This window comes from Sphingobacterium sp. MYb388, assembly GCF_037479535.1.
Lineage (GTDB): Bacteria > Bacteroidota > Bacteroidia > Sphingobacteriales > Sphingobacteriaceae > Sphingobacterium > Sphingobacterium anhuiense.
In genome coordinates, this window is sequence record NZ_JBBGYV010000008.1 from 115,344 (window position 1) to 173,014 (window position 57,671).

Sequence of the window (57,671 nt, forward strand, 5' to 3'; positions counted from 1 at the left end):
CCAAATGGTAACGAAAATTTCATCTGTTGCTTCACTCGCCAGATCAGCATCTCCACATGTACGAATACCAAAATTCACCAATTCGTTAAATAATGCGGCATATAAATCAAAAAACGCTTGTTCATCACCATTCCGCACACGTTCCCAAAGCAATCTATAGCCTAACTTATTTTTCATTATAATTGGTTAACTTCTTTTTAATTCCCTAAATGTATCATTTTATAGCTATAAAAGAAAAAATTATCAACTATATCTTTAAAAAGAGTTAATATTATTATTTGTACCATAAAAATCCATATTTGATATCAAGCCAATATTCAATTTGATTTTATAAAAAAAGCCTAGCAACGAAATGCTAAGCCTCTAAAACTACCTTATATTTTTTGCTTTTATGCAAAGATCGCTGCAATGCTTTTCTCGGCATAACCAGCACTGGCTGTCATACCTTTTCCGCCGATTCCGGTACGTACATGAATACGCTCACTTACATCCACTTCTAAAATATCATTGTCATGCTGAGCATAAAATCCAGCCCATGAGCTTGCAATCATAGACTGATCCATAGTGATAATACGATTCGCTTCATTCAACATGAGATCATTAATCTTTGAATTAATAGCAAATCCTAATTCATCCAGTTGATTACCTTGTGCATATTCATGTGAATCTCCAACAATGATACTGCCATCTATGGCTTGCTTAAATAAGATATGTATTCCTTGTTCACGCAATTCTTTATAGTGTTCAGGCACTTTTATTTGATGGAAAGATGGACAATATTCTTCGAAACTTTCATAACGTCTTGTCGTAAGCCCTGTTAAAATATTTCCTGGTAAATGCAGATCTTTCATCGGCTTTGTACGCATCATCTGAAGTTTACTGATCTTCAAACCACTATCGTCAAATAATGATCTATAAAGAATCTTGAATTCATATCCATTGCATATGATAACCTTATCAGCATCGAATAGTTGCATATCACTCGTTGTCACTTTAACAAAGTCAGCATAATCCTCGCAAGCCATCACAGTTGTATCATATTTTAATGTATACTGCTCAAACTTAGTCTGCATATAAGCATGTAAGCGATGGATCATTAAATCTGGTTCAACGCTAACCTCTTGTTTAAAAACAATAGCCTCTTTTACATACGTGTCCTTCATCATAGGATAGGTCTGTAAGATCTGTTCTTTTGACCATAGCTCATGCGCATATCCAACCTGCTTATAATGTGCACTTAATTCATGCAGCATCTGTACTTCATCTGCGTCGGATGCAATATAGATACTGCCATTATTGCGAACAGAAATATCCATTTCATTTTGAATGGACTTATAGATTTCTAAACCTCTAACACCATAATCAAACCATTTTCCAGACATCCCTGATGGCACAACCTGTCCAAAATTGCGTACCGTTGAGCTTACCGGATAATTATCTTTCTCCAATTGTAGAACGCGTAATCCTTTTACCAAAGCATGGTAGGCATGGAAAGTTCCTAAGATTCCTCCTCCCACTACGATTAGATCATATTTACTCAAATTCATTTTATGTATTTTTATTAACTTATTTGAACATCACTACTATTCACACACCAGGGTTTCTCTTCCTCCTGTTCCTGTTTATCCATCGCTTCTTTTTTACGCGCAAAATAATATAAAGATAGTAAGGATAATCCCCCACCGATGATAGATGCGAAAAAAACCAATTGTATGAAATAACTTCCCCACGTCACGGAATTAGGTAATAACTCCTTATTCAGTAAAACTATAAAGCTGCCTAAATATCCGATCGAATCTGCCAAGTACATGACAAAACCTATATTGCTTTTCATTTTGTATGTAGCAATCATCCTTTCAAAAAAGATGGCGTTGTACGGGATATATGCTAAATAAAGACCAAGCCCTACCAGCAACATCCAACTTAATCCATCGATAAGTTGATGGCTAAAAAGATAAGTAGAACCACCTGCTATAAGAAAACCTACTATAATCAACATGTGAATCAATTTAAATGCTTTTAAATTATCTTTCACCACAATCAACAATGCCACCAGTACCAATACAATCAAAGCAATTATACCGTCAACTTTTGCAAAAATGCCATTGCCTTTTACATGCAGCATTTCCCAGATTTCAATTTCAAAATTATCTCGAACATCCCTGATAATTGTCAACATGGTATAAATAACAACAGTGAGCAAAATTCCAGGTTTAAACATTTTAAAAAACGCTTTTCGACTAGTACTATCCATCGCTACTCGTTCTGTTCTCAAGGCTTTATCCTGTTCTGTTGGTCCCGGTGCGTGCTCTAACAACCAGACACAACCGATAAAAGGAAGTAAGAATAAAAAACCTGTACAAAAGGGCATCCAATACTCATCAATTGGAAAAGTAGCCATTAACCAACGTCCCACTGTTTTAATCAAACCTGAAGCAAAAATCAAACTGACAGCCATAACTGCTCCCATTATTTCTGTATAACGTCTACCTTCCAGATAACTAAAAACCAAACCCCACACCATACCTAAAGGAAATCCATTCAATAAAAGAAAAATAATATTCCAAGGACGTGGACACCAAGCAAATGCTAACAAACTTAACCACGAAATACAAATCAATATAATCAGATAGCGTCCACGATTCTTTTGCTTACTTTCTGCAATAAATTTTATACCATAAAATTTAGAGAACATGTACCCGACCATCTGAGTAATAACTAAACAGACTTTATAATTGATTCCCCATACTGAAGCATCATCATAAGATGCGGCAGTAAAAGATTTTCTAAATGAATACATACAGGTATAGCAAAGAAATGCTGTAAGTGCCAATATCATGGCAACAGAGCGTTCATCCAGTTGACTAATACGTTGTTTAAATCTTTGCGTTAATTCCATTATTTAGACATTTGGTAAATGTGATTTTTTTCCACAACCAAAAGTAAACTTCAAAGATTAACACATTACTAAACTTCTGTTAAGTATTTGTAAACAAATATAGAAATAAATTGAATTAAGCCTAAAACAAAAAAAGACTTTCTATGGGAGAAAGTCTATAATATGATCTTAAATGAGTTCGCTATTTTTTGTTCTGCTCAAAAAAGTAAACAATTAACATGATTGCTTTATCTTTTCCGATGTTTCGCGGTGTATGCGATAGACGTCCATTAAAGAAAATAGAATCACCTTCATTAAGGACAATAACCTGATCCCTAAATACATATTCAACCTGACCACTCAAAATATACTTATATTCAAAGGCTTCAGTCTCCACCATAGGCCGTTTAGCATCTGGAAGAAGTTCCAATAAGACTATGTCTAAAGTAGAGCTATCAATAGAAGAGGTTAATATTCGCTTATAATGAAATCCAATTGCTTGTTCCTTTTCAAACTCTTCGTAATTTTCTTTCCTTTTGACGATAATGGGTCCCAATGTACTATCGGAATTAAAGTCTTTAAAAAATTCATTTAAATCCACATCAAGTGCATTGATGATATTGATCAAAACAAATAAAGAAGGAACTGTTCGGTTATTTTCAATCTGAGAAATCAACCCTTTACTGACACCAGCTTTATGGGCTATTTCTTGAATGGTAACCCCGTTAATCTTGCGGATTTCCTTAATTTTATTACTGATCTTAAATATTGTATTATCTTCCATAATTAACCTCAAAAGTACACAAATAATTACCCTGATGCATATTAAGTTTTTATTATCACAAAAACAATTAATATTATAGCACAACCATAAATTAGTAAAAAGTATAATCATTTCCAAGTTTTATCAGCTTTCAAACTTGAATGAAAATTTTGCACAAGAAAGTTTCATAGCATATGTTAACAATTTCTTATGTTGCAAAAGTCGTAAAGCATAAATAGTGTTTGTTTCGTATTTACAAATACCTATGATGTGCTATTTTATTATTTGCTAAACTCTAAATGTTGTATGAGAGTTTTTATTTGGCAAATTTTAATAAAGATTTAAAACAAGAAAAGACGAACTGATGGTTCGCCTTTTCAAAAATCAAAAATGTGTTAGTTAATGTTGAAAACTATATACGTTTCCAGCAAAATCTGTCACATAAAGTAAATCATCTTTTACAAGCACCTCTGCTAAAATTGGAGCACCTAAATTAATTTTATATTTTAATTTGCCCTGTGGATCTAGACGGTAAAGAAATCCATCCGACGCACCAAATACAAAGTCAGTTCCAACTTGCTGCGGAGCTGCCTCTACAGTTGCAACTAACTTATTTTGATCGGGTGAACTATACGATGAGGTATAGATTAAAGCCTCTCCAGTTGTGAAATTCCATTTTTCATTCAGCGTATTCTTATCCAAAGCAACAATTCCTTTATCCGAAGTCGATAGTAATAATTGTTCGCCACTTATTACAGGCGTTGCCATTACTTTGAAATCATAATCAAGTGTCTTTTTTCGTAAAACGTTTCCTGATAATCTATCTAGCACAAATACCGTATTTAATCCAGTTGCATATACTTCATTACCTACTACCGCAACTCCACCACTTCTAAAACGTAGACCATCCTCATTTTTCTTCCACATCAATTTACCTGTCTTGCGGTCATGAGCAAATAAACTGTTCCAATTAGCTCCTGTAAACAACTGATCTTTGGTTACTATGATCTCTCCTGGCATTGCCTCTCCCCCATTCCAATCCTGATTTCTCCATAGCTCTTGACCAGTCTTTAAATCTAAAGCGGTCAGATAAGAACCGTAACCAGTATAGTATACTCCTTCATAAATTGCTCCGGCTGTAACATAACTTGGTAATCGTCCCTGGCTTAATTCTTTCTTCCAAATCAGCTTCCCAGTTTTAGCATCCACAGCGTAGGCATTTCCTGCCACATCAGTTGCCGCAACAATGCCATTTTCATAACGGAGTTTCTGTTTGATGGAATTAGCTGTTGAAAAAGTCCATTTAGTCTTTCCTGACTTTTCGTCTAAAGCTACAATTTGGGACTTACCATTTCCACCATCATCAAAAGTTGCTCCCAAAACGAGACCTTCTACAAGTAATGGACTCACTTTCCAAGTGTTTCCACCTAAGTTTCCAGTCCATTTAAGTTGAAGCTGATTTGCTTTATCATTCACTCCAAAAGTTTCTTTTTTGGTTGCCTGGGTACCATCATTGTAATTGACTTCAATAAAAGCAGTACATGTTTTATTACTTACATTCATAAGAGGTTCTGTCTCCCATGACCAATCTGATAATGGTTTAAACGGTGCATAGGCTACTTGATTGCCTTTACTATCAAGTACTCGCACGTGGACAGATGCTACATCTCGATTACTATCGTATACTTGCGCACGGAAAGGAATTTTCCCTTTTTCAGTGCTTTGTAATGCCGGATCTATCAATTGAATATGATCAAACAAATTACTGTATTTTGGAGCAACATCTTCAACACCATCTTTAGTAACTTTAATATGCAGAAACTGGCCAACAGCATGATCGATCCCCCCCTTATTAGGTGCATTTGTACTAATAACACGAACACCGCTGCTTGCATTAACAAAAGAATAGTTATTATGCCAGTGACCGAATAACCACGCTTTTAATTTATATTTCTTTAAATCGATTTCCTCAGTCTTTCCCTTTAGAATAAAGTCAGGTCCGATATCAAAATCGTGATTAATAAAAATAACCGGTTTATTCTTATCCTTCAATTCTAGATCCTTCTTCAACCATGCGATAACTTGATCTCTTGTATAACTTGGTTTATAATCGCCTCCCCACATCGGCGTAACAACAAAGTGTGCAGGACCGGCATCAAAAGAATAATAGGTCGGACCAAACAAATCTTCAAACAATTTTTCACCATATTCTCCTTTTACGAGATCATGATTGCCAACAGCATAATAAACAGGTAAGCCCATCAGTTGGCTATTTACTTGCTGCGCATGAAAACGCATGCCTGGTTCATAACAGATATCACCGGTATGCATAATCAAAGAACTTTTTTGATTTGCAGCATATTTACGGACATTCTCAATCCATGGACCATACAAATATGTTTCGGTATCTGTTATTTGAATAAAATTTAAAACATCCGGATCTTGAGAAGTATCCTCAATAAGTCCCATTGAATACTCTTTACGGTCAGGACTTATTTTTAAAAAATGACTTTTTGCAGGCTTGAAACCAGCCGGAGCAGTTACAAATACAAATCGTGCTGCAGGATTTGCTGGTATTTCGAACTGTCCATTTGCATCTGTTTTCAAAACCTGATAACCATCGGAAACAACAGCATGCTCAACAGTACGTTCGCCACTGTCGAACTTACCATTTCCATTCGAATCGATAAAGATATGACCTTTATACTGTGCATTTGCAACACCCATCCCTAGTGCCAATAAGGATGTCAATAGATAATACTTTTTTTTCATTTTACAGTTTATCGTATATTAACTTTTAAAGTTGTTTTGTTTGTAATGAACCTAATTATTTTAACTTTTTGTCAGCTAAAAATAAAGCTACTCATTGGTACTATTAAATCTGATCTTTGAGATAGGTTATTGATAAACCTTAACCCAGTCAATGATCATTTCAACTGGCAGTTGTTTCTGATCGACTTTTCCAACCCAACTACCGCCTAATTGTTGATCAATTAATAGAAAGAAAGGCTGATCATATGGCCATTGTGATTTATCAACCCCTTCTATGCGAGGATATGTAAACGTATCTTTACCATTTAACTGGAATACAATTCGATCAGGATACCAGCTTATACCATATACATTATAATCACCTGCATTGATCTTAGCTGTTCCGCCGTGTTGAGGATTTGTTTTTTGTCCTAAATCTAAGGTATAATAGGAGTGTGTTGTTTGGTAGATGATGGAATCAGAATTTAAATGTTCCATAATATCGATTTCTCCATTTTTTGGATATTTTCCATATTTATCTAATTCCGCTAACATCCACATAGCTGGCCATGCACCTTGAGCACTCCCAAGTTTCGCACGGATCTCCACTCGCCCATATTGAAAAGCGAATTTTCCTTTACTCCAAATTCCTCCTGTCAGAAATGGACGGGGATCTTTTGTCAGATCAGTATTATTAATTCCCTTCAAAATCAGTTTACCATCTTCCATTGCAAAACAGGCATCGTCTGTACTCATATGGCGATTCCAATCGGCGCTACCTGCAGAAATTCTTGTCCATTTTGTCGTATCAATGGAGGTTTCATTAAATTGATCTTCCCAAACCAATTTCCATTTTTTAGCTTCACGAGCGTCGCTTTGAATGTACACATAGGGATGTGACTTTGGATGATTGCTTACCCTACAGGAAGTGATAAGTACTAGAAAAGAAATAGCTGTTAGAAAATATTTAAACATGGCAATAAATGGTTTTTTTACTATTGTAATTAAACTTAAAAGAGTTCAAATTTGTACTCAAATCTGAACGTGATCTTAATCCTTATTTTTGAAAAACTTTAATGGGCTTACCTCTCCAAGCCTCATCTTGCTCTGCTCCCAATAACCAGGTCAATGTAGGTGCAATATCATAAATTAACATTGGTTGATTTACCTGCTGTCCTTTTGGTACACCTGGACCAGTCATGATAAAAGGTATTTCAACTTCAGCTAACGATTTACCTCCATGTCCTTTGTCAATACCGCCGTGATCAGCTGAGATGACAAAAATAGTTTCTTTCTCTATTCCTGCTTCTTTAACAGCTTGTTGCAATTGCGTAATTCTACGGTCTACATTTTTCAGTTCTGCATAATATTCCGGAGTATTATGTCCAATGTTATGTCCTACACCATCAGGTTGATCAAAATGCACAAAAGTAAGCGTTGGTTTATCTCTTTTTATAACTTCAATTGCCTTTTCTAATGTCTTATCCTCGTTGTCTTCCATATTATACACTTGTTGGACAATATTTTTATCAATGAGGTAACCGATACCTGGCCAACTGTGTATCACTGCAAAAGTAGCCTTAGGGTTTTTAGATGCTACTGCATTAAAAATTGAAGGAAATAGACCAGTCTTCGTTGTTTTTATCGCTGGGATTTCGGGCGTCTTACTTCCCCACTCTGTAAAACCATGCATTGTTGGACCAGCTCCCATCAACATAGATGCCCAATTCACCGCACTTGATGAAGGCAATACTGTTCTGACGTGAAGGCTATAGCTTCCATCTTTCATCATTTGTTCCAAAGTGGGCATTTCAGCTTTTGGGATTGCATAAGCACCTAATCCATCAAAACCAACCAGCACAACGTGTTTGATTTTTCCAGTCTGCGCTTGACTAATGGTTTGTGCAAAAAATAGGGCAATTAAAAAAATAAGGTTCTTTTTCATTATAATACAATTGTTTTAGTAATCATTACTAGTTGCTATCTGTATCATTTAGCTCCTACTTTAGGTTTTAAAAGTAGTAAAGCTTTTAGTAATACAGTATTCATTTTTGATTGCTGTCATTCTTAAATCATACAAATTTCACTTATAAATGAATCAAAAAAGGTAAAAGGCTTGATTTTGGTTTATTAATATTAAAAATTACTCGATAAAGTTAATCAATATTAAACAATACCAATTCATAACGAATGTCTGTATAACAAGATATTTACACAGAGATCCAAGTATTAGGCTGATTTAAAGTAGCGCTTACAATTACCTAACAAGATGTTTACATAGCAAAAAATAGCGAGTCGTTAATTTTGGTTAATTACGAGATGAGCATAATTAGAGTAAGAAATGGGAATTTCTTTATGAACTTGCTAAAAGTAAACTAATCATGATCAAAAGGAAGAGGATCTTTCAAAATAAATCGAAAATCCTTTTTTTCACCATTTCTTTCTATTTTCATTACGATCTCCTTTCCATCTTCCGATTTCATTAAGTTTGTTAAATCCTCCAGTGAGTACGAAGTTGCCTTTTTACCATTTATAACGAGAATTTTATCATCTTTCATAATCCCAACCAATTGAGCAGGTGAATTTGGTCTGACCATATCAATTTTAAAAAGTGTTTTCAAAACAAACTTAAATTGGACCTTATTATCGAAATTAACTTCCTTACTACCATCCTTCTTCAAGGCAACCGGAACTTCTTCCTTTTCCCATTTGACACCATCATGGATAATCTCTAGACCACTCATATTGAGATAATAGAATTTATCAAAATTTTTATTTTTACTTAGATAAAGTTGATTATTGGGGTAATCAAAAATAATTTTAAAACGTCTCAACAGTTCATTACCAACTGAACCTATCCTATCATTGATCATCTTTGCATTTTGTATAGATTCCAATTCCGGATAAGCGACTAAAGGATATGACATAGTAAACGGACCTAAAGACAATTTCTTGATTCGATTGCGGAGTCCATAAATTTCTCCGTTGAAACCCTGACCGATATAGTCTTCTATAAAAGGTGCGCGAACTTGATAATTTTGTATTTTATCTTTTAATAATAAAACAGCATCACTATTTCCCATATCAATAAGTGCTTTACCGTCGATCTCGCCTTCATTCTGCTGTATTTTGATCGCAACATAGGGGCGACTTGAAATTATCTCCAGTGGTAAGGATGTCATTTTGGACCATGATTTTGGATTGCTATCGGTGGGATACACCGTTATTCGCTTTTTTATGAAATCAAATGCAATCTTATGATCAGTAAAAAAACGACTTCCCAATATACCGTTTACCTCTACGCCTATACGTGATGAAATATCAATATGTTCATTATCTAATATAAAAATAGGATGATCGATATCTTCCATTTTTTTACCAACCACCACATGATTATTGATCGCTAAAATACCGTCAACACCGGTATTCCGCCCCAGACCCTGAAACTTATTTTTAAAGATTGTACTATCGACTTCACCTAGAGATTTTCCAAAGACCATTGTTTCTTTTACTCCAGTGTCGAGCAGAAAATTCATCATAAAACCATTTACCTCTACAGGTATTATAACGAGATTATGTACAAATATAAATGGGAAACTTAGCTTCTTGTTTTTATGCAAAACGAATCCTGATTGCCCAAAAGCAACTTGGAAAAGCAAACATGTCAACAATAGGAGGCCTATTTTCATGAAAGTCTATATTGGTATAGACAATATACGAAAAAAGGAATAAGCTACTCGATTTTGAATTAAATAATTCTCAATGACGACTTGATAAACAGTTATATTATAATATTAAATTATATTCATAAAAAAAGCCTCCAAAAAGCTTAAATCTTCTTGGAGGCTTTGAATTGAATCAAGGCTTTAATAGTAATATTTATTCTAAGCCTTTATTATAGTCTGACTCTCTTAATGGAATAGACCATGTCCATTTATTTTTATCTTGAGGATTGATGGTAACGGCTAATGACGTCAAGAAATTTCCTCCATTTGCATGCGCGTTTCGAATGATCGGATCACCCCATCTTTTCATATCAAACCAGTCAAATCCTTCACCCCAAAGCTCAATTGCGCGATATAATTTGATTTCCTTTAATAATTCTGCACCTGTTTTTGTACAATTATACTTTGCATCTCTACCAGAAGAAGAATTTAATTCATTCAAAGTAGCTTGAACCGCAGTTGCCGGCTTATTTTGGAAATATTTAGCTTCAGCTTCAATCAAGTACATCTCAGCAGCTCTAAAGTGATTCAGATTACCTACACCAGGAAGATCTTTTGCTTTAAATTTAAAATTCATATAAGCATAAGGAACCGCTGTCGATTGTAAATCTGGAAATGTACGAAACGCTCTAGCTTTCATTTCAGGACCTGCAATACCAGTCGCTGTTGTATATGCCTCACCTTTAGGATCCAAAAATAGATCTCTTCTGATATCAGAAACAGGGATTTTATCAAAAAGCTCTCTACTGATAATTTTTGGTGTTGTTCTAGCAGCACTAGCAGTTGAATTATAAGCTATATAGGATTGGAATGAGTAAAAGAATAATGTTTCATCTGCCGCACCATAACTACTCCAAATCCATTCTCCATTTGGATCATAAAATCCGCTCTTATATTCATCATTATTCATCAATTTATAATTTTCGCGAGCGAGAATAGCAAATTTTTCAGCATTTACATAATCTTGTTTATTCAAAGCTGCTCTTGCATAAATAGCATAAGCGACATCTTTATTAACCTGAAAGTTCTTCCCTGATTCGCGGTTTAATTTTGACTCATCGTACATGGATATCGCATCGCTTAAATCCTTATAAATTAAATCATAAGTCTGTCCAAGAGTGGACAATGGCATATCACCCGTAGACACATCTGTTCTTAAAACTAAGCCGCCAGTTTGTCCATTGTTTGAATCACTCCATCTATTACCATAAATTTGAGCTAACATCATGAAGCTGTATGCTCTAAAGGTTAAAGCTTGAGCTTTTATAAATTGTTTTTCTGCAACTGGCCCCTCTGCACCATCAATATTTAATACAATTTCATTTGCGTTCGAAATTAATTTATAGTAATAATACCAAGGATAATATAAATAGATACTCGTTAAGTTCTGATTATAATTGGAGTTAATGATATCAGCCCAACCACTTAGATTGACAAAAAAATTGTTACCTGGGTAGTTACCGTAGTACATCTTTATTGTGCCCTCACCATTGAAACCTTGACTACTTAAATATTGTTGTGTCATCATCTTGGCAAGACCATTTACAGCAACTTTAGCACTTTTTGTGGTTGCAAAAACTTCAGATTTCTCTACAGAGTCTGTAGGACGTGTATCTAAATAATCTTTACTACAAGACGAAAGAGAGACAACTCCTAATAATAATAACTTTATATAATTAATTTTTTTCATTGTTTAAATTCTTATAGTCCAACTTTTACACCAAAAGATACAGTACGAGGAGTAACCCAAGCATTTGTACTTATACCGTTCCATTGTTGTTGTGGGTTCATACCTTTACGCTTTGTCATTGTAGCCAAATTTTCTATTCCTGCTACTATTGTTACTGAAGATAAATCAATTCTGTTGATCAACTGCTTTGGCAAACGGTATCCAAATGCAATATTTTTCACAACAAGATATGATCCGTCTATAAGAAAGCGGTCACTCGTAAAATTATTCATATTACTTTGTGAAAAGTTGATAGCTGGAATTCCATTAGGATCTAATCTATTTTCAGATGTCGTAGTCATTCCTTCTGGCATACCAGACCATGAGTTCATAATATCTGTGTGCAAAGCTCCAGGAGTTCCTGACATACTCATTAAATCTCTGTAGGATGAGTCAAAAACTTTACCTCCAATTGCGTAGGTAAATAAAGCTGATAAACTGAAATTTTTATATTCAAAGTTTGTATTGAAACTACCGCTCATTTTTGGGATAACCGAACCGGACCAGTCTCTTACACCATAAGTTGAAGCATTGGTAACATAATATTTGCCATTGATTTCAACAAGTTCGGCTGCAGGTATTGCCGCCTTATCAGGCGCAGAACCATTCACATTAAATCTTTCTGTATCTGCTAAATAGAGTGATTTACCTGTCATCTGGTCTACCCCAGCATATTTGAACATCCAAAAATCATAACGTCCACCACCTTCAACCCATTTAAAGTTTCCAGTTATAACGCCATTTTCTCTGTTTTCCTCTGGCAAACTTAAAATTTTGTTGGTCAACCACGTCGCGTTAGCACCAACGTTCCATCTCCAACCTTCACCTCTTAATACATCTACGTCGAAAGTTAATTCAATACCTCTATTAGACATTGATCCAATGTTTTTAGTTACAGTTGAAACAGCAGTACTTGTTGAGTTAGGCCCCGCTGATAACGGTAAATTAAGATCAAAAATCAAATTTTTTGATTGTTTATTGAAATACTCGATACTTAAGTTGGCACGTTTGAACAATTTCGCTTCGATTGCTGCAGAAAATGAGCTAGAAGTTTCCCAGATTAAGTCTGGCGAAGGAATCTGACTTTTATAAACTGCTCCTGCATTTGCATTTTGATCCATTGCATATAATGATAAATGCGCATATTTTTTTGCACTTTCATCATTTCCTACTTCTCCATAAGACGCTCTTACCTTAAGGTCATTTACTGTATTTAAAGCATTCTTGAAGAAATCTTCTTTCGATACGATCCAACTACCGCCTAATGACCAAAAGTTACCCCAGCGATTATCTGCACTAAAGCGAGAAGATCCATCTCTTCTAATAGATGCTTCCGCAAAATATTTCCCTTCATAATTGTATCGAGCACGAGACAAGTAACTTTCTACACGATAATCTTCTTGATAATCATACAAAGAAGTAATCTTTGTAAAGTTGATCATATCAGTTTTACCAGCGAAGATTTCATCTGTCTTATACCCATAAAGGTAACTCATGTTATCATAATAATTTTCATGACCCGCCAATACATCAATGTGATGCGCGCCAAAATCTTTATTCCAAGTTAACAATTGTTGGGTTGTATAATTCTTGTATCTATAGGTACGTCTTGCAGCACGGCCCTGCCCTACTCCATCACCGATAATCGCGTTATTATAGGTACGACGCTCAGAGTTACGTACATTTAAATCACCATTAACCGTAAAAGTAAAATCCTTTAAAAACTTAAATTCTAGAAAAGCTCTACCGTTCATTGTATTTTTAATGGTTTGATCGCTATTCAATTCATTTTCCCAAATTGTGTGGCGTCCCACATATTGCAATCGTGTAGATTCTCCATTATCGTACTGTTTTTCTCCCAAAAGACCTGGTGCATAACCTCCATCTGCATTATGTAGATGAATTGGATAAATAGGTGCAATTGAACGTGCATAGTTAAAAGGATTTGTAAATGAACCAGCATCATCTGTGGAACCGCTAATTCTATCCGAAATCTGGTGAGAACCAGCTAAATTGAAACCATATTTAAACCAATCTTTAGCTTGAAGTTCAGCATTCAATCTTCCCGTAAACCTTTTTAATCCAGAATTTTTAATATATCCCTTTTCATTTAAATATCCAGTAGAATAGAATACTTTAGCTTTATCAGTTGCAGTAGTTCCATCAATATTATAATTTTGGCGATGCCCAACACGATCCACCTCACTAAACCAATCTAAATCGTCACGATATCCATTTTTTATTTGTGCATCTGAAACCAATTTTCCATTTTCATCAAATAATTTATTATCCTCTTTATCGTAAATATTTAATTTCAGGTAGTTACTAATTAAAGACTTGGAAGCCTCAGCGTTAGCTAGCTCTGTTGTTGGATAAGCTTTGGAGTTCGTGCTCAACAGGTTATTTCGGTATCCTGTCCACATAGCTTCCATAAATTGTCTATCATTTACACGGCTATATTCAGCAATTCCTCTTGAGTAAAATCCTTGATCTGTCGATACATTAACCTGAGAACGACCAATCTTTCCTTTTTTTGTTGTAATAATGATTACACCGTTACTTGCTCTACTACCGTATAGAGCAGATGAAGATGCATCTTTCAATACAGAAATACTTTCAACATCATTGGGATTGATATCAGAAATATCACCACCAAAAGGCACACCATCAACTACATATAAAGGGTCATTAGAGCCATTTAAGGATGAAAAACCGCGGATTCTAATACTTGGCTCATCACCAGGCATGCCCGAAGTATTATTTATTTGAATACCTGCTGCTGATCCTTCCAAAGCTGCAAAAGCATTTGTTACTGGTCTTTTTTCTAAATCTTTTGCTCCTATTGATGATACAGAACCCGTTAGTGATTCTTTTTTAGCAGTACCGTAAGCGACAACAACAACTTCATTAAGCTCTTCTCGTGAATCTTCCAAAGTAACATTAAATGTTGAAGCACCTTCTTTAACGATTAATGTCTTTTCGCCATATCCTAAGGATTTAAAAACGATTATCTTTCCCGTAGGTACAGAAAAAGAATAGTTTCCATTTGAATCGGTTTGAGTAGCTTGATTTGACCCCTTTACAACTATTGTCACTCCAACTAATGGCTTGCCATCAGCGCCTACAACGCGACCAGCAACCTTTTTCTCTTGAGCAAAAGCGACCGATGTCAGAATCATACTACCCACCACAAAACTGAGTAATGTTTGTTTCATATGTTTATTTTTATGTAAGTGTGTAAAGTCTTAATTAAAGACTTTGGTTAAGTAACTTCGTTTACCAAACAACTATAAATCAATATTTTAATATTTTTCAAACAGTTCGTCACTAATCGCTTTTACGCAATCGATTGCATTTTGTCTCATGCATGTGACTATTTGTCAAGTTTAATATTTAAAAGAAATACGATTGTATAGCGCTTGGGTGCTTTTCAATATGGCAGATTTCAAATATTTTAAAAATATTTGTTTAACTTCATGTGTTAAATAATGTTAAAACCAAAGTTATAATATTATTTTTATTAAGCAAACTTTTGCAACTATTTTTTTTATATTGGTAATAAAACGCAAGATAAATAAGTTTAAACACATGAATTTTTGATTATAATTTTTAAAATCAAAAATTCATGTAGCATTACGCTAACTAAGAAATTATATTGGAAAGCTCGATAGGTAACCATTAAAAATCGTAAATTAATATTTCGAAATAAAAAAGATGACTATTATTAGATCAATTTGAGAAGTATTAACTTTTTACAAGTAAGATAAGGAGAATGTTTAGAAATAATATAATTTGCAACTAACTGCAACATCTACAAAATTAAGACAGCGATTATTCAACCCTATCGCTCACTTTTTCAAGATATTACAAAACAATAAGTGATTGGTAAATACAGTATCTGTAATTGTTAGTAAATTTTATTTTTTTTCAAAATATTATAAGTAGAGACTTTCCATATTCATTTTTCTTTGTCTGCGGGATATAAAAAAGGAAGCTAGCGTACTATTATCATTCAATACAAATCTTTAATAATTACAAAAACATTGAAACACAAAATAAGCTTGCTTTATGAAACCATTTTCCACGAACTTATACACGAATAGACAATATAGGCAAAAGAGGATAAAAATTACATCAGAATTAAAGTAAATCATCTTAGAAATGATATGCACCTAAACTTTAAGACATACTTTTTGAGACAATAATATGCTGATTAATAAAAATAGATCATAGAGAGAAAGTCAATTGGGCTACTTGCATTTCGAAAAATTATAGCATTGATAAGGACAAAAATGATATAAGATCTTTTCGTTGGAAATTTATAAAAGCAGATAAATTATGTATTTTAAAAATTTTATTAAATAAAATCCCTCCTTAAAAATTAAAGAAAAAAATCCCCGACTTCATGACGGGGATTTAATTGAAACTTTTTTAGAAAACTTCTGTATCTAGTTATATCCAGGATTATTAGGTAATAATAATGAATTCGTATTGATAGCCGATTGTGGTATAGGATATAGCTCATCATTTACGGAACGCTTTTTAGCTTCCAAAAATACAGTGGCCATAGATTTTGAAGGATTAGAAATAGAAGGTGTTCTTCTCATGTCCATCCATCGAAGATTTTCAAATGCGAATTCTACACGACGCTCTTTAATAATATCACTTAAAGTAACTGTACTTAGATTATTTAACCCTCTATTTTTTCTCACAAGATTAATATTAGCAAGTGCATTCGATGGTGAAGCCGTTAAATCACATTCCGCAACAATCAAATACATTTCTGATAATCTAAGAATATAATATGGATGTGCTCCATTTCCTGAAGGATCTTGATATTTTTTTGAATACCATCCTGGATTAGCAGTAGGAGCCTTTATCTCTTGAATTGAAGCGGCTTTACGCTGATCACCTTCCTCATAAGCAGAAACCAAACTCTCATCAACCGGAAGCTCTGCACGACCACCACCAGGCATTGTTGGATGCTGCAGGAAAAAGTCTAATGAATTGTCTCCCTCTGTTGGAGTATTCGCAAACTTAAAGATATGCTCTCGTGATTCAAATGGTGTTGTAAACATATTAGCGTAACTACTTTCGATTGCAAATTTACCCGAATTTATTACTTCCATCGCCATTTGTTTGGCCAAAGCTTTATCACCTTTTATTAAATATACCCTTGCTAAGAGAGCCTTTGCAGCTTCAACAGATACTTTATTACTGTTATCAAATGGGGCTGGGTTTTCGATGCTTAACTTAAGATCATTGATGATTTGGGTATAAACCTCATCCACTGAATTCCTTGGAAGTTCAACAATATCTCGATTTAAAGCTATTGGTACTGCTCCAAAAATAGTAACTAAACGATAATAACCATATGCTCTAAAAAAGTAAGCACTTCCAAGTAGTTTTTTCTTAGTTGCTTCTTCAATAGTACTGGATCCATTGACAATCTCAATTAAATCATTTGCTCTTTGAATAGCAACATACGGAAAATTAAAATATCTTGATACTAGCACATTATCAACTAAGATTGCATTATTATCAACTTCTCCATGTTGAAAAAACGTAGCTCTATATTTTAGGTTGTCTGCAGATAAATCTTCTGTAACATAACTTAGATAAGCATAATTAGATCCAATATTTCCAATTTGAAAGGCATCGTATATTCCGTTCAAAAGTTTATCACCTTCAGCTCCGCCCACCAATTCTGGAGCAACTGAGTCACGGGGTAATAAATCTAACTTGCTATCGCATGATGCTAAGTGCCCAGCAATTAGTAATACCCCTATTGATTTTATTATATTATTTTTCATTTTAAAAGTCTCTTTTATAGTCCCAAATTAATACCTAACATAAATGTCTTAAATTGAGGAATAGCTCCTTGATCGACACCCAAACTGGAAACAGTCAACTCTGAACTCACCTCTGGATCAAATCCAGTATATTTAGTAAATGTTAGTAAATTATATGCACTAGCATAAATACGCATATTGCTGAACTTTGCTTTTTGTGCCAATGATTTTGGAAGATTATATCCTAAAGTAATTGTTTTCAAACGTAAATATGATCCATCTTCTAAATATCTAGAAGAACGTTGTGTATTATAAGTTCCTCTGGTTCCACCAACAGCACGTGGATATTTAGCATTTGTATTTTCTGGAGTCCAACGCTCATCATAGTATTCTTTAAACATATTTGTCGCTGGAGCGGTTGCAGTTACAACTCCTCCCATACTACCGTATCCACCCGTTCCTTCTGCACCTAAATTATAAACATCATTACCATAACTGTATTGAAAGAATACATTCAAGTCGAAATTTTTATATGCTAAATTATTGGTTATACCTCCATAGAATTTAGGAAGAGGATTTCCTAAAAACTGTCTATCTGCAGAAGTTACAGTGCCAGAGCCATCGATATCTTCATATTTCATATCTCCTGTTTCTGGATCCACTCCCAATGATTTAATTAAGAAAAATGATCCCAACGGTTGACCTACTGCATGTCGCACAACAAATCCTTGATCAATTGGCTGATCATTAAATAATTTAGTTACTTCATTTTTATAAGTAGAAAGATTTAAAGATGTTGACCATGTAAAGTCACTTCCTGTGAAATTTCTAGATGTAATTTGGAAATCAAAACCAGATCCTTTTATATTTCCAATATTTTCTAAAATAGTTGTAAAACCTGTAGTTGACGGAATTGGTCTATTAAGTAATAAATCTTTTGTTTTCTTATTATAATAATCTGCAGAAATTTCTAATCTATTATTAAATAAACCTAAATCAATACCTATATCAATTTGATCTGTAGATTCCCATTTCAGATTAGGACTACCAATAGCTGATAAAGCAAAACCAGGAGCATCTAAATAGTTAAAACCACCACCTATTGCTCTACGGTATGTAAAGTTTCCAATTCCTTCTTGATTACCTGTCGATCCATACGATGCTCTTACTTTTAACAAACTAATTGCTTCAACACTTTTCAAGAAATTCTCTTGAGATACAACCCATCCAGCCGATACTGATGGAAAATAACCAATTCTACCAGATTTAGGAAACTTAGATGACCCATCTCTTCTTATGGAAGCAGAAAAAAGATATTTACTTTCCCAGCCTAAATTTACACGTGCTAAAGAAGAAGCCATCGCATACTCTGTAAAACTTGCTGTTCCACCTGTGATTGATGCAGCTGATGTTATATATGGTGTTAAATCTGATGGAAAATTAGACCCGTCAACACGATTATTTTCACGCTGATTTTTCTGATATTCATAAACAGCAATAGCATTTAAATCTAAGCGGTCACCATAAAATGATTTATCATAGGATAATGTTTGGGTTGCAAGAATATTACGTGTTTGAACATATCCTGAAGCACCGGAACCATTACTTCCCGCTCCTGATAAAGATGTTAATGGATTATACAACCGTTGATCTAAATATGAAAAATCAATACCGACTGCTGTTTTAAATTTCAATCCTGATAAGATATCAAATTCTAAATATGATGAATTAAATACATTAGAAAGATTCACATAGTTTTTAGATTGAAACATGTGAACAGGGTTATTATAACTATTTGTCGCAAATGTTCCGTCTGGATTATAGATTGGCTGGTCAGGTCTAGCAACTAAAGCACGTGGAAATGGTGAAAAAATACTATTATCAACAGGCGTTTCATCTCTTTCAGTACGTGAAAGTGCAATATTTGAGCCAAACCTAATAAAATCATTAATATGATGTGTAAGATTAGTTCTAAGGGCATATCTTTTAAAACCGCCATTTAGAAGAGCTCCATCTTGATCAAAATAATTAAATGATGTATAAAATTGTGTCTTCTCATTTCCTCCTGAAGTTACGGATACTTGAGCTGAATTTACCCTTGAATTATCCGAAAGAATTTCATCCAACCAATTTACATTATTCTCAGGATTCGCAACCTGATCATTAGTAAATACTTGAGCAAGACCTGCATTGACTGCTGCCTCATTGTATAGAGATCTATATTCCGATGCATTTAGTAAATCTTTCTTTTTAGTCAATGATTGCCATCCGGTATATGCCGAAGCCCCAATAATTGACTTACCAGACTTACTACCACTTTTAGTTGTAATAATTACCACTCCATTCGATCCTCTCGATCCATAAATTGAAGCCGCAGCAGCATCCTTTAAAATTTCAACAGAAGTAATATCTTCAGGATTCAAGTTTGCTAATGGAGAAATTCCCGCTCCTGCATCATTAGGTGTAAATGTATTATTTGAAGGCATTATGACCCCATCAATAACATACAGTGGATTGTTCCCTGCATTAATAGAAGAACGTCCACGAATTTGCACAGACATTGGAGCCCCAGGTCGTCCTCCTCCAGATGAAACTTGAACCCCAGCAGCCTTTCCTTGTAAAGCTTGCTGAATATTTGGCACAGGAATTTCTTTTAAATCATTTGCACCTACCGTCGAAATTGAAGTTGTTAAATTTCTTCTAAGTTGGGTTCCATACCCAACTACAACAACTTCATTTAGAGTATTATCCGAGTCATCCAATGTTACATTAAATGAAGATTGTCCCTCTTTAACAATTAGGGTTTTATCTGCAAAGCCGAGTGAACGGAAAACGATAATTTTTCCGGTTGGAACTGAGAATGAATAATTTCCATTCGCATCTGTTTGGGTAGCTAGATTAGATCCTTGAACAGCTATCGTCACACCAACCAATGGTTTCCCATCAGCTCCTGTTACACGACCACTAACTTTTTTCTCTTGCGCAAATGCAACAGAAGTCAGAATCATACTACCCACAAAAAAACTGAGTAATGTTTGTTTCATATGTTTATGTTTATTTAAGTATGTAAAGCCTTAAAAAGACTTTGGTTAAGTAAATTTCTTTTCATAAAATTTTGAAAACCGAATCTTCTCGTACTATTTTCGATCATTAAAATTCAAATTCAATCAAGATTTTCAATCCATTTTATCTTATCTACAGAAGAAAAACCGCAATCGATTGTCTATTTTTTGTTTAACATATTCTTATAAAAACTATATTAAACTTATGTAAATATTTCGTTGGCCAACGTAGGTACTATCTCTTAGCAATGCTAAATTTCGCCAAATACATTTTTTAATTTTCAAACAACAAGCTTGTTAAAAAATGTTAAAAGCAAAGTTAAAATAATAATTTAATTAATCAACAATCCAAATAGAAAGATATGATTCGAGTTTATTACCTTATAAAATCAACAAATTTTTTTGATGCAATTAAAACTCTTTTAATAGGTTATTGCTACTATAACATAGGATAAAGTACTTTGTCCTGTAGATTTACTAATACTTAAATTGTCATATAGTATTTAGTTTTCTTTTTTTTAGATCAGTTAGTATACTTTGTTAAAAAAATGTTAAAACAAATATATATCATTTTTTAAATTTGAAACACTAAAATGATATGCTAGCATATAAAATCCATCTTAAATAGCATAACTGACTGATATTTAGATAATTATTTTTCAATTCATATGTAACAAAAATCTTTATGTATCAGTTAATTCTGTATAAGGAAGGTTTATTAATAATTGTTTAGACAATTATTAACTATTTAATGAAAGAATAGACACGCAAAAACTGATTTACTATCTGCGTGCCGGAATATTTTTCTGAACAAGGTGCTAATAATGATATTCTACATTTGAATCAAAAAGAGCTTGCATAAGCAGATGATGAACTATTTTCTTCCCTATTAGATCTGGAACTACTATCCAATCTTCTTTACCTCCATAATGAAAGACCAGGGATAACAACCAAATCTTTTCGTTTGTTTTACAGCCAGTTCAGCAGACGCAAACTATATAATCAGCTATTCGAATAAAAAGCAAGCAAGTTGATGAAGTTATCATTAGACACCATCAGCTCTTAAACAGTTTCGAGGACGTGTACCGTAAATACATTGATCTTCAAGAACAGCCCGTTTATAATGCTGGTTATTTCCCTTTTTCATAACCATAAGTGATTTCATTGTGAGATGATGAGCCTCAACAGCAGTGCCAAATGTGGCATCGATTTGGAGTTGTAGTGATTAACATAATTATGAGTTTTAAAATTGTTAATTTTTGATATTTATAAATGTTCACTTAAAGTTCATAAAAAGGAAATCCAAATAATTGTGTTTGTGAGCCCAATTATTTGTGTTTTACTATTCATTTTTTCTAAAACAAGGCGTTACTGTGCTTTATTTCCTGTTTTCAGGAAGCGAACTGTTTAAGCGTCAGCTTCTGCTTATACATACGCTTTAAAACAAAGGTAAATCGGATAATGGTGTTGCTTAGGGGGGGGTAAACAGGGTGTTCCACACCTGATATAGACCTTAAATGATGTTTCAAGTGGGGTGGAGGAGTAGCCTGTAGGAAATGAGATTTTTTAAGAGGATTTTTATAATCAACTCTACAGAGATCTAGGTCTTGTTTTTAAGGAGAAGTTGATCGGATGATGTAGGGGTAACGGGGGTATACCCTTACTTTTTATAATTATCTGTTTGAATCAGGGTGTCTTTCAACTAATTTATTTATGATCTTCATTTTTTTTGGGAGATACAGGATATTCATGGGAGTTGAAATTATTTAATGAAATAATCTTGTGAGCGTACAAACGTTAGTAGTAAAAATATACTCAATTTTAAAACAATAACGTTAACAGGAGAGATTGACTTTTATATCATCGAAGTGTTCGTCGACAACATATCGTATTTCCTGCAGTAGGGTTTCGGAGATTCCCATTTCTTTGAGAGCGTAAATGGTGAGTGGAAGTGTTTGGTTTATTTTGCTGTGTAGAAGATTGATTTGATATCTTTAGGCTTGGAGAACTGATTATTATTTATTGGACAGTACCGTCGCTGGGTTTACCTTCTTTCAGCAATTTTGTTACTCATCTTCAGCATCTATATCAGCCTTGCGGTGATGGGATTGTACTCAAAACTACTATGTGGATGTGCTTCTGTCTTTAATGAATTTCCGTGGCATTGGCATCTTATTGTGAATATTATTCTTTTCAGCCTATCTATATTGGGATGGTTCTTGACTGGACCAACCAACCCCATAGATAATAACCCTGATAAGTGCACAGTTCAACCAATCTCCTATAAGAAGTTTTTCGTTCTACTTATCATCTTCTTTCGTACTGAATTTTGTAGGTTAAGAAAAATATTTCCAAAAAAATTCGCATTATTCCCGGGTAGGCCTGTACAAATTTAAATTATGATACGTGATGGTACACCCTGTAAAAAGAAATCCCGAGGAACAGACAGATCGGTACACCTCGCTAAAGCATGTTACTGATCAATGACAATAAAATAAAGTTTTTTGGAGGACGTTTTTTGCTATTGTAAAAACGGGAACACAAGATGAATATCATTAATTTCATCAAAAAAAATGCAATAGCTATGGTAGCTGCAGTTGCAATAATCGGTTTTAGTTCTTTTAATTTGGTGGAAAACTACAATTCAGCTGGTCTGATGTGGTATCCAGTGTGTGCTACTGGAAATATCTCCAGTACAGGTAATTCGTCCCCTTCGAGTGGATGTAGCGACCAACAACTTCCGATTGTTTGTGAAATACAGTTAGAATCAAAACCAAACGGAACTCCACCTGCAAATCATATCGATGATACGCAGTTAGAGGGAGGATCAGTTCCTTTCTCCTCAGCCAAATTTCGTGAAGAAAACTAAAATCTAACGAATATAATTAAATACCTCCCGCTAATACATACTTTGCGGGAGGTATCTTTTTATATATCATCATTGTACATAGCTACCTAGATCAACTACCACTTGCGGGAACGGCATAGCGTATCGTAAACTATTTGGTTCTAAAGAATATGTCTCTCCTTCTACAATCTTAGTAACTGTTCGTTCTGTATTTTTATGAAGATTCAATCTTTTCAAATCAGTCCACGCAACTCCACGTAATAACAGTTCTTTACGTCGCTCCAATAAAATACGGCTCAATAATTCATCACTTGAAAGATTTGCTATAGGCTGAAAATCTTTATATCTATTAGAAAGCAAAAAATTCAGATCTGCTCTACTCTTATCAAGATCGCCACTCCGCAAATAACATTCCGATCTAATTAAGTATAGTTCATCTGTTGCAAGACCTCCAAAATAATCATTCGGTACAATATATGAACCTTTAAAATTAATAAGACCATTTTTCAAGACAAAAAAACCTTTTTTGCGAAGATCATTATCACTGTACTCTTTGAGTAATTCCGGACTAATATCAATACGTATTGCCGACATGACCTGCGCATAACTTATAGAAGCAGAAATGGATAGGCTTTAGTAAGATCCAAATTATTATAATTTAAAAGCTTACCATTTAACTTTATAGCTTCATCACTATTATGCAAAGCACTTTTATAATCCGCCATTATTAAATTAACACGAGATAATAACATGAGTGCTGCTCTCCTATTAGGTTGGTACATATTAATAGATGTTTCATCAAGCAGCTGAATAGACTCCGACACATCATTTTTCATTTGTAAATAAGTCTGTCCAATAGTAGATCGAATTAATTTAACATCTAAATCAGTATCATCTCTTAGCGGCAATCCCGGTTTACCTATATTTTGTTCGCTATAAGGAAGGCAATAAATCTGTGCCAACTGGTAATAAGTCCATAATCTATAAAACAAAGCTCGACCTTTTACATTGTTATATTTTTTTTGATCGTCAATTTTATCAATTTTATTTAAAATTTCTAAAATCAAATTTGCATAGTAAATTTGATTTTAGAAATTCCCCCAGTTTTCCAAACCAATATTGTCAACAAACAATTCTTCTTTCCACAAATAAGCATTTGCCTGCCATGGAACTAGACTTCGCCAATATGATGAATGTACTATAAAATCTCCTGCATAAATATCGCCAAGTGGGTTTGTTCTCCCTTCATTCATGATTGTTGTCCTATTCAAAATAGCTTCGGCATCTGACAAGGTACTTGGAATTACCAATCCTTTTGAAGAACGAATCTCCAACCATTCTTTTTACATCCCTGAAGAATAACTGTAAAAAGAAAAGTTAAGAGAATGAATATTATCTTTTCAATTTTCATTATAGCAGTTTTAAAATTTAATAATTCATTTTTGATCCAATCGAAAGCATACGAGGAGATAAATAATATGATGCTGATGGAAAATCAGCATCCAAACCCTTTCTATTTTTCCTCCAAAGAATACCCATATTGTTTAAATAGCAATAAACAGATAAATTTGAGATTTTAGATCTCCTTCTCAAAAACTGAGACATTGCATAATCTAGTCGGATATCGCGAAGTCGAATATGGTCTCCTTTCTCTACCAATATTTCAGAACGAGTGTACACCATATCTCTAATTGCTACATTTGCAAAGGGATTAGATGGCACATTCGTTTTCAATTCATCTCCTGGTTGCTTCCACCGATCCAAATAATCAGCATGCATCCCTTTTCCATTAGTTAGCAAAAGACTATATTCCACTGAATTTCTTCTAAAATAATACCCAAATTTGAATGCGATATTAATACTAATAGACAGATATTTCCATTGAAGATTATTTCTAAACGCTCCACTATAAATCGGAATACTGCTTCCGTGATCAACGCGTTTATCTAATGCGAGTCTATTAATATACTTGGTATACTCCGTGTTTAATACTCCATCATTTTCTACCAAAGGATTACCAGTCTGTGGGTCCAGACCATACCAAGGCAAACTATACATTTCATCAATGGACTTATTTTTTATAGGACGATTATCCATACCTCTAATATATCCTGAGACTGAAACTGTATTATTACCATAGTAGTCTGTTACCAAATTACTCGTGCGTGATATCCAGAATTCATTGGACCATTTCACCTTATTCCCTATTCCATTCAATCCTAGGGTTAAATCGAATCCCTTTGTTTCCATCTTCGCATAATTACGCTTAAGCTTTGCTTGCGTACCTCCGTAGTAAACCGTCGGATCAATCAAATCTATTCCAATAAGGTCGTCTGACTTCTTCCGATAATAATCAAAGGAGCCGTTAAGCTTCCCTTTTAACAATCTAAAATCAGCACCTAAATTAAAAGTAGTGACCTTCTCCCAACGCAAATTTTGATTTCCTGGAGACGTAATTAAAGCCTGCTGTAAATTAGTCGTCGAATTTACACTGTAAGAAACGGTTGGAAAAGCAGTCATACCTCGGTCAATATTACCATTCTTTCCATAGGTAACTCTCCATTTCAACATTTGCACAAGATCATTTTTAAAAAATGATTCTTCCATCATATTCCATGCAACACCTGTTGACCATAGCGGAACACCTTTTTGATTCGTATTCACACCAAACAAATTAGAGGCATCCCATCGGATACTACCAGAAATCATGTATCTGAATCTCCAATCATAACCAAAATTGGCATAATAAGACAAGTAACGGTCAATGTTCTCTCTCAATGCACTAGACGGAAAAGGAATACGACCCGATGATTGCGGACGCAGTGGATAAACTTTTGTGTAATCCAAAATCATTTGAGAAGTAAGTAATTCGTCATCATAACCATAAAGAGTATAGTCGTCCAGTTTACTTTTAACTTCCCGTTGTTCCGTTCCAATAAGTAAAACAACACGATTTGATCCAAATTGCTGATCGACATCCAGTTGCAGTCTTCCAGATCTGGAAAGCAGATTTTGTTTACCTTGATTTAATATATCACCATATGGAAAGGCTCGAAAACCATCAGGCTGGGTATAACGATTGACCAAGTTCCTGACATAGTAACCATCTTTTGAATTAAGATTCCGATTATTAGTTATAGCTTTCAAAGATTGTAGATTAAATGAGAACCGTACTCCTTTCAATAGATTATAGTTGACCCCAAAAGTCCAACGATTTTCATCTCTATCCGAGTGCTTATCCTGCAAAATAAGTTCATCCAATGGTCGATAAGACCAATCCAATAAACCTTCCGAAGATGCATTTTTTACGTAGTCAAGATTATAGTCTTTTACAATAGATGCATGGCTTCCATCATCTTCTTGAAGTGACATGTCAGGGATATAGATAAGAAAAGCTTCTAAAATCAACTGCATTGGACAGACTATTCTCGGCTATAAAACCATATGAAAAATCGACATTTAAGTTTTTAATCGGACTATAGCTGAGCGAAGAAGAAAATGTACTCCTTTGTTGATGATTACCCATATCAGCCATTCGCTTTCCATCCCATCCGCCAGAAAAGAAATAGCTCAATTGCTGAGAACCACCTTGCATATTCAAATTATACTGTTGTGAAAAAAGCAGGTCGATATAAATAACGTGAAGCTTGGTCACTAACATCAATTTGAGATAACTGCAGCAACATATTATTTAATTCTGAGTTGCTCAACTCCTTGTTCCTGTGTTTAAATAACATCATAACAACGGGTGATAGTGAAGATTTTGCGACATCATTATACTTCGCATCATAGATACACCGATTAAAATATTCCTTCTCAAGGTCGAGGTAATCTTTTGTTGGAATAAAGTCATCTCCATACTTTAAGTTTGGTTTGGAAGAGAATGAATTTAATGCATTTAAGAATACTGAGAGTGGATGATCTTTCTTTCCTTTCTTGGAAGTCAAGACAATTACCCCATTTGAAGCACGCGCGCCCCATATGGAAGTTGCAGCTGCATCTTTAAGTACGGTAATTGACTCAATATCGTTAGGATTTAGACCCGTTATATCACCATCATAAGGAAAATTATCCAAGATAACCAAAGGTGAATCGTCAGCATAAATAGTATTAGCCCCTCTTAATCGCATAGCTACGCGTTCATTATCACCAGTAATTTGTCCCACCCTTCTTTTGTCAAATTGCAGCGAGGGTGTAATATCCTCAAGCCTATCCAAAATAGAAGAAGAGGTACTCCGCTGTATTAATGTATTGTCAATAAAATCAAAGCTTCCAGTAGCCCGTTCTTTTGGCAATGAATAATACCCCGTACTGATCTCTACTTCATCCATCAAAACAGAATGAGGTATCAAAGTTACTTGGAGATTAGTTTTATTGATCGCCACTTTTTTAGCCCTGTATCCAACAGACGATATCCAGATTGAATCCTGTATGTCTGAAATGATCTGAAATTTTCCGTCAGCGTCAGATATTGCCAACACTTCAGATCTTAAGTTTTTGATCGTAGCACCTTTTAATCCGACTTTTGTAATGTCATCAACTACAGTTCCAGTATACCTAGATTGCGCAAAAATTGTATTAAAAAGGTATACTAATCCAATAATAATAAAATATTTAAATTTACTCATCGCTACCACTCCTTTCTACGATCAACATAGGTAAGGTTGACATACCCCTTTTTATACCCAACCCAAATTGATAAAGCGCCTTATCAACAGCATTCAAATCCTTAGGATCTGCTTCCAGCTTGCGACTTACATTACCAGTATAATCTGTCATGTCAGCAATTGGAAGACTATTTCTAAAATTGTTGGTGCGTAAATAGGCAATTAGATTTCTTAATGGTCTATTGACCAAAGTATATGAATTTACATAGGAAGATGTTTTGGGAGCACCATTCTTCATTTGGAATTTTTCAAAAACGGTTTTATCTTTTACATAAAGACAGAATGATTCTACACTTTTATAAACGACATAAGCCTTAACATTAAATCTTAAGGAAAGAAAACGAGAGAGATCCTGTTTGTATAAATCCATCTTTTGTTTTTCCCCCAATTCATTTACATGAGTAAGATAATAGCAATATAAATTAGATTTTTTCCATTGCCTAAGATTGCTTTCTGTCTTATAATACTTCGTATTAATGAGCTCCAAGGGCAATTCCATCCTTTGCCTAAGCGAATCTGAAATACGCCATATAATCCGATTTTTCATACCACTAAACGGTATATTATCACGGTTTGCTTAAAGTAGCAATCCGATAATAGAATGATTGAACAATGTCAATGATTGTTTTTTTTTCAGATACTGCAAATATGTTATAAGGCAAGGCTTTTGTAAATGAGCTGCTAAAAATAGTATTATCTGCAATCATTTGACTCGTATTAGATATTGTTAATTTATTAAGGTCTGAATGGTCTATCTCTGATTCTTTTTGCAACAATTGAACGGGTTTGTTCATTACAAAATCATTGATGTTAGCAACTGTGGTAAGATTTCCATCCGTTATATAAGTCACTATCCCATCTTTAATCCATATCTGATGAGGGACACTCACATGAGGAAAATATCGGATTAGCATGCTATCGGCATAAATAGTGAACAAATCCACATCATTTTGCTTCAATATATGTTGAGCCGAACTTGCATTATTTTTGGTTACAGGAACCACAATAGCATCCTCATCCAACAAATTTAATTGAGCAGACAACTCTTTTAATTTATTTATGCACGGAACACACCATACAGTCCAAAAATCCAACAGGATCAACTTTTTATCACGGAAATTATTTAGATATATCCTCTGACTTCCCTGAGCGTAATTCAGTACGCCCAAAGGTGAATGCCACAACGCTTCGGGAATAGTATCTCCCACCATAAGTGGCTTAATCTTATTAAGCCCATCAGCCCCGCTGTCCTTGCGGGGCGTCTGAGCTGATAAACTAAACATATAAAACATAAGGACTAATAGAGAATAAGTCCGTATGCTCTTCAATGCGTTGAAAGAAATATCCATAAATTTTCGAAACTCATAAACAACCCACTCACTGACAGCATCGTGAATACTACTTAACATGTTATTTAACGGGAGTTTTAAGCGATTTACAGGGCTATTAAAGCAAAAACACATCTTAACCCAGCTTAAGATTTTCAGATACTTAAAAACGCTTATTTGAAATAAAGTACCTTTAAAGTATAGATCAAGTATGGATGAAGCAGGTATAAAGCGTTGATAGTGCGTTAGTAGTGTGTAAACGAATACCGTTTTACGCACTATCCATGCTTTATCTATGCATATGCAACGCTTTACGGACGCTTTATCTACGCTTCGCCCATTGGAGTACGGTGATTCACCAGCTGTCGCCTTCAAGGCCGCAATCAGACTACTGCCGTTAGTACCTATTTGGTAGCTCTCCAGTAGCTTCTCAGTACCTTCCCGGTACCACTTCAGTAAGGCGTTAGTGAATAACCCGTACACTGACAGTACATCAAGAAGGATTTTAGCAAGTACATTTTTAAAGAAAATCATAAAAAAAGCAAAGCCATCGGTTCGGATCTTGTTCGGACTTTCTTTTAACCTTGTAGTAAGTTTCCCTGTAACTGCGCAGTACTTGCAAAACACCTGCACCGTCCTTTTCCTGATGCAGGGACGGGAGAGGTTCGGTGCACATACGGTGCAACACGACCGGAGGAAAAACAAAGTTCGAAGCGGGTTAAAAGCACGTATATAGCGGGTACCCCCTAGAAAAAGCTTCGATTTGCTGTTTGCCATATATAGAAAGCTCCTACTTACTTTCTTTTTCTCTACCCTTTTTTCTACATCCACTCGGGTTTTGCTCGACTATCCTTCGACTTTTCATGCACTGTAGCCGATGAAATCCCGATGCTGAACCGAAGCCCAGTCGCAGAAACTTAGAAGTTGGTGTTAATTTGGTCAGGAAAAAATCAGAATTTAATCTTTTTGATATTTTTTCTTCGACATCTGGTCGACAACGAGAGTCATCCCGTAGGTTTGTCGAACCTTCCCCGAAAGGATATTGACTGATAAAATCAACATTACATGTATGCGCAATATTATTTTTAAGTGCTTTTTTAGTAACGGAATATTTAGGTAATATCCCGTGCATATTGCACTTGATTCTTATCCTAAAAATGGACTGGATAATACCCTTAAAAAAGGCATGTACTCTCCCACCCTTATAAAAATTGTTCATTTTTTTCATAAGTTAAATCATACTTAATGGCACGAAAGAGATCGCTTCGCTAAGTATTTAAGGTTTATAATTTTGGCATTTACCTGGAGCGCAATAGATATCCAGAACAGCTTCCAAATGAAACTAATCAGGAGCTTGTAAGATTGCGCCTAGGCAATAAATAAATGATGGAATCGAAAAGCGTTAAATGGTTATCATAAAGGTAATATACTGGTCTACGATACGCTTTCATCGATTTGAAGACATCATAATGTCTTATAACCGCATAAAGATTAAGGGGGATTTTTTTTGGTTGCTCCAAATAGTTTTATTAACTCCATATTTTAATTAATTCAAAAAGAAGTAAATACCAAAGAAGCAGAAAATCACAATAATTTTCCACAACTTAATAGGTAGATTAGATTGCTTATCTAAAATTTAATAAAGAATTCCAGTTTGAAAGAGTAATAATATAGCTATACGGGAGGTGGTTCAATAGATCTAAGTTTTTTCAATTTGAAAATCTCAGAAATATCTAAAAATAAGAAAAGGTACCTCCCTTGCTCAATGGTTGAGCGTGAGAAACTACGCGACCCTAAATTAAGGGAGGACCTCTCTATATGTGTAATGAATTTATTTAAGTTTATATGTTTCATTCTGTATGGTTTTTGGTTTCTCACGCCAACCCAAGTGAATGATAATTCAAAGATAAATAACAAACCAAACAAATATGTTTGGTTTAATTTTTCATATTATTCCGTGCTTAGTAATAATGGAGGATAAAGAATTATGTTTTAGAAAGTTGTTAGGTGCACGTATTCAAGAAATAAGGCAAAATAAATCTATGACTCAACCAGAATTAGCAGCTTTAATTGGTTTCAAAGACTACCAAACCATAGGAAGGATTGAGAATGGTCACGTAACATCTTCAGTATATGTGATTTACCAAATTGCAGAAGCTCTTGACGTTGAAATTAAAGAATTATTCAAGTTTAAATAGTACTAAAAAGAGTTTATTCTTTGATTGCACAATTCTTTGATGACCAATTCCAATATTTCAACTTTGTCTATTAATTATTCTAAATCTTCAAGTACTATAAAATAATCATCTTGATAACGAGCATCTAAATATGCCCTGTTAAGTATATCAAATAGTTTATATTCTTCAGGATCGTCTAATGGATATTTAAACACCTTATTAAGGTTCTCGTCAATATACTTCGAGTATTTCCGGTAAACTTTTAGTTTGTGCGTCTTAAGTTTGTAACCAGTATATATCAATAGGATCCCACCATACAATTTTTCAGCGGCCTGATTCAATGTAAATATTATTTCATTTAAAGGATCACCGTCTTGTAAAGCTACAATTAATGAGTTTTTAGACATCTTCAAAAAACGAGAACCGCTTTTAATCCATTTATTAAAGTTACCAACAGCAATTTCTTTTTCCTGCTCTTTGCTCAAAGACATAGATTCAGAAAAAAAAAATTCCCCTGTATCAAACAAAACAATCCCTTCCTTGATGATATCACGAAAGAAGTACTGTCCCATTTCGAGCCCCTTATTTACATAGTTGAAACTATGAACTATAGGGCTCACAACATTTTTATACTTTAAAGTTTTATTCTCAATTTTACTAGCGATTTCATTTTCCTTTTCTCTATCACCTTCAGGAAGTACAACCAAGATATCATAATCACTTATATAAGAATAGGTGGCTCCCCGTTCCTCATATTCATCCTCAACCCACTTGTCCGAAGTATGGCTACCAAACAAAATAACCATAGCTGGATCAGCAATATTGCAAATAATATCTACAATTTCCGCTAATTCATCCTGCTTGTTTTGTGGTAAATGGGATAATTTATTCATAATATAAAGATACAAATAAGTAAGATGAAAGCGCTATCAACAAGTTATTTTGAATATATAATTACAGCAACAGAGTAGAAAATACACATCTAAATTTTGAGTTTTTATCTCATCATCAAAAATCTTTTTAACCAGAATATCAATAATTTTAAAATAGTATTATTCAAATTTATAACGGTCAAGATATACTTTTTATATTTCAGATAATAAAAAAATCAGGCTAAAAAAGTATAATATTGGGGTAAAAAACTTTTATTTTTTTTTTAATAAGTATTTCAATCTTTGTGTTTTTTTTTATATTTGTAAAGCCTATTCTTAACAATAGAAAAGAATTTCATAAAGATTTTATTTTTTAGTCATAATTCTCTTTTAGGATATTCTTCTTTTTGTTAAGTACTAATCAAACATTATTACGCATATTAATTCTATTAATTTGAGAATTAATAATCTTGTTAATTTATGTCAACGATAATTTAACAATTCAAACTAACTAACATAAAAACAATAAACTAACCAAAGAAAAAATTACCAGAATAATGCCAACTAACTAAACAATTTATTTTACCTATTTTTTTATGCATGTATTTTTAAAAAAAACCACTGGAATTGCGTTATGCACGCTATTTAGTGCAACCTCCTTGTTTGCCCAGCAAACCATCAAGGGCACAATTTCTAATGAAAAGGGACCTATAGCGGGGGTAACAGTTACAGTTATCGGCTCAAATCGGGCTGCACAAACTTCGCATGATGGAACATTTTCCATCTCTGCTAATCAGGGAGAAAAGCTTCGTATTTCGATGATCGGATATCAAAGTGAAGAAATTACTATCAGTAGTAATAAGAATCTGACCGTCAGCTTAAAAGAAACCTCTGCATCTTTGGACGAAGTTGTGGTAACAGGTTTTGGTGAGTCGCGTGAAAAGCGTCAATTGGGTTATGCCATGACACAAATTAGTGGTGACGAAATTCGTAGAACAAATGCGATTAATCCTATTGCCGCACTTCAAGGAATGGTTCCTGGTTTACAAGTCAATGTCGGAACAGGTGGGCCACAATCGACTCCTAGATTTCAGATCAGGGGAGCGGGATCATTAAACCAATATGGCAATACTCCTCTGGTAGTTGTAGACGGGATCATTATGGATGAAGAAGTTGTACTTCCTAATCGAGGTGGAGATCAGGATTTTGGGAATGTTCTTAAGAATATCAGTCCCGACGACATAGCAACAATCTCAGTTTTAAATGGTGGTTCAGTTACAGCATTGTACGGAAGCCGTGCGGCCGGCGGGGTTATTCTGATTACAACCAAAAAGGGATATTCACAAAAAGGTTTTGGTATTGGCTTTACACATACTCAGGGCTTTGATAAACCATATGCTACTGCGGATATGCAGGACAAATATGGTCCCGGCTCTAATCCAAATGCAGTATATGTGGCTGGAACAGATGGCTATGAACAGATTCCAACAACAAATTATGGGTATAGTTTCGGTCCAAAATTTGATGGTAGAACAGTCAAAGATATTGATGGTAGACTTGTTCCTTTTCAAACGAACAACAATCCATTAGATCTATTTCGTACAGGAAGATACAATAATTCCAACCTATCACTTCAAGGCGGAAATGAACAAACAACGTTCAGGATGTCATATTCCAATACTAATTCTACAGGAGTAGCGCCCAATAATAAACTTACGAGAAACAATTTCAACTTAAGAGCTACACATCGTATGGGTAAATCGATTATTCTCGATGCAGGTGCTACTTATGTCAATAGTCAAAGTTTCAATCCACAATATGGTGGTGAACGTTGGAATATGAATAACAACGTAATGTACGGTTTATCGTATGGTATGCCACGTTCTTATGACCTTAATTATTGGAAAGATAATTATAAAGATGCTATAAATGGAGGTGTCAACCAAGATGACCCTACTGGTAAAGCAAGTCTTCTGTTTACGCTTTATGAACAAAAACAACAACAAATCGAAGATAATTTTAGAGGAACATTTAATGCTCGTATTAATTTTACAGATTGGTTGATGTGGGAGAATAATTTCACGGCGAATCTTTTTAATACTAACCGTCAAATGAAAAATCGAGGTCAGGAAGAAGGTTTCAACGGAGGTTCATATAATAACAGGAGTTCACGGGTTCTACAGACTAGGTATCGATCAAATTTAAATTTCACAAAAAAAACAGAAGATTTTGAATTTACAGTACAAGCAGGTGGAGAGGTTAATCATTCCATGCGCAATGGTCTGTATGGACGAACTGATGGGATGCTTATCGCCGATGTATTTCGTTTATCAAACTCTTCAAGCAGAGCTTTTGTCGATGAAGATAAACCGAATCAATCCCGTATTGTGTCAGGTTTTTTTCAAACAGCAGTAACTTATAAGAATTGGTTGTCGATTAACATATATGGTAGAAATGACTGGGATTCAAGTCTAGTATATCCGGATGGATCAGGTAATTTTTCCTATTTTTATCCAGGGGCCGATTTGTCTTGGGTATTATCAGATGCGCTGAAACTTCCTGAAAATATATTTAGTTTTGCAAAATTAAGAATGTCATACAATAAGGTCGGTAGAGGAACGTCGACTTATAGAGCAATGACAGGATATTATTCCGCAAATAGTCCTTATGTTGATATTCCTAACTATGGTTTTGACTCAAAAACATTAGGAAATCGGAATCTAAAACCTGAGAGTAGTGATACCTATGAGATCGGAACAGAACTTAAAATGTTGAAAAATAGACTAGGTTTTGATTTTACGTATTATACTAAAAATACGATCGATCAGATCACTTCAGTGCCAATTTCTCAAGAAAGCGGCGTCACAGCAGCTTTGGTGAATGGAGGGCATATTAGAAGTAGAGGAATTGAAGCTCGGCTTTACGGAACTCCTGTTAAAACACAAAATTTTTCTTGGGATGTAAATTTTAATTATTCTAGAGATCGCAATAAAATCATCAGTCTTCCATTTGGCGCTGGGGTTCAAGAACTTGATGCAGATGATGGTATCCGCTCTATAGCAAAAGTCGGTGGTGATTATGGGACACTTGTTGCCAGTTATGGCCACGCCCGTTTTCAAGCAAGAGATGGTGCAGGAAATCCCATTGATCATGTGAATAATGGAAAGCCAGTTATGGCAACGACTGGAAATATTGGTTACTATTTGCGTTCTCAAAACTACGCACAGGGCTTAGAAAAAGAAGTAACAATAGGTTCGTCACTACCAGACTTTATGGGAAGTTTATTAAATAGATTTAATTACAAATCTTTCTCTTTTAGCTTTATGCTGGATGCAAAATTTGGTGGTATGGTCTATTCTCCGACTTACAATTATGGAATGCAGACTGGACAGATTGCAAGTTCACTTTATGGTAGACAAGGAGAAGCTGGAAGTGTCGCCTATAAAGATGCTAATGGTAATGAAGCTTGGGGTATTATACCTGATGCGGTATTCCGTCAGGGAACTGTTGTCAATGGTAATGATCTATCTGGGATGTCTTATCAAGAGGCTGTAGACAAAGGATGGAGACTGCCGATCAGTGCTGTCAATTATTATAACAATTCTTACGGTTGGGGCAATGGAATTCGTGAATTATCAACATTTAAGTCATCTTGGTTGATTTTAAGAGACGTATCATTCAGCTATGATTTACCAACTGTAACTGCTTCACGTCTAAAATTGAATAATTTGAGACTTACTCTTACTGCCCGTAATTTAGGCTATCTGTATAATACTTTACCAGATAATATCAATCCAGAGGATAATAGATCATCTGGTTCTATCAATGCATTCTTGGGTGGCGGCTCTCCAATGATTCGGAATTTTTCTTTCACAATTAATACAAACTTCTAATGATTATAAATATGAAAACCTCATTGTATAAATATGCTTTAATACTTTTTAGCTTGTATTTTGCAGGCTGCAGTAAGGAGAAGTTTGCTGAATATAATACCGATCCTGATGCCGTTATTAAATTACCAGTTGATTACTTACTATCAAGAGCGATTATCGCTACTAATGATAATGATTTTGATGCCTACTACGATAACTATAGTTATGTAAGCCGTTGGTCCCGTGTTTTCTTACAAAGAACGGGAAATACGTTTACTGTAACAGATAATGCAGCAAATGCTAATAATCGTTATGGACGCTTTTTTCAAGATGTAGGTCCCCTTTTAGAGGATATAAAACAAACTATTGATAAAATGCCTGAAGATGAGCGTGCTAGAAATCTGTATAAAAGAACCATCGCAACAGTCTTGCGAGTACAACAAGCTTGGTATGTGACTGATGTAAATGGCAGTATTCCTTATGATGAAGCTTTCCAGGCACGATATGGAGGTACATTACAACCAAAATACAATACACAAGATGAACTCTATAAAATCTTCGAAGCAGAATTGAAAGAAGCTGCAACTATTTTAAATACCCCTCAAGCTGTGGAACAGTTTAACTATGCTAAAGCTGATCTTTATTTTAATGGTGATGCAAAGAAATGGGCTAAAACTGCCAATTCGTTACGTTTAGTTATTGCTCTTCGACTTTCGAAAAGAGACCCCGAGCGTGTGAAAGCTATTGTTCGGGATGTGCTGAGCCATCCTGCAGGTTTAATGGAAAATGCGTCGGACAGTTGGATGTTACAAGCACGGAAAGATTTTACAGCTGGAGGTAATTGGAACATAACAGGTAACGGACGTCTTTTCGTTGGTGAGCATGGGGTAGTTAATTATATGTGGAATAACACTGATCCACGTCTAAGGTTCTTCTTTCGCCCGAATCAATGGAGCGAGGCTAACTTTCAAAAAGCGATAGAGCAGGGAGTCATTAGCCAAACGGCAAAATTTGACACAAGAAGATACTATGGTCAGTTTTCTAATCCAGAAATATCTACTAATCCGATCAAAACTCGTTTTTTAAATCCATATCAAATTAAGGATGGTGAAAATACGATAACTTTAGATACGGTGTCTCGAATTCAAGATCGTCTTTTTCAGCCAGAGAATAATGCGGGTACTGGTACAGGAATTATTCCGATCTTAACTTATGCTGAACTTTGTTTTGCTCGGGCAGAACTTGCTCAACGTGGTTGGTCTAATGAAAATGCTGAAGAGCTATATTATAAAGGAGTGGATGCTTCCCTTAGATTTTATGATAATCTAGCAAAAACTTCACAAGTTTATGACTATGTTCCGTTAACGGATAGTGAAATTACAAACTTTAAATTACGTTCTGATATTGTATTCAAATCTACTACAGGTCTTGAACAGATTATACTGCAGGCTTATTTGAATTACTTTAGAAATTTTAATGAGGCGTGGGCTTTAGTTAAAAGAACAGGAATGCCTAATAAAAATACAAAACTTATTTTTGAAGATTGGATCAATGAAGGTCAAACTTTAGAAATTCCAAGAAGGTTTGTAATTAATTATGCGTTGGAAGGTGATTTAAACTTTGATAATAGAAACTCTGCTATTGACGATATGCGAAAGGATCCAGATTTTGGTGATCCATCAAGTATTCAAGGCCGAGTTTGGTGGGATAAAAAGTAATAAATATTAAATAATCAAAAGAGGAGTGAAATTTTCAAATTTTCACTCCTCTTCTTTTTATAAAATCTTACTTTAGAATTCTTGGTATCAGATTCTCAACCTTTACTTACAATTTTTATACTACAAACAATTATACTTACATCATTTTTGCATTTTAAAGTTAATCTAGTTTACTTTCAGAAAAACATTACAGTAGGGCAACCTCACCTTTAGTCGCCCTTTTGTCATTACACTTATTAAGCATTTATCTTAAAAATAAGACGCTTCAAAAAGTTTAAAACTCCAACTCGACAAATAAAGCTTTATGATCAGTGGGCCATACTCCTACAGGTAGCATAAATTCATCCTGACTATCCTCATCTTGTTTTTTACCATACTTTACTGTTCCAGAAGGGCCAACAATTTTAACTTCAGAAACTTTTAAAGGCTTATTTGTTCTATAATAAACATAATCAATACGATCCCTGTCATCTGCCTGTGCCGCCCAAGCTAATTTATCAATGGAGACATCCTTGTTATAGGCTGGATAAGTAAAACCGGGATGACTAACTGGGTTGGGATATTTTTCTCTAAAACTATCCACAAAGCCAGATTTGGTCAATAGCACAGAGCAGTCCCATGGAACTATAGCACCTCTATGATCAAACAAATCTTTTGTTTCACTAGTCCAATCTAAATGAGACGGTTCATTGAAGTCACCGGCAACTACAATCGTCTCACTCTTACTTTCTTTATCTGCATCTAGAATGATATCACGTATCGCTTCATCCCGCTTTCCTTTTCTATTCGCTTCTATAATGCTCGCTACATCTACAATCGGCTGATCAAGTTTTTTCCAGGTAACACCATCATACCCTCTAGGCAGATAACAAGCATAGTTAGTATAATCCAAATGAACAGCATAAAATGTAAAATTTCTACCTGCTACTTGAATTTTACTTTTTAACACATTACCCACCTTATTGGCTTCAGTATATAAGGGTCTTTGATCCTTAATAGGGAATTTAGAAATGAAAGCAACATCTAAAGATGGTTCACTGGATATACCATAATACACGGCATCTTTATTTTTTAATTCTGCCAGGATTCGTTGTACAAAATCTGTGTTATTGTAATTCCTTACCTCACTAAACAACACTACGTCTGCTTTCTTAGCAATAATTTCATCTACAATAGCTGGAAAGCCATCTGGAACCATTGTTCCTTCCTGCCAGATATTAATTTGAAATATTTTCAATTGAGATTTTTGTTGAGCAAGGGCCACTTGTCCAGCAAAAAAGATGGTCACTATGTATAGAAACTTCTTCATATTTCTTATTATTTTTATATTTTTTAAAACTTTTTATTTTTGTAAATATCCTAATCTTTGAAAAAAGATGCAGTTATTTTCTATTAAACCACTTTATATGTTCATTTCAAAATAATAAACTACTGGGTCAATCAATTTTCCAAGATGAATATATAAAATTATTGTTTTATATAGATTGCTAAAAATAAAAAAGCGATCCCTTTCGAGATCGCTTTTTAAAAATTATAACCTTAAAATTGTTATTTAACATCCCACCATACGGGTGTATAGATAACTACATTGCCAGGATAATTTGCGTTAGTGGTTGCTTCACTATTTGCATATGGCATTCTTAAAGGCATTCTACCTTCTCCTAAGGTAGAAGCAGCAGACGTAGTAAAGAATGTCGGATAACCTGTTCTTCTCCATTCAGTCCAGGACTCAAATCCTTGAAAACCACACAATGCAAAATATTTTTGTGTGATAATTGCCTTTACTTTTGAATCTACATTTCCAGAAAATACAGCATCTGGAGCCTTAGCAATATAATTTGCCGCTTCAGCAGCATAACCTGTTGCCTTAAAACTCGAAGTAATACCAGATTCATATAACGCCTTAGCATCACCAGCCCCCCAGCCCTTTACAACAGCTTCTGCTTGCAAAAACAAACTTTCAGCATTTGAAATCAATTTAACAGGTGCTACTGCTGATGTTGGCTCAACTGCACGTCCGCCTACTAAAGGTGACGGAGATGACACCAATTTCTTTGTATTAGCACTATATGTTCCTTGATTAATAAATGCGATGGTGTCCTGAACGACTCCATCATTATTAACTACTTTTTCGTAGAATGCAAAAACTCTTGGATCATTGTTTTTCACAAAGGCTTTTACAGCTGTTCCACTAGCTACCACATTTTGAGTTTTACCTAAACCTACCATTTCATTATAAAATGGATTCTCGTTACCTCCAGTGGTAGTATAATTAATCGTTGCATCTTCATCTAGGAAAACTGGGCTTGAAGCATAAAGCGCTTTAATTCCTGCTGATGCTTTAGCAGCATCAACATTCGAAATTCTTAAATATGCTCTTAATTTTAAAGTATTTCCAAAAGCTTTCCACTTATTTAGATCGCCGTTAAATAGCATATCTTGACTCGTTACAGGAATAGCTTGCTTCGTTTGCAATAAAGCAAGACCTTTATCAATATAGTTGAAAATTGAATCATATACAACTTCCTGAGCTTCGTATTTAGGATTTAAATTACCCGCTGCCTGCAAACTTTCAGATAATGGAATATCTCCAAAAGCATCTGTTGCAATTTGAAAAGTATATGCTTTCAAAATATAAGCCATACCTTTATAATTTTCATTTGCTGATGCCTTTGTTTCGATAATCAAATTTGCATTATTCAAAGCATTTCTATAAAGAATCAACCAAGGGCGATCCATTGCTGAATTAACGATCCTATATTGATCTAAAGTACGGTATTGTGATGAGGTAGGATTTTGTGTCCAATATTGTCCCCAAATATTACCATAAACCTGAAAATTGTTCCCCACTACTTGACTTATTGCAGCTTCTACTGTAGGCAATAATAAACCTGGAGTAGCCTGTTCAGGGTTATTTGGATTATCATTAATATCCAAAAACTTATTACATCCTGTCAAACCAACTGTGCCAATTAAAGCTAATATTAAAAGCTTTTTAGCGTTTTTTAAATATATAGTTTTCATACTTTACTTGCTATTAAAATGAGACCTTAAGGTTGATACCATAGTTTCTTAACGAAGGTTGAGCTGTAAAGTCAAAACCTTGCGCATTGCCAGCTCCCGCAGAATTTACTTCTGGATCAGCATATTTATTTTCGCTAGGCGTCCAGATAAATAAATTGTTCCCAAATAATCCTATAGAAGCCGCTCCAAATGGAGTATTCTTTAATTGATCTTTAGTAAGCTTGTAAGATATTGTAAGATTACGCAACTTAATATAAGTTGCATCTACAATATTAACTCCTGCCTCCATATTCGGATAGTAATCCACTTTATCGTATGTTGCAGTTGTATTTACTACCGAATTTCCAGCAGCGTCTAAATATACCGAATTGGGAAAAATTTGACCAAAACGCTCTCCGCCAGTTTCAGCAGATGTACCCACAAAACCTAAGATATCTTTTGTTCTAGAATAGAAAACACCTCCTTGTTTAGTATCAAATAAAGCACTCATTGACCAATTTTTATATGTCAAGTTAGTACCCAAAGATGCTTGAAAATCGGGATTATATGTGCCTAAATATTGAGGTGAAGAAGAAACTACTGGTAAACCTGTTTTTTGGTCAACAATTGTACGACCTAATTCATCTTTAGCATTGGTAACTCCATAAAACTCCCCATAAGGACGGCCTACTGCAGCAACTATGTTCATTCCAGAGAAACCTCCAACAGAAACTTGCTCAACACCATTCATCAACTCAACAACCTCACTGTTGTTTTTAGTGAAGGTTCCGAACATCTCCCAAGTAAAATTTTCAGTCTTGACAGGTGTACCTCTCAATGTTAACTCGACACCAGTATTCTTAACTTTACCAGCATTTACTAAACTAAAACCATATCCTGTAGAAGCAGGAATTGGAATACTTAAGATTTGATTTTTTGAATTGTTGTTATAGTATGTAAAATCGGCGTATAAACGATTGTTGAAGAAACCTAATTCAGCACCAATCTCAAAAGAAGTAGTGATCTCTGGCTTCAACTCTGTATTACCGATCGTACTACTTGACATCAATGCCGAAACATTACCAAATGGAAAGGTTGTTGTTCCAAAACCACCATTGATTTCACCACGAGAAAAGGTCGTTAATAATTGGTATGGATCTGTATCAGAACCAACCTGTGCCCAGTTAGCACGAAGTTTTGCATAATTAAATTTATTTTTCAGTTCTGAGGTAAATAATTCAGAAAGAACAAATGATCCACTTACACTTGGGTAAAAGAATGAATTATTTTGTTTTGGCAATGTTGAAGACCAGTCATTACGAGCAGTAGCTTGTAAATATGCAATGTTTTTGTATGAAACATTTAAATCTCCATATACTCCAATTAATCTTCTATTACTCCAAGAGTCTTCTATTAAATCTAATGGACCATTACTATTAGCCAAATTATACCATCCTGGTACTACTAAACCGCCACTTGCATTTGTTGCGGTGCTAATATTAGAGGTTTTACGTTGACGAATATTATTACCCAACATGAAAGATGCTTGCCAATCATCATTGAAAGAATGCGTAGCTGTCGCCATAAAATCGTGTACGATTTCATTCACATTATATTGATCAATTCTATACTGTCCTGGATCTGTCTGAATATTCGCATCTGAATAATTTCCAGATGTATTATCTGCTGGTATGAAACTATATTTTGGAGATTCTGATCGGCGACGATCAGTATAATTATCCAAGCCTATACGCTCTTGGAAAGTTAACCACTCTAATGGCTTATAATTAACATTAAAGTTACCTGTTATACGATTTACATCATTGTAATTATTGTAGTTCTCCAATACCCAATATGGGTTATTTGAATATGCTCCATAGTAACCATAAACATCATTACGTTCTACACCATTTGCATCTGTAAAACCGTAACTGTTGTAAGGATTGGATAAATCTTTGAAACTTGTAATATCCATATCACGTGGCGTTTGCAACAAATTGTTGTACACGGAACCTCCACCTTGACCACCACCAACATTATTACTATTGATACGGCTATAATTAAAGGAAACACCAGCAGAAAATTTGTTAGAAAATTCTGTTGATCCGTTAAAACGAACACCGTATTTATTATAGGTATCTTTTTTACCAGGATAAACACCATTTGAATTTAAAGCATTTAAACCAAGATAAAAGGTAGATTTATCTGATCCGCCTGAAAAACTTAAGTTATTATCTGATGCTAAACCTAGATCAAAAAAATCTTTTACATTATCCTTTACTGCAGAATAAGCTTTTTTCTGACGAACACCATTTATAGCTTGTCCCCATTCTTGAATCTCACCTGTAAAAGGAGCTCCCCATGACCAGTTTTCCTTTGGATCATTTACGAAAAAAAGTTCTCCTTCTTTGGTGTAATCAGAATAACCTTGTCCATATTGGTTTTGAAATTCTGGTAATTTCAAAATAGAAGACATCGTATTGGTCGAGCTAAAAGTAATTTCATTCTTAGCGCCCTTTTGACCACTTTTCGTTGTAATAATCAGCGCCCCATTTGATGCTCTAGAACCATACAAAGCTGCTGCAGCAGGACCTTTCAAAACTGTTACAGTTGCAATATCATCAGGATTGATATCATTACCGCGGTTACCAAAATCAACACTGGATAGTGATGATGCACCTCCAATAACGCTTGAATTGTCAATTGGAGTACCATCAACAACAATAAGGGCTTGATTATTACCTGAAATGGATGATCCACCGCGTAAGACAACACGAGAAGAACTTCCTGGAGAGTTAGATGTCGAAGTAATATTAACACCAGCAACTTTACCTGCTAAAGCACCGATGGCACTTGAATTTCTTCCTTCCGTTAATTCATCACTTTTAAGAACAGGTGCAGAATAACCTAATGATCTTTTCTCTCTTTTGATTGCATTTGCCGTTACAATAACTTCTTCTATCGCATTAGTATTATCTTCCAATGATATATTAAAAACTGAAGTATTGTTATTAACTAGGATTGTTTTTTCGCCAAAACCTATCGAGCGAAATAAAACTACCTTGCCTGCTGGTACACTCAATGAATAGTTACCGTTTGCATCGGTTTGGGTAGCTTGATTAGTTCCTTTCACAACAACAGTAACTCCTGGTACCGCTTGCCCAGTTGTTGATGTAACACGTCCACTAATCTTCTTCTCTTGAGCGAATGCTACTGATGATAGAATCATCCCCCCAACGAGAAAACTAAGTAATGTTTGTTTCATGTTATTTAGTTTGTTAATTAATTTATATAAATATGTTTATGTCCATAAAATTAGATGTGTATTTAAAACGTTTAAGCTTTAATTGTCTAAACAATTCAAAAAACACAAATCAAAACCTCCTTCACCTTGACGGATAGCTTTTCGTGTGCAAACAGATTTAACAAATTGTAGATTCAACAAATAGTGACAGCAATCAGCATTCACTATGGTGATCTTATAAGAATCTGTAAATTTTCTTTTTAAAATTTACGATGAATAATGTGGTAGTAAGCCTTCACAGACATTACATCTTGAAAGCGGGAAGCAAATATATATAGACAAAGTTGTTATTACAAGTATTTTAACAAAAAAGTTTTTTTTTCATAACTAATGTAAATATGAAGCTTCTATATTACGAATAATGCAAGCAGTACTGATATAAATTAAATTTTCATAATTACCCATTACACAGAATTAAATACGGTAATCATTAGATTTAACAAAATTTTAACATAAAAAAAGGGTTGTAAAAAATTACAACCCTTTTAATTTATATTAAATTAATATCAATCAATATATTCAAATCCTGTATAGGGAACCAATACCTTAGGTATTTTTATGCCCTTATCTGTTTGATTATTCTCCAATAAAGAAGCTACTATACGTGGTAAAGCTAATGCAGATCCATTTAATGTATGAGCCAATTGCATTTTACCATCTTGGTTTTTAAACCTCACCTTCAGACGGTTAGATTGATACGTTTCGAAATTTGAAACTGATGACACTTCTAACCAACGTTTTTGAGCGGCGCTGTATACTTCCAGATCATAAGTCAACGCGGCTGTAAAGCTCATGTCACCACCGCAGAGACGCAATACACGATAAGGTAATTCAAGTTTTTGTAACAGTCCCTGCACATATGTATTCATTTCTTCCAATGCATCATAAGAACGATCAGGATGAACGATTTGTACTGTTTCCACTTTATCAAATTGATGTAAACGATTTAAACCACGAACATGCGCACCATACGATCCCGCTTCGCGACGGAAACATGGTGTATACGCACAATGTCTAATAGGGAATTGTTCTTCTTTTACGATAACATCGCGATAGATATTAGTAACGGGAACTTCCGCTGTTGGTATCAGGTATAGATCATCGTGTGTTACATGATACATCTGGCCTTCCTTATCAGGTAACTGACCAGTAGCAAATGCAGATGCCTCATTAACCATAATTGGCACCTGTACTTCTTCATACCCCACTTTTGCAGCTTCATCTAAAAAGAAGTTGATCAATGCACGTTGCAAGCGAGCTCCTTTTCCTTTATAGACAGGGAAACCTGCTCCTGTTACCTTTACACCTAACTCCAAATCTACGATACCGTATTTAGTTAACAGATCCCAGTGACTAACCGCATCATCGGCCAATGTAGGGATAGTTCCGTTTTCTAACACAACTTCATTATCATCTGCTGATACACCTGCAGGAACGGTAGTATGTGGAAGATTGGGAAGTTGGACAATCTTTGCATTTAAATCCTGTTCAACACGATCTAAATGATCTGTCAAACTTTTGATCTGTTCTTTATATCCGGAGGATTGGGATTTTACGGCTTCAGCTTCTTCTTTTTTACCTTGACGCATTAATTCTCCGATTTGTTTTGCGGATGAATTTGCTTCTGCTGAAAGGGCATCTGACTCGGATTGAATTTTACGACGTTGTTCATCCAAAGTGATGATTTCATCTACTAATCCAATTTCCTTGAAATTTTTGACACCTAATCTTTCGATTACCTTATCCCTGTTTTCACGGATATAATTCAATTGCAACATAATTGTATGTATTTTTAAAGAAACAAACTTAGATAAATTTGTTTTATTTACAATTTTTATTCTGTCATTTATTAAACAAAATTGTTCGTTCCCGTCCTTTCTATTTGGCACTCATGATTGTTATACACGAATCGATATCCAACTCTTCCATCACGAATTATTATAGAGAAGAAATATAATAGGTGAAGTTCAATTAATAAGTCCGAATGAAAATTAAAATCAATTTTACATCAAGATCTTTATATGTGTAAGATTACTTGTAAATTGCCTTTAAATAAACTCATAAAGCATAATAACAGATGCACTATACACCTGCGAATAATCGATATCAAGAAATGGAATACCGCCGTTCGGGTAATTCCGGAATTAAATTGTCAGCAATTTCATTGGGCTTATGGCAAAATTTTGGTCATGTCAATGATTTTGAGAACAGTCGTAAGTTAATACAGACAGCATTCGATTCGGGTATCACTCATTTTGACCTTGCGAACAACTATGGGCCGCCTCCTGGTTCGGCAGAAGAAAATTTCGGAAAAATATTACAAACAGACTTTAAAGGACTTCGCGATGAAATGATTATCTCTTCCAAAGCTGGTTATACGATGTGGGATGGCCCTTATGGCGATTGGGGTTCGAAAAAATACCTAGTCTCTAGCTTAGACAAAAGTTTAAAAAGAATGCACCTGGATTATGTAGATATTTTTTATCACCATAGACCGGACCCAGAAACACCACTGGAAGAAACAATGGCTACTTTAAACTTATTGGTCCAACAAGGAAAGGCTTTATATGTCGGGATATCGAACTATAAAACACCTGAAGCAAAACGTGCGATAGATCTTTTAAAACAAATGGGCACGCCTTGTCTCATCCACCAACCTAAGTTTTCTATGTTTGAGCGTTGGGTCGAAGAAAGCCTATTGGATTTACTTACAGAGGAGCAAGTTGGTTGTATTCCTTTCTCACCCTTAGCCCAAGGTTTACTTACTGATAAATATTTACATGGTATTCCGCAAGATTCACGAGCAGCTTCTGGAAGTATTTCACTTCATGAAAGTGATATCACTTCAGATAAAATCGAAAAAATAAAAGCTTTAAATGAAATAGCACTGCAACGAAATCAAAAATTGGCACAAATGGCGGTATCGTGGTTATTACAGAAACCTCAAGTGACATCAGTTTTAATTGGAGCAAGTAAAGTATCACAGATTCAAGACGCCGTCAATGCGGTAAAGAACCAGCAATTTTCAAGAGAAGAATTACAGCAAATTGAAAATATTTTAGCAAAATAAATTTAAAAAGCTCATTTCATATTAGGATTCTATACAATGAAGTGAGCTTAATACTGCTATAAATAAAATAGCACATGCTATTAAAAAAATGCAAGTCAAAGCCTTAATTACAATTATTAAAAAAAACTTACCTTTGTAAATGCTTTATTTAGTTCCTACGCCAATTGGCAATTTAGAAGACATGACTTTTCGCGCTATACGTGTGTTAAAAGAAGCAGATGTTATTCTTGCCGAAGATACACGCACAAGTGCCCCCCTTTTGAAACATTTTGGAATCGAAAAAAAAGTATTTGCGCATCATCAGCACAATGAACATAAAGCGATTTCAGAAATCATTAGATTTCTGAAAGAAGGTCAGACCATTGCCTTAATTTCAGATGCCGGTACTCCTGCTATCTCTGACCCCGGTTTTTTATTAGTACGAGAGGCAATTAAAGAGGGGCTTGAAGTACAATGTTTACCTGGTGCAACCGCTTTTGTTCCTGCCTTGGTTAATTCAGGACTTCCAAATGACCGTTTTTGTTTCGAAGGATTTCTACCTGTGAAAAAAGGACGTCAAACCCGTATGAAATTTTTGGCTGAAGAAAAACGAACGATGATATTTTACGAATCACCACATCGTATCCTTAAAACAATTGATGAGTTTATTCAAGTTTTTGGAGCAGAAAGACAAGCTTCGATATCACGAGAATTAAGTAAACTGTATGAAGAAAATGTAAGAGGTACTTTAACTGATTTAAAATTACATTTTGAAAACAATCCTATTAAAGGAGAATTTGTATTTTGTGTGGGAGGTTTAGAATAAGTTTAGCCTTCATTTATTTAAAATAGATTTAACATGAACTTTGAACTTTTTGCCATTGATGGCCAAGACATAAAAATTGTAGAAAAGTTAGTTGTCAAATTGCAAGATATGATGACAGAGGGAGAGCGAATTGATTATATCGCCGTACAGAAAAAACCGGCCGTTACCATTCTTCCCGACAGTATAACGATTAGTAACAAACGTATTTTCATGTGTGAATTTACAAAGCTGGGCTTAGCAACAGATTTTGAAATTTTCAGTTGGAAAGATATTAAAGATATAGCTTTCAAAGAAGAGATTTTTGGTTCTAAAGTAACCGTAATCCCTAGTACAGGGGAAAATTTAAGTATTGATTACATCCCTAAAGTACAGGCACGTAAATTATACCAGCTAATCAAAGGAGCTTTAGAAACATCTAAATTAAAAGAAATCGAGCAGGAGAGAGAAAAATTTATTGTAACCGCTCCTAAACAGACAGCTCCCTCATTTGAAATTCATCAACCTATAATAGAGGAAGAGCCTACCTCTAAAAACATACCGTCCTTGCCTATAGTGGAAGAGGTCAATGAAACTATTGTACCCGAAACTACAGTCCCTCCGATTATTGAGGTAACTGCACCTGCTGTAGTTGAAGAAGATGATGAGATAACACTCAAATTAAGAAAATTAAAAAACCTCTTTGACAAACAGTTGATTACACAGGCAGAGTACGAAAACAAGAAAAACGAAATCTTATCTCAAATTTAATCGTGAGAAATCAATATTTACTGGCACTTTTAAGTGCCTTTTTATTATGGTTAGGATGGCCACCTGTACCTTACAGTAGTCCGATCTTATTAATTGCCTTTCTCCCGCTCTTAATCGCAGTTGAAAATATCATCCGTAATCAAACCTATATTAAAAAAGGTAAAAAGATTTTTTTTACAGCAGGATTAACGGCAGTGCTATGGAATACGGCCTCTATTTATTGGGTATACAATTCTATATCTGCAGTAATGCCCTGGTATATTGCCATTTTTATTTCACTCATTCCTTTTTTATTAGGATCATTATTAATGGCACTTGCATTTCGACTATACTATCAAATGCGGAAAAAAACATCCATTATTCTTTCCCTGTTTGGATTAATGGCCTTCTGGATATCTTATGAATATTTACATCAATCCTGGGATCTAGCATTTCCCTGGATGACTTTAGGTAATGGGTTCTCAAATTTTCATCAATTAATTCAATGGTATGAGTTTACTGGAGTATATGGTGGTACAATGTGGATATGGTTAAGCAATATTTTAATTTTCTTACTTTATTTAAACAAGAAAGAAATGAATATTGTAGCAAAACCTCGTAGGATTACTATTGTGTTAGTCCTTACGTTGCTTATCCCCTCTTCATATTCAGTCATTCGCTATATGACGTACGAGGAGCATATTAACCCTTCTCAGATTGTAACTGTCCAACCTAATATTGACCCATTTGGAAAATTTGGTCATATCAGCCCTGAAGAACAATTGCAAACTTTGATGCAACTATCAAAATCTGTTGCCAAGCCGAATACGGAGTTTTTTATATGGCCAGAAACAGCATTGTCACAAAGAGGTGATTTCGATGAAGAAGATTTTAGAATTACAAGTACATTTGATTCGCTTATTAATTTTCTAAATGACTATAAAAATGGCAACGTACTATCTGGGATAGAGAGTTATAGATTATATAACGATAAAAGAACAAGTACTGCTAGAGAAGTAGGACCAAACTTATATAAAGACAATTTCAATGCGGCAACTTTAGTTGACGTGTCTTCCAAACTACAATTTTATCATAAATCGAAACTAGTTCCCGGTGTTGAGCAAATGCCATTTGGCACTGCTATTAATTTCTTAAAGCCTTTATTTAGTGCATTTGGCGGAACGACCGGAGGATATGGAAAACAGGATAAACCATCGGTATTTTATTCACAAAGTGGTATCGGTGCAGCTCCCGTCATCTGTTATGAGTCTATCTGGGGGAATTATGTTGCACAATATATCCAACAAGGGGCCCAATTTATTGCCATCATTACAAATGATGGTTGGTGGGGAAATACTTCTGGTAAAGATCAGCATTTAGATTACGCAAAGTTAAGAGCCATTGAAAATCGAAGATGGGTAGCCCGCTCTGCGAATACGGGAATATCGGGCTTTATCAACCAGCGCGGAGACATCATTCAAAAAACAGATTGGTGGGTACCTGCAGCCCTAACACAAGAAATCAACCTCAGTGAGGAATTGACTATTTACACAAAAAATGGTGATATCCTCGCTTATCTAGGTCTTTTGGGGGCTTTGCTTGCCACACTGACCTTTTTTAAAAAATCAAAAACAAGCAATTTTATTAAATAATCTCAATACCATTAAATAAGTAAACTTACTTTTACTTAATTTTGTCCATTATGCAAGTATATTTTGATAATGCTGCAACTACAGCGCTAGATCCAGAAGTCATTCGTGTCATGATAGACACCATGGAAAATAATTTTGGAAACCCTTCTTCTATTCATTCACATGGACGACAAGTAAAAACAATTGTTGAAAAGGCGCGTAAATCCATTGCGCAAATCTTACATACTTCTCCATCTGAAATTTTCTTTACCTCTGGTGGTACAGAAGCTGATAACATGGCAATTGTACGTTCTATTGTAGATTTTGGAATTACACATGCGATCACTACACCAATAGAACACCATGCTGTGCTTCATACATTAGAAGAATTGGAAAAATCAGGAAAAGTTCATCTCGACTTACTGCATGTAGATTCCACTGGTAATATTGATTTAAATCAATTAGAAGACTTACTCTCAAAAAACCCTAGAACTTTCGTTTCCATTATGCATGGTAACAATGAACTTGGAAATTTAAATGATATTGAAAAAATATCAGAAATATGTCAAAAGTATAAAGCAATCTTTCATTCTGATACTGTCCAAACTATGGGTCACTATCCACATGATCTAAGTAAGCTAAAAATTGATTTTATAACGGGAGCTGGACATAAATTCCATGGACCGAAAGGAGTTGGTTTTCTATACATTAATGCAAATACGAAAATCAAACCCATGATTTATGGTGGTGCACAAGAACGTAATATGCGTGGTGGAACTGAAAATGTATATGGTATCGCAGGACTAGCAAAAGCCTTAGAACTGAGCTACGAACATATGGAAGAACATAGTGCTTACATACAGGGGTTAAAATCTTATATGATTGAACAATTGCAGATAGCAATTCCAGATATTAAATTTAATGGTGTCACTGAACCAAATAAAGCACTTTACACTGTTTTAAACGTATCATTTCCATGTACGGATATGGCAGATATGTTATTATTCAATCTAGATATTGCTGGTATTTCCTGTTCGGGTGGAAGTGCCTGTAGTTCTGGAACCGATATCGGATCACATGTACTAGGAGCTATAAGGGCGGACGGCACAAGACCTTCAGTACGTTTTTCTTTCTGTAGAAACAATACAAAAGAAGAAGTAGACTTCGTTGTTAATCACCTCAAAGAGATCTGCAAATAGAAAAAAACTAAAAAGACCTTCAAAATTTGAAGGTCTTTTTTTGTTAATGTGATTTTATTAAAATGACTATTGTGTTAGTTTTTCTAACTTATAATTCTCTGCCAATTCTCCGACGATTTCATTACCTGATAAATCCAATTGCCAAAGTTTTGCCTTTTCACCCAGTTTGAATTTATAATCCACTCCTTCAAGTGTGATCACATTATTTTCAAATTTCCACTTTCCATCTTTGACAAATACTTCATCACTTTTATTAAGATATTTTGAGGTATAACTATAGGAAAAATTTTGGTTTAACTTTAAAACAGTTTCGATCCCGTCACAATCTGCACAAGGCATTACTCCGCTGTATGCTCCGCTCAATTCATATAGAGTAGCGCTTTGGTGATCTTGTTTGTCTTTAACTGCTTCAGCACCTTTACGTTGGTTATCACATGCAACAAAAACAAATAAGATACAGCATAATATAATAAATAGCCTTTTCATCTTCTTTAAAACTCTTTCTCAAATCTCCACAGAGATATAGACAAATTAAGTACCAAAAAGCAAGATTAAAATGTTAAAAAAATGTTAATATTCATCTTCATCATCTCCGTCCAGTAAACTTAATGCTCCGCGCAATTCACTTAACGCATGCATATTGCGTTTTTGTTGTGTTATGACCATACCTTTTTTATAAATATCTCGTGCATCTTCTACACGATTCATTTTCTCATAAAGTTTCCCCAAGTGGTAATAAGTTCCAACATAATCGGCATGATCACTTATCAGATCAGTATACCCCTTAAGCGCCTCATCTTGATTTCCTAATTTTAAATATTCGGTAGCCAAAGCATATTTCAAAAAAGGATCTTGTGGAGAATCTTTCAAAAACTCCTTCAATTGTTCTAAACGGTCTGACATTATGTATAGCTTTTAATTTTATACCGGTAAAGCTACAAATAATCAAAGAAGCTAAAAAGCTCATTTCGACAACAAATTACTATGCTAGCATACAAAAATGACAAACCATTGACGAATCATAAACTGTATAAAATTTAATCAACCTATAATAAAAAATACACATTTAATAAATAAAAATCTATTTAAAGACCATAAATTATCAATAAAATAATTTACATACCTTTATTTTAACAAAAACATAACTCAACATTCCATTGCAGACAGTATGGTACTCTCCCAAATTATCTTTACATTTAAAGTAAATTATATTAGGTTTGTATAAAACGGTAATAAATTATGAAAATATTAGTGTGTATAAGTAATGTCCCTGACACTACTTCCAAGATTACATTCACCAATGACAACACCGCTTTTAATAATGCTGGTGTGCAATACATAGTGAATCCTTACGATGAAATTGCTTTATCAAAAGCAATAGATTTGGCTGAAGGCGGTAAAGGCACCGTAACTGTTATTACAGTTGGGGATGCAAGTACTGAGGCTACTATCCGAAAAGCGCTAGCGACTGGTGCAGATAATGCAATACGAGTAAATGCCTTACCAAGAGATGCTTGGTTTGTTGCCAATCAGATTGCTCATTATGCAAAAGACAACAGCTTTGATCTTATATTAACCGGTAGAGAATCCATTGATTATAATGGAACTCAAGTAGGAGCTCTCGTAGCTACGATCCTAAATATTCCTTCCGTTTCTATCAGTAAAAAACTAGATATTGACGGCAATAGCGCAACTGTAGAACGAGAAATCGAAGGTGGCAAAGAAGTTCTAACTTTAAATCTACCAGCTGTCATTGGTACAGCTGAAGGGGTAGCAGAAACAAAAATACCGAATATGAGAGGTATTATGACCGCTAGAACAAAGTCATTAGATGTAATCGAACCTATTGAAGTAGCTCAGTTGTCGCATATTGTCAAATTTGAAACTCCAGCTCCGCGCGGTGCTGTCACTTTGGTTGATGCTGGAGATGTCGAAAAATTAGTTTCTCTTCTGCATGAAAAAGCAAAAGTTATTTAATCAACTCTAATCGTAAAGAATATGTCAATATTAGTATATGTAGAAAATACAGACGGTAAGTTCAAGAAATCGGCATTTGAGGTTGTTTCTTATGCTAAAGCTATTGCAGAACAATCGGGAACTGAAGTTATTGCATTATCAATCGGTAATGTTGAAGAATCGCAATTAAGTATTTTGGGTAAATATGGCGCAAGTAAGGTATTAAATGTCAATACAGAACAATTAAAGTCATTTGTAAACCAGGCTTACGCCGCTATCATCGTTGATGCAGCAAAATCATCAAGCGCATCAATAGTTGTATTGTCAAATTCTTTTTCTGGAAAGGGGTTAGCCCCGCGGGTTGCTGCGAAATTAGAAGCTGGTTTAGCAGACGGAGCTATTGAATTACCTACTGTAAATGGAGAAACTCTACAAGTCAAAACTGGAGCTTTTTCAGGCAAGGCCTTTGCTTATGTCGCTTTAACTTCGGCTGTTAAAGTAATTGCTGTCAATCCCAATTCATTTGAAGTAAAAGAGGCCGAAGGAACAGTAACTATTGAACCCTACTCTCCGAGTATAGATACTTCAGATTTTAGTACGATCGTTAAGGATATCATTAGAGCAACAGATAAAATTTCATTACCTGAGGCAGAAATTGTTGTTTCCGCGGGTAGAGGATTAAAAGGTCCAGAGAACTGGGGTATGATTGAAGAACTAGCTCATGTACTTGGTGCGGCTACAGCGTGTTCAAAACCGGTTTCTGACGCGGGATGGAGACCGCATTCAGAGCACGTTGGACAAACGGGAATAGCGGTAAGTCCCAATTTATATATTGCAATTGGTATTTCAGGAGCGATACAACATTTAGCAGGGGTTAGTGCTTCAAAAACAATTGTTGTGATCAACAAAGATCCTGAAGCTCCGTTTTTCAAAGTAGCAGATTATGGAATTGTCGGAGACGCATTTGACGTCATTCCTAAATTAATCACAGCTTTAAAAGCTTATAAAGGAATATAAAGGCCCTGAATAAAAAACTCCATTAGCAATTTATTTGTTAATGGAGTTTTTTTTATTCCAAATTATTTTTTCATTTTCTACTTTGAAACATCCTATTACAGAGCATATAGTGATTACCAGAGCATAATCTTGTAAGCCATTTAAAATAGGTATTCATGAATAAAATTACCTTTATATCTCCCTGATTATATTGCTTATCTAAGCAAATTTATCTAAATTTGTAAACCGTAAAGGTATCATAATGAAGAAAATCAAGTTAGACATTATTGGACTATCCTACAGTCAGACACAATCAGGTGCATATGCATTGGTACTTGGTGAGTCTGGAGGTAATCGCCGTCTTCCCATTATAATAGGGAGTCACGAAGCTCAAGCTATTGCGATTAGAATAGAAAAGATGGTTCCAAGTCGTCCTCTAACACATGATTTATTTCAGAATTTTGCAAAAGCTTTTCAAATTAATATACAGGAAGTCCTTATCTATAATTTAATAGAAGGCATTTTTTATTCTAAAATCATCTGTTCAGATGGAGAGAAAACTGTAGAAATCGATGCCCGAACTTCAGATGCTGTTGCACTGGCTGTACGTTTTGGAACACCCATTTATGCTTACGACTTCATCTTATCATCTGCCGGCATCGTTATCGAAGGCAACGAGTTTGCCTTTCTTGAAAACCTCGAAAATGCAGTAAATGCTGAAATCGTTGAAGATGATGTCAAAGAAGAAACGTCAAAAATTCAAAATCCTTTCTCAAGTCTTACTGATGAACAATTAAAAACGGTTCTCGAACAATCCCTTCATGATGAAAACTATGAGCAGGCTGCATTAATCCGTGATGAGATATCACGTAGAAAATAAGGTCACAATCATCGACAGAAAAACAAACTCAACTCTATATTACTTATGTCTATTAAATTAAGGTTGACCATTATGAACTTCCTCCAATTTTTTGTGTGGGGAGCGTGGTTAATTACAATAGCAAATTACTGGTTTGGTACTAAGCAATGGGACGGTACCCAGTTTGGAGCTATATTTGCAACAATGGGTTTTGCCTCTTTGTTTATGCCTACTTTAATGGGAATTATCGCAGACAGATGGGTTAACGCTGAAAAACTGTATTTGGTATTACATCTTTTATATGCGGCGGTACTCTTTTATCTACCACAAATAAATGATCCTGTTACTTTTTTCTATGCGATGCTCCTTGCCATGTGTTTCTACATGCCAACCCTTGCCCTATCAAATTCCATCGCATATACTGTGCTCACTCAAGGGAAATATGACTTGGTAAAGGCTTTCCCCCCAATCCGTGTGTGGGGAACTATTGGTTTTATTGCAGCCATGTGGATTGTTAACTTGACAGGCAGTAAAGCAACAGGTATGCAATTTTATATTGCCGGAGCCTCTGCAGTAGGTTTAGGATTGTTTTCTTTTTCTATTCCTAAATGTCCACCTAGAAATATCAAAAGCGAGCAATCATCTCTGGTACGTACACTAGGTCTGGAAGCTTTCAAATTATTTGGAAATTATAAGATGGCTTTGTTTTTTATCTTTTCTATGTTTTTAGGGGCTGCACTTCAGTTGACAAATGCATATGGAGATGTATTTTTAGATGAGTTTAAATTCTTTCCTAAATATACAAATTCGTTTGTAATCAAATACTCAACGATCATCATGTCAATTTCACAGATATCTGAGACACTATTTATTCTTGCCATACCATTTTTCTTAAAACGATTTGGAATTAAAAAAGTTATGCTGATATCCATGTTTGCTTGGGTATTGCGTTTTGGTCTATTTGCTTATGGCGATCCATCTTCTGGTTTATGGATGATTATATTATCATGTATCGTATATGGTATGGCTTTTGATTTCTTTAATATTTCAGGCTCCTTATTTGTAGAAACATCCACTAGTTCACAAATAAGAAGTTCAGCTCAGGGCCTATTTATGATGATGACCAATGGTTTTGGTGCAGTATTTGGCAGTTTAGTTTCAGGATGGATCATCGATAAATATTTCTCCATTTCATTTACTAATGTAAAACAGCTCGCGTCATTTTTAGATACAGATGTAAATAATAGTAAATTAGTCAATTTTGTTAAAGAAAGAGGACTCTCCATTAGTGAAAATGGTTTATTCGATACAAATTTGATACTTAAAGACTGGCATCATATCTGGTTAACATTTTCGCTTTATACTTTGGTTTTAGCAGTTCTTTTTGCTATTCTTTTCAAACATAAACACGATAAAAACATGCCTTTAGGCGCTAAATAATAAAAAAAGCCATTCTGTCGAATGGCTTTTTTTATATTTGTAGATGCAGTTATCTACTACAGACTATTTAGAAGAAATAAATAAACAATCTCAATCAAAATTTTACGATTGGTCCTATCACAAACTTTTACAGGCAGGTTTCAATAGTGAATGGGCACATACCATCAATTCCATCGTTCTTCTATTTTTAGTTATTCTAATTTTATTAATTATAGACTTTATAGCCCGAAAGGTAATCCTTTCTGTTGTAACCCGTTTTATAATAAAATCGAAAAACTCAATAGATGATTATCTGATAAAAAATAAAACGCTGAAATACATCAGCCACTTCATTCCACTTTTCATTGCCCAGCAGATCAGTCCAATCATATTTCTAGGATTTCCAAATTGGTTAAAAGCGATTAATAAAGGGATAGAGATCTTGCTAGTTTTAAACATTATGCTCATTGTGCATTCTGCATTAAAAACACTACGTGATATCCTAAAAACTCGAAAAAGCT

General features: G+C 34.7%; 43 protein-coding genes (2 of these 43 cut by a window edge). 15 read left to right on the top strand and 28 right to left on the bottom strand.

All coding sequences use genetic code 11. The features are described from left to right. The 12 genes from WH188_RS21000 to WH188_RS21055 form a co-directional block, all read right to left on the bottom strand. A protein-coding gene (locus WH188_RS21000) for an RNA polymerase sigma factor (RefSeq protein WP_132772195.1) crosses the window boundary here: on the bottom strand, window positions 1-177 show its 5' portion. Its footprint begins 381 nt before the window's first position; only the first 177 of its 558 coding nucleotides appear in the window; the start codon lies at window positions 175-177; its stop codon lies beyond the left edge, outside the window. Window positions 178-389: 212 nt separating this feature from the next. Beyond that, window positions 390-1,547, bottom strand: a complete 1,158-nt coding sequence (locus tag WH188_RS21005) for a TIGR03364 family FAD-dependent oxidoreductase (protein ID WP_168128403.1) — start codon at window positions 1,545-1,547, stop codon at window positions 390-392. A 14-nt stretch (window positions 1,548-1,561) separates the two neighbouring features. Beyond that, entirely contained in the window at window positions 1,562-2,899 is a 1,338-nt protein-coding gene (locus WH188_RS21010) for a DUF5690 family protein (protein WP_206368703.1), read from the bottom strand. Window positions 2,900-3,080: 181 nt separating this feature from the next. After that, window positions 3,081-3,662 (bottom strand): helix-turn-helix domain-containing protein, encoded by a 582-nt coding sequence (locus WH188_RS21015; protein ID WP_021188183.1) that lies wholly within the window; start codon window positions 3,660-3,662, stop codon window positions 3,081-3,083. A 378-nt stretch (window positions 3,663-4,040) separates the two neighbouring features. After that, window positions 4,041-6,413 (bottom strand): outer membrane protein assembly factor BamB family protein, encoded by a 2,373-nt coding sequence (locus tag WH188_RS21020; RefSeq protein ID WP_237682885.1) that lies wholly within the window; start codon window positions 6,411-6,413, stop codon window positions 4,041-4,043. A gap of 126 nt (window positions 6,414-6,539) precedes the next feature. After that, window positions 6,540-7,367, bottom strand: coding sequence for a glycoside hydrolase family 16 protein (locus WH188_RS21025; protein WP_021188184.1), 828 nt, complete (start codon window positions 7,365-7,367; stop codon window positions 6,540-6,542). Window positions 7,368-7,449: 82 nt separating this feature from the next. Beyond that, a complete protein-coding gene (locus WH188_RS21030) occupies window positions 7,450-8,337 on the bottom strand; it encodes an alkaline phosphatase (RefSeq protein ID WP_168128402.1) in 888 nt (295 codons plus the stop codon). Between the two features lie 430 nt (window positions 8,338-8,767). Continuing rightward, window positions 8,768-9,931 carry a PDZ domain-containing protein gene (locus tag WH188_RS21035; RefSeq protein ID WP_168128401.1) on the bottom strand — a complete coding sequence of 388 codons (1,164 nt, stop codon included), beginning with the start codon at window positions 9,929-9,931 and terminating at the stop codon, window positions 8,768-8,770. A 340-nt stretch (window positions 9,932-10,271) separates the two neighbouring features. Beyond that, on the bottom strand, window positions 10,272-11,807 hold the full coding sequence (locus WH188_RS21040) for a RagB/SusD family nutrient uptake outer membrane protein (protein ID WP_132772192.1): 1,536 nt from the start codon (window positions 11,805-11,807) through the stop codon (window positions 10,272-10,274). Window positions 11,808-11,818: 11 nt separating this feature from the next. After that, complete coding sequence (locus WH188_RS21045) at window positions 11,819-15,061, bottom strand: SusC/RagA family TonB-linked outer membrane protein (protein ID WP_168128400.1); 3,243 nt, start codon at window positions 15,059-15,061, stop codon at window positions 11,819-11,821. A 1,233-nt stretch (window positions 15,062-16,294) separates the two neighbouring features. Next, window positions 16,295-17,659, bottom strand: a complete 1,365-nt coding sequence (locus WH188_RS21050; RefSeq protein WP_339424614.1) for a RagB/SusD family nutrient uptake outer membrane protein — start codon at window positions 17,657-17,659, stop codon at window positions 16,295-16,297. A 14-nt stretch (window positions 17,660-17,673) separates the two neighbouring features. Further along, complete coding sequence (locus WH188_RS21055; protein WP_339424615.1) at window positions 17,674-20,682, bottom strand: SusC/RagA family TonB-linked outer membrane protein; 3,009 nt, start codon at window positions 20,680-20,682, stop codon at window positions 17,674-17,676. A gap of 2,039 nt (window positions 20,683-22,721) precedes the next feature. Between WH188_RS21055 and WH188_RS26360 the strand changes: the two genes are divergently transcribed. Both WH188_RS26360 and WH188_RS21060 read left to right on the top strand, forming a co-directional pair. Next, complete coding sequence (locus tag WH188_RS26360) at window positions 22,722-23,096, top strand: MauE/DoxX family redox-associated membrane protein (protein ID WP_445265591.1); 375 nt, start codon at window positions 22,722-22,724, stop codon at window positions 23,094-23,096. A 149-nt stretch (window positions 23,097-23,245) separates the two neighbouring features. Beyond that, window positions 23,246-23,569, top strand: coding sequence for a hypothetical protein (locus tag WH188_RS21060; protein ID WP_339424616.1), 324 nt, complete (start codon window positions 23,246-23,248; stop codon window positions 23,567-23,569). A 69-nt stretch (window positions 23,570-23,638) separates the two neighbouring features. On the opposite strand, the gene WH188_RS21065 is transcribed toward WH188_RS21060, so the two are convergent. From WH188_RS21065 to WH188_RS21105, 9 genes are all read right to left on the bottom strand, one after another. Beyond that, window positions 23,639-24,142: a RagB/SusD family nutrient uptake outer membrane protein gene (locus tag WH188_RS21065; RefSeq protein ID WP_339424617.1), complete on the bottom strand. Its 504-nt coding sequence runs from the start codon at window positions 24,140-24,142 to the stop codon at window positions 23,639-23,641. 14 nt (window positions 24,143-24,156) lie between these two features. Beyond that, window positions 24,157-24,630: a RagB/SusD family nutrient uptake outer membrane protein gene (locus WH188_RS21070; protein WP_339424639.1), complete on the bottom strand. Its 474-nt coding sequence runs from the start codon at window positions 24,628-24,630 to the stop codon at window positions 24,157-24,159. 6 nt (window positions 24,631-24,636) lie between these two features. Beyond that, window positions 24,637-24,882 carry a hypothetical protein gene (locus WH188_RS21075; RefSeq protein ID WP_339424618.1) on the bottom strand — a complete coding sequence of 82 codons (246 nt, stop codon included), beginning with the start codon at window positions 24,880-24,882 and terminating at the stop codon, window positions 24,637-24,639. Between the two features lie 94 nt (window positions 24,883-24,976). Next, window positions 24,977-26,920 (bottom strand): hypothetical protein, encoded by a 1,944-nt coding sequence (locus WH188_RS21080; protein ID WP_339424619.1) that lies wholly within the window; start codon window positions 26,918-26,920, stop codon window positions 24,977-24,979. A gap of 1 nt (window position 26,921) precedes the next feature. After that, on the bottom strand, window positions 26,922-27,143 hold the full coding sequence (locus tag WH188_RS21085; RefSeq protein ID WP_339424620.1) for a hypothetical protein: 222 nt from the start codon (window positions 27,141-27,143) through the stop codon (window positions 26,922-26,924). A 7-nt stretch (window positions 27,144-27,150) separates the two neighbouring features. After that, window positions 27,151-28,176 (bottom strand): TonB-dependent receptor plug domain-containing protein, encoded by a 1,026-nt coding sequence (locus WH188_RS21090; RefSeq protein WP_339424621.1) that lies wholly within the window; start codon window positions 28,174-28,176, stop codon window positions 27,151-27,153. After that, window positions 28,169-28,762 carry a hypothetical protein gene (locus WH188_RS21095; RefSeq protein WP_339424622.1) on the bottom strand — a complete coding sequence of 198 codons (594 nt, stop codon included), beginning with the start codon at window positions 28,760-28,762 and terminating at the stop codon, window positions 28,169-28,171. The genes WH188_RS21090 and WH188_RS21095 overlap by 8 nt, the downstream gene beginning before the upstream one ends. Before the next feature lie 19 nt (window positions 28,763-28,781). Further along, window positions 28,782-30,170: a TlpA family protein disulfide reductase gene (locus tag WH188_RS21100; RefSeq protein ID WP_339424623.1), complete on the bottom strand. Its 1,389-nt coding sequence runs from the start codon at window positions 30,168-30,170 to the stop codon at window positions 28,782-28,784. Window positions 30,171-30,333: 163 nt separating this feature from the next. Continuing rightward, window positions 30,334-30,762 carry a hypothetical protein gene (locus WH188_RS21105; RefSeq protein WP_339424624.1) on the bottom strand — a complete coding sequence of 143 codons (429 nt, stop codon included), beginning with the start codon at window positions 30,760-30,762 and terminating at the stop codon, window positions 30,334-30,336. Between the two features lie 751 nt (window positions 30,763-31,513). Here WH188_RS21105 and WH188_RS21110 point away from each other — a divergent pair. After that, window positions 31,514-31,741, top strand: coding sequence for a helix-turn-helix domain-containing protein (locus tag WH188_RS21110; RefSeq protein WP_339424625.1), 228 nt, complete (start codon window positions 31,514-31,516; stop codon window positions 31,739-31,741). A gap of 74 nt (window positions 31,742-31,815) precedes the next feature. On the opposite strand, the gene WH188_RS21115 is transcribed toward WH188_RS21110, so the two are convergent. Then, the gene (locus WH188_RS21115) at window positions 31,816-32,613 is read right to left on the bottom strand and encodes a HEPN domain-containing protein (RefSeq protein WP_339424626.1); all 798 of its coding nucleotides are present in this window, start codon (window positions 32,611-32,613) and stop codon (window positions 31,816-31,818) included. A gap of 575 nt (window positions 32,614-33,188) precedes the next feature. Between WH188_RS21115 and WH188_RS21120 the strand changes: the two genes are divergently transcribed. Together WH188_RS21120 and WH188_RS21125 are read left to right on the top strand one after the other, a co-directional pair. After that, window positions 33,189-36,485 carry a SusC/RagA family TonB-linked outer membrane protein gene (locus WH188_RS21120; RefSeq protein WP_339424627.1) on the top strand — a complete coding sequence of 1,099 codons (3,297 nt, stop codon included), beginning with the start codon at window positions 33,189-33,191 and terminating at the stop codon, window positions 36,483-36,485. An 11-nt stretch (window positions 36,486-36,496) separates the two neighbouring features. Continuing rightward, complete coding sequence (locus WH188_RS21125) at window positions 36,497-38,182, top strand: SusD/RagB family nutrient-binding outer membrane lipoprotein (protein ID WP_339424628.1); 1,686 nt, start codon at window positions 36,497-36,499, stop codon at window positions 38,180-38,182. Between the two features lie 274 nt (window positions 38,183-38,456). On the opposite strand, the gene WH188_RS21130 is transcribed toward WH188_RS21125, so the two are convergent. The 4 genes from WH188_RS21130 to serS all read right to left on the bottom strand — a co-directional run bounded on the left by WH188_RS21130 (window position 38,457) and on the right by serS (window position 46,267). After that, window positions 38,457-39,491 (bottom strand): endonuclease/exonuclease/phosphatase family protein, encoded by a 1,035-nt coding sequence (locus WH188_RS21130; RefSeq protein ID WP_339424629.1) that lies wholly within the window; start codon window positions 39,489-39,491, stop codon window positions 38,457-38,459. 239 nt (window positions 39,492-39,730) lie between these two features. Next, complete coding sequence (locus WH188_RS21135; protein WP_168128386.1) at window positions 39,731-41,206, bottom strand: SusD/RagB family nutrient-binding outer membrane lipoprotein; 1,476 nt, start codon at window positions 41,204-41,206, stop codon at window positions 39,731-39,733. A gap of 13 nt (window positions 41,207-41,219) precedes the next feature. Further along, complete coding sequence (locus WH188_RS21140) at window positions 41,220-44,450, bottom strand: SusC/RagA family TonB-linked outer membrane protein (protein ID WP_168128385.1); 3,231 nt, start codon at window positions 44,448-44,450, stop codon at window positions 41,220-41,222. Between the two features lie 545 nt (window positions 44,451-44,995). Further along, window positions 44,996-46,267 carry a serine--tRNA ligase gene (gene serS / locus WH188_RS21145; RefSeq protein ID WP_132772173.1) on the bottom strand — a complete coding sequence of 424 codons (1,272 nt, stop codon included), beginning with the start codon at window positions 46,265-46,267 and terminating at the stop codon, window positions 44,996-44,998. A gap of 299 nt (window positions 46,268-46,566) precedes the next feature. Between serS and WH188_RS21150 the strand changes: the two genes are divergently transcribed. The 5 genes from WH188_RS21150 (at window position 46,567) to WH188_RS21170 (ending at window position 51,920) form a co-directional block, all read left to right on the top strand. Further along, window positions 46,567-47,559, top strand: coding sequence for an aldo/keto reductase (locus WH188_RS21150; protein WP_132772172.1), 993 nt, complete (start codon window positions 46,567-46,569; stop codon window positions 47,557-47,559). A 139-nt stretch (window positions 47,560-47,698) separates the two neighbouring features. Next, entirely contained in the window at window positions 47,699-48,364 is a 666-nt protein-coding gene (gene rsmI / locus WH188_RS21155; RefSeq protein ID WP_132772171.1) for a 16S rRNA (cytidine(1402)-2'-O)-methyltransferase, read from the top strand. Window positions 48,365-48,397: 33 nt separating this feature from the next. After that, window positions 48,398-49,111 carry a PH domain-containing protein gene (locus WH188_RS21160; protein ID WP_132772170.1) on the top strand — a complete coding sequence of 238 codons (714 nt, stop codon included), beginning with the start codon at window positions 48,398-48,400 and terminating at the stop codon, window positions 49,109-49,111. Window positions 49,112-49,113: 2 nt separating this feature from the next. Continuing rightward, on the top strand, window positions 49,114-50,742 hold the full coding sequence (gene lnt / locus WH188_RS21165; RefSeq protein WP_168128382.1) for an apolipoprotein N-acyltransferase: 1,629 nt from the start codon (window positions 49,114-49,116) through the stop codon (window positions 50,740-50,742). 50 nt (window positions 50,743-50,792) lie between these two features. After that, complete coding sequence (locus WH188_RS21170; RefSeq protein WP_168128381.1) at window positions 50,793-51,920, top strand: cysteine desulfurase family protein; 1,128 nt, start codon at window positions 50,793-50,795, stop codon at window positions 51,918-51,920. 66 nt (window positions 51,921-51,986) lie between these two features. Here the strand turns inward: WH188_RS21170 and WH188_RS21175 are convergent, their stop codons facing one another. Continuing rightward, window positions 51,987-52,406: a copper resistance protein NlpE gene (locus WH188_RS21175; RefSeq protein WP_021189447.1), complete on the bottom strand. Its 420-nt coding sequence runs from the start codon at window positions 52,404-52,406 to the stop codon at window positions 51,987-51,989. Window positions 52,407-52,490: 84 nt separating this feature from the next. Then, window positions 52,491-52,823: a tetratricopeptide repeat protein gene (locus tag WH188_RS21180; RefSeq protein ID WP_132772167.1), complete on the bottom strand. Its 333-nt coding sequence runs from the start codon at window positions 52,821-52,823 to the stop codon at window positions 52,491-52,493. 336 nt (window positions 52,824-53,159) lie between these two features. On the opposite strand from WH188_RS21180, the gene WH188_RS21185 reads away from it, so the two are divergent. The 5 genes from WH188_RS21185 to WH188_RS21205 form a co-directional block, all read left to right on the top strand. Then, on the top strand, window positions 53,160-53,897 hold the full coding sequence (locus WH188_RS21185) for an electron transfer flavoprotein subunit beta/FixA family protein (protein WP_168128380.1): 738 nt from the start codon (window positions 53,160-53,162) through the stop codon (window positions 53,895-53,897). Window positions 53,898-53,918: 21 nt separating this feature from the next. Continuing rightward, window positions 53,919-54,893 carry an electron transfer flavoprotein subunit alpha/FixB family protein gene (locus WH188_RS21190; protein ID WP_339424630.1) on the top strand — a complete coding sequence of 325 codons (975 nt, stop codon included), beginning with the start codon at window positions 53,919-53,921 and terminating at the stop codon, window positions 54,891-54,893. A gap of 241 nt (window positions 54,894-55,134) precedes the next feature. Then, window positions 55,135-55,752, top strand: coding sequence for a bifunctional nuclease family protein (locus tag WH188_RS21195; protein WP_021189451.1), 618 nt, complete (start codon window positions 55,135-55,137; stop codon window positions 55,750-55,752). A gap of 45 nt (window positions 55,753-55,797) precedes the next feature. Continuing rightward, a complete protein-coding gene (locus WH188_RS21200; protein WP_031287965.1) occupies window positions 55,798-57,171 on the top strand; it encodes a nucleoside permease in 1,374 nt (457 codons plus the stop codon). Between the two features lie 43 nt (window positions 57,172-57,214). Next, on the top strand, window positions 57,215-57,671 hold the 5' portion of the coding sequence (locus WH188_RS21205; RefSeq protein WP_132772163.1) for a mechanosensitive ion channel family protein. The gene runs 869 nt beyond the window's last position; the window shows 457 of its 1,326 coding nt (coding positions 1-457); its start codon is at window positions 57,215-57,217; its stop codon lies beyond the right edge, outside the window.

Excerpts from the sequence above, each read along its gene's own strand:
- WH188_RS21115 (WP_339424626.1), bottom strand. The coding sequence starts at position 32,613 with ATGAATAAATTATCCCATTTACCACAAAACAAGCAGGATGAATTAGCG.
- WH188_RS21195 (WP_021189451.1), top strand. The coding sequence starts at position 55,135 with ATGAAGAAAATCAAGTTAGACATTATTGGACTATCCTACAGTCAGACA.
- WH188_RS21060 (WP_339424616.1), top strand. The coding sequence starts at position 23,246 with ATGAATATCATTAATTTCATCAAAAAAAATGCAATAGCTATGGTAGCT.
- WH188_RS21190 (WP_339424630.1), top strand. The coding sequence starts at position 53,919 with ATGTCAATATTAGTATATGTAGAAAATACAGACGGTAAGTTCAAGAAA.
- WH188_RS21135 (WP_168128386.1), bottom strand. The coding sequence starts at position 41,206 with ATGAAAACTATATATTTAAAAAACGCTAAAAAGCTTTTAATATTAGCT.
- WH188_RS21130 (WP_339424629.1), bottom strand. The coding sequence starts at position 39,491 with ATGAAGAAGTTTCTATACATAGTGACCATCTTTTTTGCTGGACAAGTG.
- WH188_RS21055 (WP_339424615.1), bottom strand. The coding sequence starts at position 20,682 with ATGAAACAAACATTACTCAGTTTTTTTGTGGGTAGTATGATTCTGACT.
- WH188_RS21080 (WP_339424619.1), bottom strand. The coding sequence starts at position 26,920 with ATGTCACTTCAAGAAGATGATGGAAGCCATGCATCTATTGTAAAAGAC.
- WH188_RS21150 (WP_132772172.1), top strand. The coding sequence starts at position 46,567 with ATGCACTATACACCTGCGAATAATCGATATCAAGAAATGGAATACCGC.
- WH188_RS21050 (WP_339424614.1), bottom strand. The coding sequence starts at position 17,659 with ATGAAAAATAATATAATAAAATCAATAGGGGTATTACTAATTGCTGGG.
- WH188_RS21010 (WP_206368703.1), bottom strand. The coding sequence starts at position 2,899 with ATGGAATTAACGCAAAGATTTAAACAACGTATTAGTCAACTGGATGAA.
- WH188_RS21020 (WP_237682885.1), bottom strand. The coding sequence starts at position 6,413 with ATGAAAAAAAAGTATTATCTATTGACATCCTTATTGGCACTAGGGATG.
- WH188_RS21095 (WP_339424622.1), bottom strand. The coding sequence starts at position 28,762 with ATGAAAAATCGGATTATATGGCGTATTTCAGATTCGCTTAGGCAAAGG.
- WH188_RS21110 (WP_339424625.1), top strand. The coding sequence starts at position 31,514 with ATGGAGGATAAAGAATTATGTTTTAGAAAGTTGTTAGGTGCACGTATT.
- WH188_RS21175 (WP_021189447.1), bottom strand. The coding sequence starts at position 52,406 with ATGAAAAGGCTATTTATTATATTATGCTGTATCTTATTTGTTTTTGTT.
- WH188_RS21125 (WP_339424628.1), top strand. The coding sequence starts at position 36,497 with ATGAAAACCTCATTGTATAAATATGCTTTAATACTTTTTAGCTTGTAT.
- serS (WP_132772173.1), bottom strand. The coding sequence starts at position 46,267 with ATGTTGCAATTGAATTATATCCGTGAAAACAGGGATAAGGTAATCGAA.
- WH188_RS21090 (WP_339424621.1), bottom strand. The coding sequence starts at position 28,176 with ATGAGTAAATTTAAATATTTTATTATTATTGGATTAGTATACCTTTTT.
- WH188_RS21120 (WP_339424627.1), top strand. The coding sequence starts at position 33,189 with ATGCATGTATTTTTAAAAAAAACCACTGGAATTGCGTTATGCACGCTA.
- rsmI (WP_132772171.1), top strand. The coding sequence starts at position 47,699 with ATGCTTTATTTAGTTCCTACGCCAATTGGCAATTTAGAAGACATGACT.
- WH188_RS21025 (WP_021188184.1), bottom strand. The coding sequence starts at position 7,367 with ATGTTTAAATATTTTCTAACAGCTATTTCTTTTCTAGTACTTATCACT.
- WH188_RS21200 (WP_031287965.1), top strand. The coding sequence starts at position 55,798 with ATGTCTATTAAATTAAGGTTGACCATTATGAACTTCCTCCAATTTTTT.
- WH188_RS21065 (WP_339424617.1), bottom strand. The coding sequence starts at position 24,142 with ATGTCGGCAATACGTATTGATATTAGTCCGGAATTACTCAAAGAGTAC.
- WH188_RS21185 (WP_168128380.1), top strand. The coding sequence starts at position 53,160 with ATGAAAATATTAGTGTGTATAAGTAATGTCCCTGACACTACTTCCAAG.
- WH188_RS21035 (WP_168128401.1), bottom strand. The coding sequence starts at position 9,931 with ATGATGAATTTTCTGCTCGACACTGGAGTAAAAGAAACAATGGTCTTT.
- WH188_RS21040 (WP_132772192.1), bottom strand. The coding sequence starts at position 11,807 with ATGAAAAAAATTAATTATATAAAGTTATTATTATTAGGAGTTGTCTCT.
- WH188_RS21170 (WP_168128381.1), top strand. The coding sequence starts at position 50,793 with ATGCAAGTATATTTTGATAATGCTGCAACTACAGCGCTAGATCCAGAA.
- WH188_RS21085 (WP_339424620.1), bottom strand. The coding sequence starts at position 27,143 with ATGCAAGGTGGTTCTCAGCAATTGAGCTATTTCTTTTCTGGCGGATGG.
- WH188_RS21015 (WP_021188183.1), bottom strand. The coding sequence starts at position 3,662 with ATGGAAGATAATACAATATTTAAGATCAGTAATAAAATTAAGGAAATC.
- WH188_RS21180 (WP_132772167.1), bottom strand. The coding sequence starts at position 52,823 with ATGTCAGACCGTTTAGAACAATTGAAGGAGTTTTTGAAAGATTCTCCA.
- WH188_RS21045 (WP_168128400.1), bottom strand. The coding sequence starts at position 15,061 with ATGAAACAAACATTACTCAGTTTTGTGGTGGGTAGTATGATTCTGACA.
- WH188_RS21140 (WP_168128385.1), bottom strand. The coding sequence starts at position 44,450 with ATGAAACAAACATTACTTAGTTTTCTCGTTGGGGGGATGATTCTATCA.
- WH188_RS21005 (WP_168128403.1), bottom strand. The coding sequence starts at position 1,547 with ATGAATTTGAGTAAATATGATCTAATCGTAGTGGGAGGAGGAATCTTA.
- WH188_RS21160 (WP_132772170.1), top strand. The coding sequence starts at position 48,398 with ATGAACTTTGAACTTTTTGCCATTGATGGCCAAGACATAAAAATTGTA.
- WH188_RS21105 (WP_339424624.1), bottom strand. The coding sequence starts at position 30,762 with ATGAACAATTTTTATAAGGGTGGGAGAGTACATGCCTTTTTTAAGGGT.
- WH188_RS21030 (WP_168128402.1), bottom strand. The coding sequence starts at position 8,337 with ATGAAAAAGAACCTTATTTTTTTAATTGCCCTATTTTTTGCACAAACC.